Raw genomic sequence first — 45078 nt, forward strand, 5'->3', positions numbered from 1 at the left:
GGCCGCTTCTCGTTCGCCTCGGGCGAGGCGGCGGTCAGTTGGAGGCGGGAGCGGGAGTGGGCTCCATGCCGGGCGTGACCTTGTTGGCGAGCGCGTCGGTGAAGACGTTGCGGAACTCGTCGAGCTTCTTCTGGGCCTCGGCGTCGTTCGGGTCGCCGAGGCCGCTGAGCCCCAGCAGCCCGCCGGCGCCGCCGGAGATGCCGACGCTCAGCCACATCTGGTCGGTGACGTTCGGGCGGAACCGGCGCAGCACCTCGTAGTTGGCCAGGGTGGCGCGGGCGACGCCCCCGTTCTCCTTCGCGCTCTTCTCCATCTCGTCGGCCGACTGGAGCATCTGCTGGATCTGCGCCTCGTCGAAGCCGGGCTGGCCGCGCATGGCCTCGGCCTGCTGGCGGATGGTCTGCGCCATGCTCCCCTGCTGCTCGAGCATCGGCTTGGAGATCAGGAAGCCGCTGACCTCGCCCATGCGCTCGCGCACGTACTCCATCTCGGCGGGGTTGTAGCCCAGCGCGCGGGCGGAGCGCACGAAGCTGCCGCCGATGAGGTCGGCGGTCTGCATCATGAGCTGGCCCCCGGCGGCGGCGTTGCGCAGCCCGGAGATCAGGCCGCCGTCCTTGCCGCGCTTCTCCATCTCGGCGACGCGCTCGTGGATCTTGGGCGCCTCGCTGCGGATGAGGTCGAACTGGGTGAGGCTGGTCTTGATGTACGCCTCCACCTGCTGCGGCGTGACCGAGCTGTCGGCGGGGGCGCGGAAGGCGTTCTGCTCGCGCTCGGTGACGGTGGCCGGGGCGTCGCGGTCGACGTCCTCGGGCCGGGCGGCCACGTCGTCGCCGCCCTTGTCGCCGCCGCCGAAGCAGGCCGCGAGGACGAGGAGGCCCGCCGTGGCGCCGGCGGCGCCGAGCGAGCGGCGGAGTCGCGGGGACTGGAACTTCATGGCAACCTCGGAATGCAGGGGAGGTGCGAAACGAGCCTCGGGAGACGAGGCGGGGGAGCAAACGGGGACGGACGGTCCGGCGGAGCAGCCGCCCGCCGGAAACACGCGAGGCATTGAGATTCGCGCCTCAGACCCCGGATGTCAAGCGTTCGCACGAACTTCGCTCCGAACGCGCCCATCGGGCCTGCGGCGGCCGATGGGTCGCATGCTACCGCTCGGCGCGTTCGACGGGCATCGGCGCGGCTGCGGGGGGGCCCTCCCCGGTCCTCCCCCGCTGCGCGGGAGAGGGAGAACTCATCGCCAGGGCGAGCTTCCGCGCGGCGGAACCGGCACTTCGCACTTCGCACTTCGCACTTCGCACTTCGCACTTCGCACTTCGCACTATCCATCCCTGACCGCCGGCAGCCGCACCGTGAACGTGCTCCCCTCCCCCGGGACGCTCTCGGCCTCGACGTCGCCGCCCAGGAGCTGGGCCAGGCGGCGGGCGACGGAGAGCCCCAGCCCGGTGCCGCCGGCGCGGCGCACCAGCGGGTGCTCGGCCTGCCAGAACGGCTCCCACACCTTCTCCAGGTGCTCGGGGAGGATGCCGATGCCGGTGTCGGCCACGGTGAGGGCGAAGGCGCCCGGCTCGCGGCGGACGGCGGCGCACACCTGGCCGCGCTCGGTGAACTTGACGGCGTTGCCCAGCAGGCGCGCCAGCACCTCGCGCAGGCGGCGGGGGTCGGTGTCGGCCGGGCAGGGGGCGCCGGGCTCCACCACCAGGGAGACGCCCTTCTCGCGCGCGGCGGGCTCCACCTGGGCGGCGGCCTCGGCCAGCAGCGCCCGCAGGTCCACGCGCTCCAGCCGCGCGGGCTCGGCGTGCACGTCGGTGCGGGAGTAGGCCAGCACGTCGTCGATCATCCCCAGGAGCTGGCGGGCCCCGGCGCGGACGCGGTCCAGGCAGTGCCGCTGCTCGTCGGTGACGGGGCCGGCGTCGCCGTCGCGCAGCATGTCGGCGAAGCCGGTGATCACGTTGAGCGGGGTCTTCAGTTCGTGGGTGACCACGGCCAGGAAGTCGCTCTTGGCGGCGTTGGCGGCCTCGGCCTCGGCGCGGGCCACGCGCTCGCGCAGGAGCAGGGTCTCGCGCTCGGCCTCGGCGCGCTTGCGCTCGGTGATGTCTTCGGCGATGCAGTAGACGCCGTGGATGCCGCCGCCCACCACGATCGGCACCAGCCGCAGGCTCAGCTCCACGCGGCGGCCCAGGTTGTCGCTCAAGGCCGTCTCGGCCAGCTGGGCCTCGCCGCGGGCGGCCGCGGCGAAGAGAACCTGGGCGCGGGCGCGGTCGTCGATGGCCACCAGCGTCCAGAAGGGGGTGCCGGCCAGGTCATCGGCGGCGTAGCCGGTGAGCGCCTCGGCGGCGGGGTTGGCGGTGCGGAGGCTCCCGTCCAGGTCGAACGAGCAGACGGCGTGGGGGTTGTGCTCGAAGAGCGAGCGGTAGCGCTGGCGGCTCTCCTCGTAGCGCTCGGCGGCCTCCTTGCGCTCGGTGAGGTCGCGCATGATCTGCCCGAACCCCACCATCCGCCCCTCGTCGTCGACCACGGCGCTGAGCACCACGCTGGCCCACAGCCGGGTGCCGTCGCGCCGGACGCGCCAGGCCACCGCCTCGCACCGCCCCTGCGCCGCGGCGATCCGCAGGTCGCGCTCGGGGGCGCCGGCCTCCACGTCTTCGGGGGGATAGAAGACGGAGATCGGGGAGCCAACCACCTCGGCCTCGTCCCACCCCAGCATCCGCCCGGCGCCCTCGGTCCAGGTGACCACGCGCCCTTCGGGGGAGAGCATCAGGATGGCGTAGTCGGTGACGTTCTCGACGAGCAGGCGGTAGAGCTCGTCGGGGCTGGGCGGGACAGCAGCGGACGGCGTCGGCGCGGGGTGGCGGCGGCGTTCGGGCATGGTCCACTCGGCAGGGGGTCCCCGAGGGCGTGTGTCGGCGCAACGTAGCGCAAACGGGCGTCGTTGAAAAGGTTCGTGCTGGACGGCGGCTGAACGGTGTGACGGCGGATCGCGGCGGACGGCGTCCGCGAGGCACGCGGAAGACGGGTGGGGTCCGCGGAAGGAGAACGAACAGGGGGCCGGGCTGCCTGCCCGGCCCCGCCGTTCTGGATCAGGCGTTCTCGCCGGAGCCCGAGGACACCTGGCGCGAGGCGTCGGCCGCGCCGCCGGCGATCTCGATGCGGCGGCGGCGCGCCTTCTCGCTCTTGGGGATGGTCACGCTCAGCACGCCGTTCTCGAAGCTCGCGGAGATGCGGTCGTGCTCCATGTCGCCCGGGAGCAGGAACGAGCGGCTGAAGCGGCCCCAGCGGCGCTCGGCCAGGTGCCAGGTGTCGCGCTCGCGGCCCTCGGTGCGCTCCTGGCGCTTCTCGCCGCTGATGGTCAGCACGTTGCCCTCGAGGTCCACGCCCAGGTCTTCGGCGCGCAGCCCCGGGAGCTCCACCGTGACGCGGATGGCGTCCTCGGTCTCCATCACGTCGGCGTCGGGCGCCCGCAGCAGCGCGCCGGCGCGGCCGTTCATCGCCAGCGGCGCCATGAAGTCCTCGAACATCCGGCCGACGAGGTCCGTGGTGGGCGAGTAGAACGAAATGGCCATGGTTCCCTCCTTTGTGAGCAAGACAACCACGGGTTTTTCCCCGGCCGGCCGCACCCCGCGGCCGGCGTCCCGCGCAAAGGCAACGGGTGTGCCGTCCGGAGCCGGTCAAATTGACAAAGGGATTGCCGCGAATGCAGCCTGGTCGGCACTTCTGGCAAATTGCACATAAGCCATGCATTTACAACGGTTTGTATCAATGGATTGGCACGCATTCTGAAGCGGGGAATCCGAAAAAGGATTCGACGGCCAGGAGCAGGAGGTGCGTGGATGAGCAGCGAGTCGAGCGAGTCGCGCGAGCAGTCGATCTGCTCGATGTACCGCGACGGGGTGAGCCTGCGGACGCTGGAGGTGGCGTTCGGGATGAGCGACGCGGAGATCATCGAGGTCCTGCGACGCAACGGCGTGGTGGAGCCGGACCGGGGGGAGAGCGAGGAGGCGTTCGTCGAGCGCATCCGCCACGACGTGAAGCACGCGGCGTAGAAATTCAACAGATTGGACTCACGCAGAGCAGCAGAGTCAGCAGAGAACTCGTCGCCGAGCGTGTTTTTCTCTGCTGACTCCGCTGACTCTGCGTGAGATAAGCAGTTCTTTCGGCTTACTCCGCCGCCGGGTGCTCCGCCGGGCCGGTCTCCTCGATCCACACGGTCTTGATGTTGACGAACTCGCGGATGCCGAACTCGCCGAGCTCGCGGCCGTAGCCGGACTGCTTCACGCCGCCGAAGGGGAGCCGCGGGTCGGAGGCCACCATCGCGTTCACGAACACCATCCCCGCCTCGATCTCGTCGGTGAAGCGCCGCGCCTCGTCCCGGTCGCGCGTCCAGACGGCGCTCCCCAGGCCGAACTGCGAGTCGTTTGCCAGGCGCACCGCCGCGGCGGCGTCGGGGACGCGGAAGAGGAGCGCCACGGGGCCGAACACCTCCTCGGTGTATGCGGGCGAGTCCTCGGGGATGTCGGCGAGGATCGTCGGCGGGTAGTACCAGCCGCGCCCGTCCGGCACCTCCCCTCCCGACAGCACGCGGGCGCCCTTCTCGACGCTCTTCCGCACCTGCTCGTCCACCTCGCCGCGGATCGACTCCGTCGCCAGCGGCCCCAGGTCGGTCGTCTCCTGCATCGGATCGCCCACCTTCAGCGCCTCCATCTCGCGGACGAAGGCGGCGGTGAACTCGTCGGCCACCGCCTCGTGCACGATGAAGCGCTTGGCGGCGATGCAGCTCTGGCCGTTGTTGATGGTGCGCGCCTTCGCCGCCGTCTTGGCCGCCGCGGCGAGGTCCGCGCTCGGCATCACGATGAAGGGGTCGCTCCCGCCCAGCTCCAGCACCGTCTTCTTGAGCCGCTTCCCCGCGCGCTCGGCCACGCTGCTCCCGGCCGGCGTGCTCCCGGTGAGCGTGGCCGCCTTCACCCGGGGGTCGTCCAGGATGCGCGCGACGGCGTCCACGCCCACCAGCAGCGTCTGGAACACGCCCTCGGGGAAGCCCGCGCGGCGGAAGACGTCCTCGATGGCCAGGGCGCAGCGGGGGACGTTGGAGGCGTGCTTGAGGAGCCCCACGTTGCCCGCCATCAGCGCGGGCGCGGCGAAGCGGAAGACCTGCCAGAACGGGAAGTTCCACGGCATCACCGCCAGCACCGGCCCGATCGGCTGGTAGCGGACCAGGCTCCGCGCCGCGCCGGTCTCCACCGTCTCGTCGGCCAGGAAGCGCTCGGCGTGGTCCACGTAGTAGCGGCACGCCCAGGCGCACTTCTCCGCCTCGGCCACGGCCGATTTGAGCGTCTTCCCCATCTCCGTCGTCATCAGCCGCCCGAGCTCCTGCTTCTCCGCCTCCAGGATCTCGGCGGCGCGGCGCATCCACTCGCGCCGCTGGTCCCACGAGGTCCCGCGGTGCGCGCGGAACGCCTTGTCGGCGCGGGCGAGCTTCTCCTCCACCTGCGCGTTGGTGAGCGGCTCGAAGGTCTCCAGCGTCTCCCCGGTGGCGGGGTTGATGGTCGCGATCGGCATCTCCTGACCCGTGAAATCGCATCTCCGGTCGAAACAGCACCCCGGTTGAAACCGGGGGCTACAACAGCACAAAGTCCGCCTGCGCGGACTGCACGCAGGCGTGGCGCTTCGAAGCAATCTCCGCGTGGACGCCGGCACAGTCGAGGCGGGCCTCGCCCCTACGCCTCGTCTCCGCCCATTACCCCGCGAGCTGCGGCGCGCGCACCGCCTTGCGCAGCATCGCGCCGATCTCCTCCGCCGGCGCGGGGCGGGCGAAGAGGAAGCCCTGGGCGGCGTCGCAGCGCTGGGCCCGCAGGAAATCGAGCTGCGCGGGGCGCTCCACCCCCTCGGCGATCACCCGCATCCCCAGCCGGTGCCCCATGGCGATGATCGCCGAGGCGATGGTGGCCCCGCCGTGGTCGGCGTCCACGTCGGCGATGAAGGCGCGGTCGATCTTGAGCGTGTCGATCGGGAAGCGGCGCAGGTAGTCCAGCGAGCTCCACCCGGTGCCGAAGTCGTCGATGGAGATGCGCACCCCCAGCGCCTTCAGCTCGCGCAGCGCCGCCGCCGTGGCCGCCGCGTCGCGCATGGCCAGGCTCTCGGTGATCTCCAGCTCCAGCCGCTCCGGGCGCAGCCCCGTCTCGGCCAGCACCGAGCGCACCTCCTCCACCATGTCGGTCTTCAGGAACTGCCGCGCCGAGAGGTTCACCAGCACCGAGAGGTGGGCGTGCCCCTCGGCGCTCCAGCGGCGGGCCTGCGCGCACGCCTCGGCCAGCACCCAGGCGCCCACGTCGGCGATCAGCCCCGTGGCCTCGGCCACCTCCAGGAAGTCGCCCGGCAGGAGCAGCCCCCGCTCGGGGTGCTGCCAGCGCACCAGCGCCTCCACCGCGATCACCCGACCGCTCGCCACCTCCAGCACCGGCTGGTAGTGCAGCCGGAGCTGCTCCTGCGCCAGCGCCCGCCGCAGCGTCCGCTCCAGCTCCAGCCGGTCGCGGAGGCGCTCGTTCATCTCGGGGGCGAAGAACTTGATGGCGTCGCGCCCGGCCTCCTTCGCGCGGTACATGGCGATGTCGGCGTGGCGGATCAGCGTCTCGGCGTCGGCGCCGTCGTCGGGGGCCACGGCCACGCCCACGCTGGCGGTCACGAACACCTCCTGCCCATCCACCTCGTAGGGGCCGCGCAGCGCGTCTACGATCTTGCGCGCCACCCGCTCGGCGTCGTCGGGGCGGCGCAGCCGCGGCAGGAGCAGGGTGAACTCGTCGCCGCCCAGGCGCGCCAGGGTGTCGCCCCCGCGCACCGCCGTGCGGATGCGCTCGCCCACGTCGCAGAGCAGCCGGTCGCCGGTGGGGTGGCCCAGCGAGTCGTTGACCACCTTGAAGTGGTCCAGGTCCAGGAACATGATCCCCACCCGCTCGCCCTCGCGCCGCGCCGCCGCCAGCGCCACCGCCAGCCGGTCTTCCAGGAGCCGCCGGTTGGGGAGCCCCGTGAGCGCGTCGTGGTACGCCTGGTGCTCGGCGTGGCGGGCGGCGCGCACCACCGCCGCGCGCTCCTCCTCCAGCAGGCACATCACCATCCCCAGCCCGATGATCCACCCCAGGAAGAGGTCCACCAGCCCCAGGTAGCTCCCGTACCAGGGCGTGGGCTCGCCCACCAGCGTCAGGGCCCCGATGGCGAAGTACTGCAGGTGCTCCAGCCCGAAGAGGAAGAAGCCGGCCGCCACCACCTTGCGCCCGGTGCGCGCCTCGTCGGACCGCGGCGGCCACACCCCGGCGGCGCCCACCAGGAAGGCGAGCCCCACCAGGAGGGTGCGGATCCCCACGCGGGTGAACTGGCGCAGCGGCCCCAGCTCGTCGCCCAGGAAGGCGAAGGAGGTGACGGCCGCCAGCGCCGCGGCCAGGGCGGCCGCCGCCAGCAGCACGCGCCGGCGCACCACGGTGCGGCGCGCCACCTCGTAGGTGCCGGCCAGCAGCCACACGATCTGCAGGTAGCCGCCCAGCGCCCCGGCGAAGGTGACGGCCAGGCGCAGCGGGTGCCCGGCCGGGTAGCCGCCCAGCAGCGCCACCGAGGCGACGCTGGCGGCCAGGAACGCCGTCACCCCCAGCCAGGAGAGCGCCCAGTGCAGCAGGTAGCGCCGCGCGTAGTAGCGGTGAAAGCCGTAGAGGAGCGCCGCCAGCAGCAGCGCCCCGGCGGCCTGTGCCAGGTAGGTGGAGACCAGGAAGCGGTTCAGCTCGGACACGGCGGCTCCGGCGGGTGGGCCGCGAGGCGGCGGACGGGCCGCCCCGGCGCAGGCGAGGGGTGAACCGGCGGTCGGCCCCGGGCGCTCTCCCGGGGACGAAAAACAGACAACTTACGTCGTCGAAGATCGTTCGGGAATGCTTTTGATCGTTCCATCCCGGTCCGGATCAACAACCCGATAGCCTCACACGGAGGAAACGGAGTAAACGGAGTCAACAGAGGAAACCCTCCGTTAACTCCGTTGACTCCGTGTGAGACTCCCTCGGACCCGGCCCTCGAACGATCGCTCGAGGGCGGGGATCAGGCGGCGACGGCGCGGGCGACCTCCTGCAGCGCGCGCACGCCCAGCGCGTACGCCGCCAGCGGCAGGTCGCCGCGCAGCTCGGCCAGGGCGTCGCGGTAGGCGCGGAAGACGGCCGCGTGCGCCTGCTCCAGGTGCCCGAGCGCGCGGCCGGGCTCCTCGCCCTGGCCGAGCACCGCGGCCACCACGGCGCGCTGGGCGGCGGTCACGTCCTCTTCCAGCGCCCCGGCGTAGCGCCGCCCCCAGGGGTCGGCCCCCGCGGCCGCGCGCAGCGCCTCGCGCAGCCGCGCCGTGGCCAGGCGGTCGGAGACGGCGTAGAACGCCTTCGCCGTGCGCACCTCCTCGGCGCCGGCCGCGCGGGCCACGTGCACGATCTCCAGGAGCTGCGGGAGGAAGCGCAGCGTGATCAGCCGCTCGCCCATGGTGCGCTCCACCCCCAGCGCCTGGATCTCCTTCAGCCGCTCCTCGAACAGGGTGCGGTCCTCGCCGGCCACGAACCGGGTGAAGCCGCCGCGCAGCGTGGCGAGCCCGGCGCGCACCTCCTCGATCAGCGCCCCCGTCTCCGCCCCCGCGGGCGCGTTGGCCAGCAGCCAGTGCGTGGTGGCCGCCAGCGCGCGGGCCAGGCCGGCGAGCCAGCGGTAGATCACCTCCTGCGGGCGCGTCCCCTCGGCCTCGGCCAGCTCGGCGCGCAGCTCGGCGGCGCCGGCCACGCGGCCGGCCACCAGCCAGGCGCGCACCACGTCGGGGATCGGCCGCCCCGTGTCGCGCGCCAGGCGGTGCAGGAAGGAGGAGCCCATCAGGTTCACCAGGTCGTTCACCAGCTCGGTGGTGACGATCTCGCGCCGCAGCCGGTGCGCGCGCAGCCGCTCCCCGCCCACCGCCGCCACGGCGTCGGGGGGGAAGTAGCCGACCAGGTACGGCTCCATCGCCGGGTCGTCGGGGACGTCGGAGGCCAGGAGCGCCGCCTTGGCGACCAGCTTGGAGTGCGCCAGCAGCACGCAGAGCGTCGGCCGGGTGAGGCCCCTGCGCTCGGCGGCGCGCACGCGCAGCTCGTCCGCGCCGGGGATCCCCTCCTCCCCGGGGTCCAGCCGCCCGTCGCGGGAGAGCGCCTGGATGAGCGCGGTGAAGTCGTCCAGCGCCTCGCGCGAGCGATACTCGTCGAGCGAGACGGCGAGCGACTGGTGGAAGTTGTTCTTCAGCACCAGCCGCGACACCTCGTCGGTCATCGAGGCCAGCAGCTCGTTGCGCCCCTCGACCGTCATCCCGCCGGACTGCACCACGCTCCCCAGCAGGATCTTGAGGTTCACCTCGTGGTCCGACATGTCCACGCCCGCCGAGTTGTCGAGCGCGTCGGTGTTGATCTTCCCCCCGGCGAGCGCGAAGGAGATGCGGCCCCGCTGGGTGAAGCCCAGGTTGCCGCCCTCGCCGACCACCCGGCAGCGCAGCTCCTGGGCGTCCACGCGCACGGGGTCGTTGGAGGTGTCGCCCACGTCGCCGTGCGTCTCCTCGGCGTCCTTCACGTAGGTGCCGATCCCTCCGTTCCAGAGCAGCTCCACCGGCGCCTTCAGCACCGCGCGCACCAGCCCCTCGCCGTCCAGGCGCTCCACGTCGTCGGGGAGCCCCAGCGCCGCGCGGGCCTGGGGCGTCACCTCGACCTCCTTCGAGGCGCGCGGGACGATCATGGCGCCCGGCGAGAGCGCCGCGCGGTCGTAGTCGTCCCAGCTGGACCGCGCCAGGCCGAACATCCGCTTCCGCTCGGCGAAGGAGCGCGCCGGGTCGGGGTCGGGGTCGATGAACACGTGGCGGTGGTCGAAGGCGGCGATCAGGCGGATCTGCTCCGAGAGCAGCATCCCGTTGCCGAAGACGTCGCCGCTCATGTCGCCGATCCCCGCCACGGTGAAGGGCTCGGTCTGGATGTCCTTCCCCAGCTCGCGGAAGTGGCGCCTGACGCACTCCCAGCCGCCCTTGGCGGTGATCCCCTCGCGCTTGTGGTCGTAGCCCTGCGAGCCGCCGCTGGCGAAGGCGTCGCCCAGCCAGAAGCCGTACTCGGCCGCCACGGCGTTGGCGGTGTCGGAGAGGTGCGCCGTCCCCTTGTCGGCCGCCACCACCAGGTACGGGTCGTCGCCGTCGTGGCGCACCACCCGCGGCGGGGGCACCACCTTCCCGTCCACCAGGTTGTCGGTGACGTCCAGCAGCCCGCGCATGAGCGTCATGTACTGCTGGCGCGCCTCCTCCATCTGGGCGTCGCGCTCGGGGAAGGTGCGCTTGGTGATGAAGCCGCCCTTGGAGCCCGAGGGGACTATTGTTGCGTTCTTGACCACCTGCGTGAGGACCAGCCCCAGCACCTCGGTGCGGAAGTCCTCGTGCCGGTCCGACCAGCGGATCCCGCCGCGGGAGACGGGGGCGGCGCGCAGGTGCACCCCCTCCATCCGCGCGGAGTGCACGTAGACCTCGTAGAGGAGGCGCGTGCGCTTGAGCTCCTCGACGTCGGCGTTGCGCACCTTGATGGAGAGGTAGGGGACGCCGCCGCTGGTGGCCGTGGGGTCCGCGCCGCCGTGGCGGAAGTAATTGGTGCGGACGGTGGCCTCGATCAGGTTGCCGATCCGCCGGAGCGCCCGGTCGTCGGCCAGCGAGCCCACGCGCTCCAGCTGGCTCAGCAGCTCGCGCCGGAGCGCCTCCAGCTCGGCCTTGGGCGTCCGCTTCTCGGGTGAGAGGCGGGCGTGGAAGAGGTCCAGCAGCAGCCGGGCCACCCCGGGGTAGGCCAGGAAGGCGCGCACCGGCGAGAGGCGCGACGGCACGGCGCCGATCTGCGAGGCGTAGTTGGCGTAGGTGCGCACCAGGTCCACCTCGCGCCAGCGCATCCCGGCGGCCAGCACCAGGGCGTTGTAGGGGTCGCGCTGGGCCTGGCCGGCGCGGGAGGCCAGCAGGCTCTCGGCCTGGGCGTCGTGGTGGGCGGGGGGGATCGGCTCGCCGGCGCGGGTCTGCACGTAGAACGAGTAGACCATGAGCGGCGGCAGCTCGCGCGCCGCGAGAAGGAAGGTGTCGACCTCCACCACCCGCACCCCGTGGTCTTCCAGGAGCGGCATGAAGTCGGAGAGCACCAGCCGCTCGCCTTCCAGGAAGAGCTTGAGCACGGTGGCCCCGGCCGGGACGGGCTCGCCCTCCAGCGGCGCCCGGAAGTGCAGCGCCTCGCGCCCGCCGCCGCGGCGCATGGCCTCCAGGTGCAGCACGTCCTGCAGCGCGGCCGCGGGGGTGTTGGCGGCGCGGTAGTCCTCGCCGAAGGCGCCGCCGTAGAGGCGGGCCAGCCGCCGCGCCTCGGCGCCGTCGTCCACCGCCCCGGCGAGCGCCTCCTCCAGCCGGTCTTCCCACGAGCGGATGAGGAGCGCCACCTCGCGCTCCAGGTCGCGCTCGGCGCCGGCCACCTCGTCGCCCGCGGCGGCGCCGTCGGCCGCGGCCAGGTAGAAGTGCACGCGCGCCTGGTTGCCGGCGCCCATGGCCAGGTAGAAGTCGCGCACCGCGCCGCCCACGCGGCGCGAGAGCATGTCGCCCACCTGGCGGCGGACCTCCTCGCTGTAGCGGCCGCGCGGCAGGATCACCATCACCGCGGTCTCGCCGCGGATCGGGTCGGGGCGCAGCGTCACCGCCACGTCGTCGCCGAAGATGGCGTTGAGGGCGGCCTGCACCTCGACCTGCAGCTGCTCGGTGGTGGCCTGGAAGAGCTCGTCCTTGGGCATCAGCTGGAGGATGGAGACGATCTCCTTCCAGTCGTGCGAGCCGGGACGGGCGCCGCTCTCGGACAGGATGCGGCGCAGCTTGTGGCGGAGGATGGGGATGTCGGCGGGGTTCTGCGCGTACGCCTGCGAGGTGAAGAGCCCCAGGAAGCGCCACTCGCCCACCACGCGCCCCGACTCGTCGAGCTTCTTGACCCCCACGTAGTCCATGCGGGCGCGCCGGTGCACGGTGGACTCGCGGTTGGCCTTGGAGACCAGGAGCAGCGGCCCGTGCAGCACCCGCTCGCGGAAGTCGGCGGGGTACTGGGAGAGAGGCCTGGGCGCGTGGAACTGCGACTTCTCCTCCTCGGCCAGGATGCCGAGCCCGGAGCCGGGCTCCACGGCCACCGCCGCCTCCTCGCCCTCGCCGGAGATGTCGTACGAGCGGAAGCCCAGGAAGACGAAGTTGCCGTCGCGCAGCCAGCCCAGGAACTCCAGGTACTCGCCGTACTCGCGGGCGTGCTCGGGGAAGCGGCGCACGTAGCCCGCCACCTGGGCCGAGACGCGGTCGAGCGCGTCGAGCATCGCGCGGAAGTCGCGGGTGGCCTCCACCACGTCGGTGAGGCGGCGCTGGATCTCGCGGCGGACCTCCTCGGCGCGCTCGGGGCGGGCGATGTGGGGGATCTCGGCGTGGCTGAGCGCCTCCAGCTGGTCGCCGCGCGCGCCCGCGCCCACGGCGGCGATGCGCCCCTCGGCGTCGCGGTCCACCCGCAGCACGGGGTAGACGTAGTGGAGGATCGGGATCTCCTCGCCCTTCAGGTACTCGCGGATGGTGTCGACGATGAAGGGCCGGTCGCCCACCTCGGTGCGGACCACGGTGACGGGGGCGTGCCACCCCTCCTCGCGCGGGTCGGCGAGCTCGACGTTCACGCGGTCGGGGCGGGCGCGCTGGAGGAACTCCCAGGCGCCCAGCGTCATGGCGCCCAGTTCCTCCACGGAGCGCTCCTCCAGGAGCTGCCGGGGGACCTTGCCGAAGAAGATGCGGGCGAAGTCGCAGAGCAGCGCGCCGTCGGCGCGGCCCAGCGCGCCCAGGTGCCGGCAGAGCTCGTCCACGGTCACCGCGCCCTGCGCGGGGGCGGCGGCCGGGGGGAGGGGGGCGGTGGTGCTCATCTAGCCTTCAGGGACTCGGGTTGCCTGGCCTGGAATCAGGGGCGGGCAATGTAATTCATCGGCGGGGGAGGGGCGAGAGTACGGAGTACGAGGTACGAAAGTACGGAAGTACGGAAGTACGGAAGTGCGGAAGTGCGGAAGTGCGTGAGTGCGTGAGTGCGTGAGTGCGTTGGGGCTCGCGCGCTTCGACGGGCTTCGGCGCGGCGGCAGGCGGCCCCCGCCCTGGCGCCTGGCGCGCCTGTCCCTCCCCCGAACTTCAGGGGAGGGACTTCGGTGCTTCGCGCGACGAAACCAGGGACAGGGCGAATTGGGGTGCGCGGTTGAAGCCTCGCGGGGTTTGCGAGGCTTTCTGTCGTTGTAGCCGCGGATTCATCCGCCTTCCAGCGCGGTGCCCGCGTCGATTTTGCGTGAGGGATGCGCGCCCGACAGGGCCGGGACGCCGCCGCGACACGGGGTATCGTCGCGGCGGTGGCCCGGCGCGGTTGGGCACGGTCGTATCGTGCCCTACCGCGCGCGCAGCCCGGCCCGGAGCGCAGCGGAGGGACACGCCCGGATCCGCAGTTCGCAGTTGCTGTTGCTGCCGAGAAAACGCGATCGACGGAAGATCAGAACTTCCAGGAGACGCCCGCGACGGGGACGATCGGCAGCGTGGCGATCGGGCGGGCGCCGTCGCGGCTGCGGGGGGTGTAGCGGTAGAAGAGCGCGTCGCGCCGGTCCAGCGCGTTCATCAGCCGGAAGTACGGCGTCACCTCCGTCTCGCGCGCGGCCAGGCGCGGGGTCCAGGTGCGCGACACCTCGGCGTCGATGCGCAGGAACGGCGCGGGGGCCAGCGCCGAGAGCGGGGCGCCGTCGGAGACGTCCACCGGCGGGGTGTCGGCCTCGCCGCTGGTGAGCCCGCCGGGGGCGGTAGGAAGGGTGTTGGCGTCGGGCACCACGCCCACCGAGGTGTACGGCAGCCCCGCGCCGTACGCCAGGCGCAGCTGGAAGCGCCCGCCGCGCCCCAGCCCGCCGCCGAGGCCCGCGGAGAGGATCTGCCGCCCCGCGAAGCGCTCGCCCTCCTCGCGGCTCGCCTCGGACCAGTGCCAGGCCAGCGAGTACCCCAGCCAGCCGTTCAGGCTGCCGACGCCGCGCCGCACCCACACGTCGACCCCCGAGGCGTAGGTGCCCACCTGCTCGGGGTGGGGGACGTTGTCGAAGCGCTTGAAGTACCCCTCCAGCCCCAGCCGCACCCCCTCGGCCAGCTCCTGGTCGAGCGCGAGCGAGAGGTGGTCGGCGCCGGCCACGGCCAGGTCGGTGGCCAGCCCCAGGGAGTCGGCCAGGCTGGGGACGCCGATGTCGAAGGGGAACTGGTGCCGCACCCGCACGTACTGGTGGTACCTGCCCCCCGCCAGGGTGAGCGCGGCGCGGTCGCTCACCAGCCAGGTGAGCGAGGCCCGCGGCGAGAAGGTGAGGAAGGGCCCGCCCGAGAACATGTCGCTCCGCACCCCTCCGCGCACCACCCAGCGCCGCGCCGCCTGCCAGTGCCCCTCGACGTACCACCCGCCCGCGGTGCCGCTGGAGCGCGTCTCCAGCAGCGTCCGCTCGCCGGCCGCGGCCTCGCGGGCGCGGTGGCGCACCTCCTGGCGGTCGTACGAGTAGCCGTAGGCGAGCCGCAGGTCGCCCAGCTGGCTGGAGAGGTCCACCGCCATGCGGGTGCGCCGGGTGTGCGCCTCCAGGAGGAGCGCGCTCGCGCCGGTGCCCTCGGGGAGCCAGGCGTCGAAGTCGGCCACGGCCAGCGTCACCACGCCGTCCTTCCCCAGCACGGGGCTCCGGAGCCGCACGGAGCCGGCCCCGGTGCTCCAGCGGGCGAAGTTCTCCCGCGCGGGGACGGTGTCCAGGCGCACCCCCTCGCCGTTGTGGAAGCCGGTGGCGGCCACGCTCACCCCGCCGCCCAGGTCCACGTCCAGGCGGGCCAGCGCGTCGGCGAACTCGTAGGGGAAGGGCTGGTCGCCCACGGTGGCCAGGCTGGTGCCGTGCACGGTGCGCCCGGCCACCAGGTAGCTGGCGCCCTTCCACACCGGCCCCTCCAGCGAGCCGCGGGCGGAGACCATGTCCACGGCGCCGCGGGCGGTGTGGCGCCCGGGGGCGGCGCTCCTGGTGGAGAGGTCCAGCACGTAGCTGATCCCGCCGTCGTAGCGGGCGGGCGCGCCGCCCAGGTAGAGCCGCGCGCCGGAGAGGAGGCCGGGGTCGAAGCTCTCGATGAGCCCGCCCATGTGGAAGGGGGCGTACACGGGGGCGCCGTCCAGCAGCACCAGCTTGAGGTCGGCGGCGGCGCCGCGCACGAAGAGCACGTCGCCCGGCTCGCCCCCGCCGCCGGGCGGGGCGCCGCCCCCGCCGCCGGGGAGCCCCGCCCCCACGCCGCTCCCCTCCATGGCCGGGAAGTCGGTGATGGCGGCCTCGCCGCGCGAGGCGGGCTCGGAGCCGCCGCCGGCCAGCCTGCCCCCGGCGCTGGCGACCACGGTGTCGACGGTGAGGGGGCGGTAGCGCAGCGAGACGACCAGGACCATCTCGCCCCGCGCGGGGACCAGCACCTCCATCTGGACCGGCTCGTGCTCCAGGTGGCGCACGCGGAAGGTCTGCCGCCCGGCGGGGACGTGGGCGAGCAGGTAGGCGCCGTTGCTGTCGGCGGTGACGGAGAAGGTGCGGGGGCCGCTCTGCACCTCCACCACGGCCAGGGGCACGGGGAGGCCGCTGGGCTCGCTCTGCACGGTGCCGCGGATGCTCCCCCAGGCCGTGTCGGCGGGGGAGGCGGCGAGCAGCGCGAGGGCGAGGGCGGTCAGCATCGGTCGGGGGTGCGGAGGACTGCGGGGCGGCGGCCCGCGCCGTCAGCTCCCGACGCGGAACACCAGCTCGTCGGTCGATTCGGGGCCCGCCTGGGGGACCAGCGGCCGGAGCTCGTCGCCGTCCTTGGCGACGTACACCTGGCCGTTGACTTCCACCGCCGCGGCCTCGGCCGCCTGGGGGAGCTCCACCGTCACTTCGCCCCCGCGCGCGCCGGCGAGCTCGATTCTACCCGGGGAGGTGTGGAAACGTGCCCGGTGCTCCGGCCCGCGGTACAGCACCCGGGCGCCGGGCTCGGGGGTGGACTGCACCACCAGCCTGAGGTCGGCGGCGCCGGTGAGCGCCACGCGCACCCGGCCGTCCCGCACCGGGACGGTGACGCCGCTGGGCGCCCCGAGGTCCGGGGCGGGCGCGGCGGCGGGCGCCGGGGCGGGCTGGATCTCCTGGGCCTGGGGGGAGCGCTCGCGGGGGAGGACCGCGTCCTCGATCCAGGCGCGCACGGGCGAGCCGGGCACGGCCGCGGCGGCCACGCCGGCCAGGCCCAGCACCAGCACGGCCGCGCGCAGCAGCGCGCGGCGCGCCTCGACGAAGCGGTGTTGCCGGGCAGCCATCCGCCGGCGGCGGAACGACATCTGGGCCTGGGCCACGGGGGCCGCCACGTCGGCCTGCGCCAGCAGGGCGCTCGTCCGCTCGCCGGCCGCGCGCAGCGCGCGCAGCTCGCCGGCGCAGGCCGGGCAGGCGGCCAGGTGCGCCTCGGCCTCCGCCCGCTCGGGCGGCGGCAGCTCGGCGTCGAGCAGCGCCTGCAATATACCTTCAGCCAAGTGCTTGTTCACCTTCTCCCTCCTGGGCGTCGTACACGGACACGAACCTGCGGGCGGCGCGGGCGAGGAGCGTGCCCACCGAGCCGGGGGCCACCGCGGCCACCTTTGCGATCTCGTCGTAGCGGAAGCCTTCCTCGCGCATCAGCAGCATCTGCCGGTCGCGCTCCGACAACTTCCCGAGCGCCTCCCGCACCCGCGCGATGGTGGAGGTGCGCTCCAGCGTCTCGTCGGGGCGGGGGAGCGCGCTGGGGGTCCAGGGGCGCACCGCCAGGAGCCGCTCGCGCCGCTTGGCTGTGCGGGCGCTGTCGCGGAACAGGTTGGTGGCCACCGTGAAGAGCCAGAGCCGGGCCTCGTCCTCGGGCATGCTGCGCCCCAGCAGGCGCACGAACGACTCCTGCGCGATGTCGTCGGCGGCGTCGCTGTCGCCGGTCATCCGGTGCAGGTACCGGAAGAGCGACGGGTACAGCTTGCGGAAGAGGGCGTCGTAGTCCACGCTCGCGGCGGCGCTCGGGGAAGTCACGGCCGGGCCGCGCTCCTGGCGCGGGGCCGCCGCGGGCCACGGCAGGCTGCTCTGGGTCGAGTGCACGGTCGGCGCGCCACCATCTCCGGGGTCGCTTGCGCCGGGTACGCCTGCCCTGCCGCGGGTGCGCGGCGGGCCCTCGTCCCCCGGCCTTCCAGTGGCAGAAGAACGCGCCGTCTCACGCACTTGTGACACTCCGCGCAATTGCCGTGCGGCCGGGCGCGCACCCGCGGGAGCGGAGCGCGCCGGATGCCGGGCGGCGTGCACGGTAGGGCGGGAGACGAATGGAGGCAAGGGTCGCACCCGGCGGCTCGGGTCGGCGGTTCGCGCTGCACCTGATGGAGAAACGCACGAGGGAGACGGATCAGGACGGCCCGCACCGCGAGGGCCGAAAGAGAGTGGATGCCCGGTCGTGCGCCGCGGCCGGTCGGACCCGGCACTTCGCACCTCGCACTTCGCACTTTGTCCGGTCAGCCGCCCCCGGAGCGGTTCTTGTCGATGATCGCGGCGGCGATCACCAGGAAGGCGAGCAGGCGCAGCGCGTACAGCGCCACCGCGTCGGTCGACTCGCTCAGCCAGGCGAGCGCCACGCGCTGCACCGCCAGCAGCGCGAACGCCAGGGCGAAGAGCAGGAAGAGCCGGTCGCGGACGTCGCGCCAGAACTTCAGGAAGTAGAGCGCGGCGACGAAGTACCCCATCGCCAGTGCGCCGGCCACGAAGCCCGTCATCGCGAGTCCCACACCAGGCCGTAGACCAGCAGCAGCACGCCCGCCAGCGCGGGGAGCGCGCGCCACGCCGAGAGGTCGACCGCGGGCACCATGCGCACGTCCACGAAGAGGAGCACGTTGTTGAGCGCGAGCCCCGCGAAGCAGAGCGAGGCCCAGAGCAGCAGCCGCGCCCGGCTCCGCAGGTAGCCGCGGACCAGGAGCGCGAAGCAGAGGAGGCTGGTGAGCGCGCAGAGCGCGTAGACGAGCGTGGCCATTCACTCTCCCGGGCGCCGGAACCGGAACGCGTCGGCCAGGCTGCGCACCGGGTCCTTCGGCTTGTCGAAGATGAGGCGCACCACCCCGACGCGGTCGGCGCGGTACGCCGCCGCCAGGGCGTCCACGCGACGGGCCAGCTCGGGCGAGCCCGGCCGGTAGCGGTAGCGCGGGTCCGCCGCGCCGTCGCTCGCGGCCAGCCCCGCGGAGCTCAGCTCGTCGAGCCGGAGGAGGGCGGCGGCCGGGACGGTGTACACCTGCTGGCTGACCTCGGCGGCGGTGAAGTCGCGGCCGGGCTCGCGGTGCAGGAGGAGCAGCACTTCGAGCAGCTCGGCCGAGTCGATGTGTTCGGAGATGAAGCTCCGGGCTTCCTTGAAGTCGGCGTCGTTCGCCACGCTCTTCCGAAAGGTCTGGACGCGGAGGATCGGCCGCCGGGAGAATGACCCGGGGGCCGGGTCTTCGCAAGTGCGGCCGTCCGGCCCGCGGCTCCGGCCCCGGCCCGGGGACGGAGCCGACCCTGTTCAGCCGCCGCACCCGGCCGTAATCATAAGCGGGGAAGCGGGGGAGGCCGGGGCGTCCTCGCCGCGGGCCGGGACCGATCGCCGGGAGCCGACATGGCATCGCTGCGCCAGCTGTACGAGGACCTGGACACGCATCGTCTCCTGCAGCGCGGCCACCTGGAGGGGGTCGGCCACAAGCTCCCGCTCGAGTCGGCGCGGGTGACGCTGCTGCGCAAGCTCGAGCCGACGCAGCCTCCCGAGCCGACGCACCAGGTCAAGCGGGGCCTCTCCGAGGAGCAGACCGAGGGAGGCCGCAAGCGGCGCAAGCTGACGACCCCGCGCCTCCGGGACGAGGTGCAGCCGCCGCGGGGCGTGGAGAACTCGGGGCTCATCGGGGCGCTGAGCAGCTCCGACGGGCGCACGGTGAAGAGGGTCGTGGAGCGGTACCGGATCCCCGACCTCCGGGCCGTGGAAGTGGGGGCGGAAGATCCGGAGACCGGGCTGGCCCTGCACGCCGTCCTCTGGCGGGCGGGCGGCATCCAGACCCGGGTGGTGGTGAGCGGGTTCGGCGAAGAGCCCGCCGATTTCATCGGCCAGCTGGCGCCGGACGCGGGCGGGTGGGAGCTGGAGCGGCTCCAGCTGCAGGCGCTGCGCCTGGTGATGGCGACCGTGCCGTGCGAGCTCAGCACCGAGGTCAGCACCATCCCGGTGCAGCGCGGGATCAGCCTGGTGGCCAGGGCGGCGCTGGGCCCGAACTTCACCCGCATCGTGCGGGACGGCCCGGCGGAGCTGGACCTGTACGGGCTGGTCGACGTCCTGGACGACGGGCCGCGGCCGCCGCTGCTGCTGCTCACCTATCCCCAGCCCAGCCTGGCGCTGGGCGGCCCCTTCACGCTGGAGCGGGCGTTCGTCAGGATCTCCGAGGAAGACGCCGGCGCCTCCGGCGGCGCGGAGGAGGAAGACCCGGACCCCGACGAGCGCGACGAGGAGCCGGAGGAGTCCGGCGACCAGGAGCAGGTGCTGCGCGTGGCGGTCGGCGCCGCCTTCCCGGCGCTGGGACGCGACTGGAACCTCTGGAGCGACCTCCCCGAGGACCACGGCGTCCTGGCCTTCCGGCTGGCCGTCCCTTCGCAGAACCCCGTGTTCGAGGGGCCGCTGGCGCCGCTCGCCGCCCTGGCCGGGGGGGACGACTTCCTGGGCCTGGTGCCGGAGTGGCTGGCCGGGGAGGTGAAGCAGTACCGGGTGGACGGGCTCCGGCTCATGTACGACCTGTCGCAGCAGGTGCTGACGAGCGCCGCGCTGGACGTGGCGGTGCCGCACCCCGTCGCCCTCGACTACCAGCCGGTGCCGGAGCGGCTGGAGCTGACCGGCCTGGTGCTGCGCTGGCTGATCGGGTTTCCCGCCCACGGCCAGGGGCGCGCCGTGTCGCTGGAGGGCGAGGGGAAGCTGAGCGGGTTCGGCCTGGAGATGGACGCGGAGCTCGCGTTCCACCCCGCGTTCGCGCTGACGGGGAGCACCCGCGACGCCCCGTCCGAAACGGTCCGCGGACTGGTCGAGGGGCTGGGGCTGGCGCTCGACCCCCGCGGCCGGGAGACGATCGAATCGTACGCGGAGTGCATCCTCCACCTGGACCACGGCTCCCTGGGCCTGACGCTGGTGGACGCCGAGGGCCGCGCGATGACGTACGGAAGTTCCTGGTAAACGGAAGGGAGGCGAGATGCCGGACATCCGGGTGGTGGCGTGGAACATCAAGTTCTTCACGGGCAGCGTCTACACCACGCACCGCAACATCATCCTGGAGCAGCTGTACGACTCCGCCAACGCGCGCCTGTGCGACGTGTTCGTGATCGTGGAGCCCAAGGTGGGGACGAAGCCGCAGCGCGTCGGCGAGTTCATCGACAGGGGCGCGGGGGCGAAGGGCGTGATGGAGCTGTACTACGCCCTGTACGCCAAGGACGCGGCCTGGCGCGTGGTCCCGCCGCGGGCCTCGTGCGCGGGGACCAAGGCCGACTTCGTGGCGGTGCTCTACCACTCCGGCCTGCTGGCGCTGGAGGGCCCCGAGCACGACCACGCCATCCCGCAGCCCACCGGGGTCAAGGGCGGGGGGGTGCCCGACCCGTGGGGCCCCCCCGGCACGACCGCGGGGCAGATCCGCTTCTACCACCGGAACGGGAACGAGGTGGGCTTCCACGGCCGCCGCCCGTACCTGGTCCGCTTCCGGGACGCCGCGCAGACGGCCGCGACCGCGCGGCGCACCTTCACCCTCACCGTGCACGCGGCGGCGCCGGTGGCGGCGCCCGGCGCGCTGTCCATCACCACCCCGCAGGCGCTCCCTCCCGGCGCGCCCGGCGAGTACTACGAGGTGCAGCTCCAGGCGGCGAACGTCACCGGGGCCGCCACCTGGTCGCTCTCCGGGGGCACCCTCCTTCCCACGGGGCTCGCGCTCAGCGCGGCCGGCGAGCTGTGGGGCGTCCCGGACCAGACCGCCGTGGGGACCACGAGCTTCACCGTGCAGGTGGCCGACTCCACGGGCACGCAGACGAAGGCCCTGGACCTCGACGTCGACGCCGCCCTGGCCATCGCGACCGCCGCCACGCTCCCGGACGCGGTGGAGGACGAGGAGTACGAGGTGCGGCTCGGGGCGTGCGGGGGGCATCCGCCGCGCTACTGGAGCGTTGCCACGGGGAGCACGCTGCCGGACGGCCTGGAGCTGGACGAGGACGGCCTCCTGCACGGCACCCCCACGGCCGCGGGGAGCCCCACCTTCGACCTGGAGGTGAAAGACTCGGGGCCGGGCTTCTACCTGGTGGGGCTGCACGCGCCGCCGCAGGGGGGCAAGGGCTACCCCGCCAACGCGAACGTCACCGCCATCCAGGCGATCGCCGACATCCGCGAGCTGACCACCGAGCGCGGGGCCACGCCCGCCGCGATCTGCGGCGACTACAACGTCTGCCCCCTCGCCTGCTGCTCCGCGACGAACGCGCCCGCGTTCACCACCATGAACACGCGCTTCACCCACCAGAACTTCAACGAGAAGACGAGCCTGAAGAACTGGAAGAAGAACGCGGGGCAGGACAACGCGCTCACCGCCGACTACCGCAGCCACTACTTCGACCACGTCTACTGCGCCGGGTTCGCCCAGGTCAAGGACGTGAAGGTGCTGAACCTGGTGACGATGCACGCGAAGTGGAACGACTGGAACACCAACGGGACCGTCAAGTCCTTCAACGCGATCTGGAACGCGGTGGCATGGAAGAAGGGAGTCAGCGACCACCTCCCGGTGGCCTTCACGGTCGTCATCTAGACCGGGAAGGTGGTTCCAGGACCGGGGCCGGGACCCGCCCGTCCCGGGCCGCCGCACCGCGGCATCGCCGCCGCGCTACTCGGCCTCCCAGGGGACGCGGAAGTAGCGGCCGTCCCCCTCGTCCGGCTCCTCCCCGGGGTCCTCCTCGCCCGGCGGGGGCTCCTCCAGCGGCACCACCTCGATCGAGTAGCGCGTCTCGTCGTCCGCCGCTTCGGCGGTGATGCGCAGCGTGGAGGTCGTCGGGTCGATCGCGATTCCCTCGAACACCGCCACCCCGCCCGCGCCGGTGCGGCCCTGGCGCTCCTCGCCGCCGGGGACCGAGAGGCGGCACTCCGCGTCGGCGATCGGCTCGCCGTCTTCCCCCAGCAGCGTCACCTCCACCCACTTGCGCGGGCACGACACGCTCTCGCTGGCCACCTCGCGCCGCGGGGCCGTGGCCTGCGCCGCCCGGTCCATCGCGCGCAGGCTCTCTTCCGTGGTGGGCTCGGGCGGCGGCAGGGGAGACGCCGTCCCGGTCGCCCGCCACGCCGCGTCCGGGGCGGCGGCCCGCGAGCCGGCCTCGCTCACGGCGCCCCCAGACGGCGCAGCTCCTCGCAGCCGCGCTCCACCAGCAGGTCGAGCCGGGTGTCGGGGTCCAGCCGCGTGTCGGACAGGATGCGGGCCGCCCACCACCCGGCGGGGCGCCGGTAGAACTCCTCGCCGAACGCGGCCACCAGGTTCACGAAGCGCAGGACGTGCACCTCGAAGGTGAGCCCGAAGCGCTCCGCCTCGGCGGCGGCGCGGCGGACCAGGGCGCGCAGCCCGTCGCTCCCCCGCTCGCGGGCCAGGCGCGGCCAGTGGCGCGCCACCTCGTCCGCCGCCCTGCGCACGAAGGCTTCCGCGGCGTCGGCGGCGAAGGCGGAGAGCTGCTCGTCCCGGATGGTCAGCACGCGCGGCAGGGAAAGGGAGGGGGCCGTGATCCTCGCGGCGCCGTCCGGCGCACCATACTAATCGCCGGCCGCGCCTTCGTCCGCAACCCTCCGCGCCGCACGCGGCCCGGGGGAAAGCACCCGGGAAGAGGGGCCCGGAGCGAGGATCTCCGGGGACCGGCTTTCGTCGTCCGGCGTATGGGGTTAAGCTAGGGGGAAACCGCGGAAGCCGAGGACCGATGGCAGTGGAGACGCTGGAGACGCGGGCGCCGGGCCTCTCGCCGGAGGAGGCCCTGCGCTACGCGCGGCACCTGATCCTCCCCGAGGTGGGCCCCGAGGGGCAGCGGCGGCTCAAGGGCGCGCGCGTGCTGGTGGTGGGCGCCGGCGGGCTGGGCTCGCCCGTGGCCATGTACCTGGCGGCGGCCGGGGTGGGGACGCTGGGGATCGCGGACTTCGACCGGGTGGACGCCACCAACCTGCAGCGCCAGGTGATCCACGGCACCTCCGACGTGGGCCGCCCCAAGCTGGACTCCGCGCGCGACCGGGTGGCGGAGATCAACCCCCACGTCACCGTCGAGTCCCACGCGCTCAGGCTCACGTCGGAGAACGCGCTGGAGATCGTGGGCGCCTACGACGTGGTGATCGACGGGACGGACAACTTCCCCACCCGCTACCTGCTGAGCGACGCCTGCGTGCTGGCGGGGAAGCCGAACGTCTACGGCTCGATCCTGCGCTGGGAGGGGCAGGCGTCGGTGTTCTGGCCGCCCCGGGGGCCGTGCTACCGCTGCCTCTTCGCCGAGCCGCCGCCGCCGCACCTGGTGCCCAACTGCGCCGAGGGCGGGGTGCTGGGGGTGCTTCCCGGGATCGTCGGCTGCATCCAGGCCGCCGAGGCCGTCAAGCTGGTCCTGGGCGCGGGCGAGCCGCTGGTGGGCCGCCTCCTGCTCTTCGACGCCCTGCGGATGCGCTTCCGCGAGATGCGGCTCCGGCGCGACCCGGCGTGCCCCGCCTGCGGCGAGAGCCCCACGATCCGCGAGCTGATCGACTACGAGCGCTTCTGCGGGGTGGCCCCGGCGGAAGACCAGGGAGAGAGGAAGACGGTGGAGGGTGACGAGGTGCCGGAGATGACCGCGGCCGAGCTGAAGGAGCGGCTGGACCGCGGCGAGTCCATCGCCATCATCGACGTGCGCGAGCCGTTCGAGTGGGACATCGCCAACCTGGGCGGGTACGGCGCGCGGCTGATCCCCATGCGCGAGCTCCCGCGGCGCCTGGGCGAGATCGACCCGGGCGAGACGGTGGTGATGCAGTGCCGCTCGGGCACCCGCAGCGCGCAGACCACCGCCTTCCTGCGGCGGCAGGGGTACCCGCGCGTGTGGAACCTCCAGGGCGGGATCCTGGCCTGGGCGGACGAGGTCGACCCCTCGCTGCAGAAGTACTGACCCGTCTCCTGGGATTCGCCGTGCATCGGGAAGCCGTCATTCCGGGCGGAGCCCGATGCGCGGAGGTCGCGTTCGCCACCGAATCGGGTGTGAAAGCCGGATCGGTGCCGCGGCGCCGCTCGGGATGACATCGGTTCGCGAGAGGACCGGATCGCACTCTGGTCCTGGAATCCGGTATGACCTGCCATGGGCACTGGAGGTATGCCGCACTCCCACGATCCCCCGCCGGTGCGGGAGAGGCCCCGCTCCGACTTCGGCCTCCGCGACGCCGCGCCTCCCGCCAGGGCGGAGTCTCCGGCCGGGAGCGCGGCGGCGTCGCGGGCGCTTCCCGGCAGGCGGCCGGCCGGATTCCTGGTGCTGGCGGTCTTGATGGCCCTGCTCTGCGTGCACCGCGCGCTCGCCCTGGTGGGGAGTCCCGCGCTCACCGGGGCGCACGGGCCCCTGCTGCGCGCGGTGGAGTTCGCCTCGCTCGTCCTCGGCGTGGCGCTGGTAGTCGGGCTGTGGCGCTGCGAGCGCTGGGTGACGGCGGCCGCGCTGGGCTGGGCCGGGGCCCTCGCCGTGCGCCAGGCGATCGTGGTCTTCGGCGACACGAACGCGCTCGACGCCGATCCGGGGCTCTGGCTCGAGATCACGGTGGGCGGCGTCGTCCCGGCGGGCGTGCTGCTGTACGTGCTGCTCCGCGCGCCCCGCTCGCCGCGCGCGGGAAGGTAGGTCGACCGGTCGGTAGCCGGAGGAGGGCGGCGGCCCTGCTCCCTGACCCGGGATGGGTGTTTTCGCCCCTGGCCAAGGAACGTAAGCCGATGTCCCTGCTCGCCGTCTCCCTCCCCTCCACCCCGTTCACCGACCCGGTGCTGATCGTCGCCACGGCGACGCTCGTCTTCCTGGTGGTGCCGCTCCTGGCCGAGCGGCTGCGCGTCCCCGGCATCATCGGGCTCATCGTGGTGGGCGCCGCGGTGGGGCCGCACGGCTTCAACCTCCTGGCCCGCAGCAACACCATCGTCCTGCTGGGCACGGTGGGGCTCCTGTACCTGATGCTGATGGTGGGGCTGGAGCTGGACCTGCACCAGTTCGACCGCCACCGCAACCGCAGCCTGGTCTTCGGCACCCTCTCGTTCCTGGTCCCCGGCGCGCTGGGGACGGCGCTCGGCCTGGCGCTGGGCTACCGCCTCCCCTCGTCGCTGCTGATCGGGGCCGTCTTCGCCTCGCACACGCTGCTGGCGTACCCGATCGCCAGCCGCCTGGGGATCGTGAGGAACCCGGCGGTCACCGCGGCGCTGGGGGGGACGATCCTCACCGAGATCCTGGCGCTGCTCCTCCTGGCCGTGGTGGTGCGCTCCCGCGGCGGGGCGATGGACGCCGGGTTCTGGGCGGCGCTGGCGGTGCCGTTCGCCGTCTACGTGGCCGCGGTGATGTGGGGGCTGCCGCGGCTCGGGCGCTGGTTCTTCCGCAACGTGAGCGGCGACGGGAGCACCGAGTTCGTCTTCGTGATGGCGGCGCTCTTCGCCACGTCGTACCTGGCGCACTTCGGCGGGGTGGAGCCGATCGTGGGCGCGCTCCTGGCGGGGCTCGCGCTCAACCGGCTGATCCCCCACCAGGGCGCGCTGATGAGCCGCATCGTCTTCGCGGGCAACGCCCTCTTCATCCCCTTCTTCCTCCTCTCGGTGGGGATGCTGGTGAACGTGCGGGCCCTCTCGGGCGCGCGGGTGTGGACCGTGTCGGTGGCGCTCACCCTCGGCGTCCTCCTCGCCAAGTGGGTGGCCGCGAAGGCTTCCGAGAAGGCGTTCGGCTGGGAGCGCGACGAGGGGTGGGTGGTGTTCGGCCTTTCGGTGCCGCACGCGGCGGGGACGCTGGCCATCGTGCTGGTGGGCTTCGACGTGGGGCTGCTGGACACCGCCGAGGTCAACGGCGTGGTGCTGATGATCCTGGCCACCTGCCTGGCCGGCCCCTGGGCGGTGGAGCGCTTCGGGCGCCGGGTGGCGCTGCGCGAGGAGCAGCGGCCGTACGACCCCGGCTCGGCCCCGCGCCGCGTCCTGGTGGCCCTGGCGAAGCCGGCGACGGCCGACACGCTGATGGACCTGGCCTTCATCCTCCGCGGCGGCGCGACCGAGGAGCCGGTGCACCCGCTGATGGTGGTGCGCGGCGAGGGCGAGTCGTCGGAGGCCGAGGTGGCGGAAGCCGAGAAGGTGCTGGCCCACGCCGTGGCGCGCGCCGCGGCGGCCGAGGTGCCCGTGGTCCCGCTGACCCGGGTGGACCCGAACGTCGCCGCCGGGATCGCGCGCGGGGTGGCGGAGACGCGCAGCACCACCCTGGTCCTGGGGTGGGACGGGCGCCGCTCTGGGGCGAAGGCGATCTTCGGCACCGTGCTGGACCAGCTCCTGGCGCGCACCCGGCAGACGGTGGTGGTCGCCCGGCTGGCGCACCCGGTGAGCACCACGCGGCGCATCGTCCTCCTCCTCCCCCCCGCCGTGGAGCGCCACCCCGGCTTCCTGGAGGCGGCGCGCGCGGCGGCCCAGCTGGCGGCCGGGGCGGGGACGTCGCTCGCGGGCGTCACCGTCGGGGGGGACCCGGAGCGGCTGGCGGCCACCTTCGCCGGGGCGCGGCCGCAGGTGCCGGTGGCGTGGGAGCGGGTGGACGGCTGGGGCGAGCTGCTGGAGCGGCTGAAGGCGCTCCTGCGCCCGGGCGACCTGGTGGCGCTGGTGAGCGCGCGCCGGGGGACGCTGGCCTGGCACCCGCGGCTGGAGCGCCTCCCCGAGCGGCTGGGCGCGCTGGCGCCGGAGAGCTTCCTGGTGGTCTTCCCGCCCGAGGTGGAGGCCGCGGGCGAGGGCGAGGGGACGCGCCTTTCCGCCACGCTGGCGCCCGAGCGGGTGGTGCGACTGGGCGGCGTGTCGTTCGTGGCCGCCGCCGGGAAGCTGCTGGAGGGGCTCTTCGACGAGGAGACGGCGCGCGAGCTGGCGAACGCGATCGTGCGCAACGAGCAGCAGTTCTCCTCCGAGGTCGTCCCCGGCGTCGTCCTCCCCCACGTGCGGCTCAACGGGCTGCCGCGCCCCGTCCTGGTCCTCGGCGTGAGCCGCGAGGGCGTCGAGTTCCCCCGGGCGCGCGAGCCGGCGCACCTGGTCTTCCTCCTGGTGAGCCCCGCCGAGCGCGCCGAGGAGCACCTGAAGTACCTGGCGGAGATCGCCCGCCTCCTTTCCTCACCCGAACGGGTGCGCGAGCTGATGGAGCGCTTCGCCCCCGGAACCGAGCTGGACTGGCTGCATGTCGAAGACTGAGACCGAGGCCCCGCCCGTCCTCCCCACCGCCGCGGACGTGCGCGCGGCCGCCGAGCGCCTGCGCGGCGTCGCCCACCGCACGCCGGTCGTGACCTCGCGCACGCTCGACGAGCGGACGGGGGCGCGCGCGTTCCTCAAGTGCGAGAGCTTCCAGCGCGGCGGGGCGTTCAAGTTCCGCGGCGCCTACAACGCCGTCTCCAGGCTCTCCGCCGAGGAGCGGGCGCGCGGCGTCCTCACCTACTCGTCCGGCAACCACGCGGGGGCCGTCGCCCTTGTCGGCCGGCTGCTGGGGGTGAAGACCGTGATCGTGATGCCACGGGACGCGCCGGGGCCCAAGATCGAGGCCACGCGCGGCTACGGCGCCGAGGTCGTCCTCTACGACCGCGCGGGCCGCTTGCGCGAGGAGATCGCCGCGGAGCTGCAGCGGGAGCGGGGGATGACGCTCGTCCCCCCGTACGACCACCCCGACGTGATCGCCGGGCAGGGGACGGCCGCGCGGGAGCTGCTGGAGGAGGCGGGGCCGCTGGACGTGGTGATGACCCCGTGCGGGGGCGGCGGCCTCCTCTCCGGCTCCGCCCTGGCGGCGAAGGACGCTTCTCCCGGGTGCAGGGTGGTGGGCGTGGAGCCCGAGCTGGCCGACGACGCCACGCGCTCCTTCCGCACCGGCGAGCTGCACGCCACGCACAACCCGCCCACCATCGCCGACGGGCTGCGGACTCCCTCGCTCGGCCGCTACACCTTCCCGCTGGTGCGCGCGCACGTGGACGAGATGCGCACCGTCTCCGAGGCCGGGATCGTGGAGGCGATGCGCTTCCTGTGGACGCGGATGAAGCTGGTGGTGGAGCCCTCCGGCGCCGTGCCGCTCGCCGCGCTCCTGGCGGACCCGGGGGCGTTCCGCGGGAAGCGCGTCGGCATCGTCCTGAGCGGCGGCAACGTGGACCTCGCCGCCGCGTGCGCGCTGCTGGCGGGGAAAGATCAAGGTTCATCGCGGATTTAGTTGCAGTTCGCCTGGGAAGGCACCCTTGATCTTGAGGATGAAGTAGTCGTCATGACGGTCACGGATGCGCACGCTCTGCTGAGATCGTAGGACGCATCGTTCTTCGCGGTCATACCAGGTTGCCGAGCATAGTTCTGGTTCCAAACAGATTGGAATCACACAGAGGACACAGAGAACACAGAGGGAGCCAAGACGCGCGATTGAAGTTCTCTGTGTCCTCTGTGTCCTCCGTGAGAGGCTTTTCAGAAGCTGTACCTGAACGATGCTCTGCAAGGTGGTATCAGACCACCATCGCTGCCTCTACTGCGACGACGGCCACCCCTTGCATGCCGCGAACGCTTGCGTTAAATACTGAACCATGTGGTTCAGTATATGACGACCCGACTCGATACTTCGTTCGCCGCGCTCTCGGATGCCACGCGGCGTGGCGTTCTGGAGCAGCTCGGACGAGCCGACGCTTCGATCACGGAGCTTGCCGAGAAGTTCCACATGACGCTCACGGGCATGAAGAAGCACGTCGGCGTTCTGGAGCGGGCGGGGCTCGTCACCACGAAGAAGATCGGGCGCGTGCGGACGTGCCAGCTGGGCCCGCGCCGATTGGAGGAAGAGACGGCGTGGCTCGAGAGGTACCGCCAGCGCTGGGACGAACGCTTCGACGAGTTGGACAAGGTTGTCGGGGAACTGACACGAAAGGAGAAGAGCGATGAACGCAAGAATCGAAAGTAGGCCCGGCCCCGTGAAGAACCGCACCACGGTGGAACGGAAGTCGGACCGCGAGGTGGTTGTCACGCGGACCATCAACGGCCCGGCGCGCATCGTGTTCGAGGCATTTACCAAGGCCGAGCTGCTCAAGCGTTGGTGGGTGCCCAAGTCGATGGGAATGACCCTGCTGTCCTGCGAAGTGGATGCTCGTGTCGGAGGCAAGTACCGATTGGTATTCGACCACGGTGGCCCCGAGCCTGCCGCGTTTTTCGGCACGTATGTCGAAGTGAAGCCGTACTCGCGCCTCGCGTGGACCAATGAAGAAGGCGGCGAGGGCGGGCCTGTCACCACGGTGACCTTCGAGGAAAAGGGCGGCAAGACGCTGGTGGTCCTGCACGAGAGCTATCCTTCGAAGGAAGCGCTCGACGCTGCCGGCACCGGGGCAGCCGATGCAATGGGCGAGACGTTCGATCAGCTGGACGAGCTTCTCGTCGCCCTGGGTGAGAGCTCGGGACAGTAACAGAGACGAGGATCTCGCGGTCGGTCGTCCGATAGTCCCGGCTCACACTGGCCGGGGCTATCGGGCGGAGTCGCGAACATTCGATCGACGGGTCCCACGCTCACGGCGCGGCGTTCCGCGCCGGTCGCGTCCCGAGGTGCGCCCAGGCCCAGCCGAGCAGGGTGATGGCCAGGAAGGGATAGGCGCAGAATGGCAGCGGGGCCGATAGCGCCGTCAGGCGCGCCCCGAGGAACATCCGGGCTGCTGTGATCGCGAACAGCACGGCCGCAACGGCGCCCGTCGCTCTGACGAGCACCGGGAACTCCCGCGCCGCGCTGATGAGGCCGAGGGCTGCCGCCCACAAGCCTGCACCCGCAGCGAACGAGGGCGCGCTCGCCGCGAGCTCCATCGCGGAGCCCGAGACGATCAGCGTCTCGGGCCGGTGTCCACTCTGCTTCTACTTACCTGCAACCCAATCGACGAAGAACCAAAGATTAAGACGGCGAGCCGGGAATGGACATCTGCGGACGTCCGTGGTACATTGCCCCTCACACACGCGAAAACGCACGCACCGAGCACGGCACCGCACCCTCTCCCGCGGCCGGGAGAGGGTGGCGATGCGGGAGCGGCGCCCGGGCGAGGGCCCCGGGGCCGCCGACGCACCGGAACCGAGGATCGGGAGGGACGACGGACGCATGGCAGCCACGCCATCCACCATGCTGGAGCTGGGGACGCCGGCGCCCTGGTTCGCGCTGCCCGACACCGACGGGAAGACCGTCACCCTGGACGACGCGAAGGGGGCCACGGCGCTGCTGGTGATGTTCATCTGCAACCACTGCCCGTACGTGAAGCACCTGCGGCCGGCGCTGGCGCGCCTGGCCGAGGAGTACGCGCCGCGCGGCGTGGCCGTGGTGGCCGTCAGCTCCAACGACGCCGAGCGCTACCCCGCCGACTCGCCCGAGGCCATGCGGCGCGAGAAGGAGGAGGCCGGCTACCCGTTCCCCTACCTGTACGACGAGACGCAGGAAGTGGCGAAGGCGTACCGCGCCGCGTGCACGCCCGACTTCTTCCTCTTCGACGCCGGGCACCGGCTGGTCTACCGCGGCCAGTTCGACGACAGCCGGCCCTCGAACGGCGTCCCCGTCACCGGGCGCGACCTGCGCGCGGCGCTCGACGCCGTGCTGGAGGGCCGCCCCGTCTCCGCCGACCAGAAGCCCAGCCTGGGGTGCAGCATCAAGTGGAGGCCGGGCGCCGCGCCGGACTACTTCGGACGATGAACACCACGCAGAAGGTCCATCCCTTCCCGGCCGAGCGCCGCATGCTCGCCACCTGGGACGCCGACGCCGACGCTTGGACGGGCGCCGTGCGCGAGGGCGCCCTCCCCACGCGCCGCATCACCGACGAGGCGATCGTGGAGGTGATCCGCCAGGTGCCCACCGGGCCGATCCTGGACGCCGGGTGCGGCGAGGGGTGGCTGGCCAGGCGGCTGGCGGAGTTCGGGCACAAGGTGGCGGGGATCGACGGGAGCGCGCGGCTCGTCGAGCGGGCCAGGGAGCTGGGCGGGGGCGACTTCCGGGTGCTCTCGTACTCCGACGCGGCCGAGAACCCGCGGCTCCTGCGCGGGCCGTTCGGCACGGTGGTGTTCAACTTCTCGCTGCTGGACGACAAGGTCACGGGGATCCTCTACGCCGTGGGCGCCACCCTCTTCCCCTACGGCCGCGTGCTGATCCAGACGCTGCACCCGGGCGCGTGCGGCGAGGGCGAGCCGTACCGGGACGGGTGGCGCGAGGAGGCGTTCCCCGGCCTGGGCTTCCCCGAGCCGATCCCCTACTACTTCCGCACCTTCAGCCGCTGGGTGCTGGAGCTGCGCCGCGCGGGGCTGATCCTGGTGGAGACCTACGAGCCGCTGGACCCCGACACCGGCCGCCCCGTGTCGCTGATCCTGAGCGCGACGATCCCGGAGCGGCGGCGGGGATAGTGCGAAGTGCGAGGTGCGGAACACCGGGTCGTAGCGGAGCTGCTTGAAGACCGAAGATCCAGCTGAACGGATGTCATCCCGAGGGGAGCGGTAGCGACCCGAGGGATCTACCTGGCGGGTCTGGTGGGTGGCGGGCCAGGCAGATGCCCCATTCCCCGGATGTCGTCGCACTTCGCACTTCGCACCCAGCACTTCGCACTCGCAGTCCCAGGAAACTTTCCCCCCGCCCCGGCGTATTCTCCCCGCCCGGGGCGGTTGTGCTTTCCGCCCGCCCGGCGGATATTTCGTACCGGCCTCGCCGGCCCCTCGCGACTCCGCCGGCGAGGCCTTTCCCTGTACGCAACCGAGAACGTGGCCAGTCCCGAGAGCCGGGCGGCGCTGCGCGGCGGCAAGCCCGCCAGGCGCCCCGCATCCGACAGCAAGAGCGCCGACGACAAGGGCGCCGACGGCAAGGCCGGCAAGCCGCCCCGCAACGAGGCGCTGGAGTGGGCCAAGTCCATCGCCATCGCGGTGGTGCTGTTCCTCTTCATCCGCACCTTCCTGGTGCAGGCGTACTCGATCCCCTCCGAGAGCATGGAGGAGACGCTCCTGGTGGGCGACTACCTGATGGCCAACAACGCCGTCTTCGGCGCGCGGCTCCCTTTCGTGGGCACGCGGCTCCCCGCCGTCCGCGACCCGCGCCGCGGCGAGATCGTCGTCTTCCGCCCCACCTACAACACCCCGATCCAGGACGTGGTGAAGCGGGTGATCGGCACGCCCGGCGACACGCTGGAGTCGCGGCAGGGCGTGGTGATGCGCAACGGGAAGGCGCTCGACGAGCCGTACGTGCACCGCCTGGGCACCCCCGATTCCCCGATCCCCTTCTCCGGCGGCGTGGGCGACCCCATGGTGGACCCCGAGCGGCACGGCTACCACAACCACATGGAGGCGCTGCTGCCCTCGGTGAAGCGCGAGGACTACCACCCCACGCGCGACAACTGGGGGCCGCTGGTGGTGCCGGCGGGCCACTACTTCCTGATGGGCGACAACCGCGAGTCGTCGCTGGACTCGCGCTTCATGGGCTTCATCCCGCGCGAGGTGATCCGCGGCAAGCCGCTCTTCATCTACTGGTCGTACGACAGGAACCGCGACGCGCCCTTCCCCCGCTTCGTCAGCGCCGCCCGCTGGGGCCGCATCGGCTCGGCGATCCACGCCTGCTGCGCCCGGTAGCCGGCGGGCGGCGGTGAGCACGGCCACGGCGCCGGTCCGGGAGCGGGCCCCGGCCGGACTCCCCGACCCGCCCGGCCCGCGCGGCGGGCTCCCCTTCGCGCGGCTGGCCGCCTTCCGCCGCGACCCCCTCGCGTACCTCACCGGCCTGCAGCGCGCGCACGGCGACGTGGTCCGCTTCCGCTTCGGGCCGCGGCGCCTGTACCTCCTCTCGCACCCCGAGCTGGTGCAGGGCGTCCTGGTTACCCGCCACCGGAACTTCATCAAGAGCCTGGCGCTGCAGCGCGCCCGGGTGCTGCTGGGCAGCGGCCTGCTCACCAGCGAGGGCGACTTCCACCTGCGCCAGCGCCGCCTGGCCCAGCCCGCCTTCCACCGCGAGCGCGTGGCCGCGCTGGGGGCCACCATGGCGGAGTACGCCGCGCGCACGGGAGAGCGCTGGCGGGCCGGGGCGGAGCTGGACGTGGCGCGCGAGATGAACCGCATGACGCTGGCGATCGCCGGGAAGACGCTCTTCGGCGCCGACGTGGAGGGCGAGGCCGCGGAAGTGGCGAGGGCGCTCGACGTGGCGCTGGAGATGTTCAGGCGCCTCACCAACCCGCTCGGCGTGGTCCTCGACCGGCTCCCGGTGCCGGGGACGCTCCGGATGAAGCGGGCGCGCGAGTCGCTCGACGCCACCGTCTACCGCATCATCGAGCGGCGGCGCTCGGGCGGCGAGGACCGCGGCGACCTCCTCTCCATGCTCCTGGCCGCGCGCGACCAGGAGGGCGACGGCGGCGGGATGACCGACGAGCAGCTGCGCGACGAGGCGCTCACCCTCTTCCTGGCCGGGCACGAGACCACCGCCAACGCGCTCGCCTGGACCTGGCACCTGCTGGCGCTCCACCCCGACGCCGAGGCGCGCCTGCACGCCGAGGTCGATTCTCTCCCCGCCGGCCGCCTCCCGGGCGCCGGCGACGTGCCGAGCCTCCCCTACACCCGCGCCGTCTTCGCCGAGTCGATGCGCCTGTACCCGCCGGCGTGGACGATCGGTCGCGAGCCGCTGGCCGACTTCGAGGCGGGCGGCTTCCGGGTGCGGGCCGGCGCGGCGGTGCTGATGAGCCCGTGGGTGGTCCACCGCGACCCGCGCTGGTGGCCCGACCCCGAGCGCTTCGACCCCGACCGCTGGACGCCGGAGGCGGAGGCCGCGCAGCCGCGCCTGGCCTACTTCCCCTTCGGCGCGGGCCCGCGCAAGTGCATCGGCGAGGGCTTCGCCTGGCTGGAGGGCGTGCTGGCGCTGGCCACCCTCGCCCGGCGCTGGCGGCTGCGCCACGTCCCCGGCGCCCGGGTCCTCCCCCACCCGACCATCACGCTCCGCCCCCGCGGCCTGGCGATGCGGGCCGAGGAGCGGGAGTAGCCCCCTCCCCCGCCGTGCGGGAGAGGGGCTCGACTCGACGCGGGGAGACGTTTCCGCCGGTCGAAGGGCTGCCTCGGCCCCCGCAGCCCGCCGGACGCACCGCCGCCTCGCACGAGGTCTACCGCGTCTGCGGAAGCGGAGCGGCGGCCCGCCGCCGACGCTCTCTCGGCCCCGTGCAGGTTCGCCGCCGCACCGCGGCGAAGTCTCGCCCGGTCCTGGCGCGCGCGGCCGTCCTACAGCGCCCACCTGAGATAGATGCGCCTGTCGCGTAGATGCGGTTGCCGAGCGCGGCGGCGGCCGGGGAATGGCTGGTCGTCAGCGCCTTTCCCACCGGCGACCAGCCGCCGAACGCGTTCGGGATGACAGCGGGTGCGAGGCGGACCGGTGACCTTTCTGGCTGCTGCGCTTTGCTGCGGCCGCCTTGCGTCCGACCCGGATTGTATACAGTATACAGACCATGCCTGCCGCCCCTCCTCCCGCCACCGCCGACCTGGCCTGCTTCCGCTGCGGCGACGTGCAGCCGTTCGACCTGCACGCGTACCTCTGCCCCTCGTGCGGCGCGGGCGAGGGCGATCCCGGCATCCTGGACGTCCGCTACGACTACGACGAGGTGCGCGCGCGGCTCCCCCGCTCCGGCCTGGGGGGCGGGAAGGCGGGGCGCGGCGGGGTCTTCCGCTACCAGGCCTTCCTCCCCGTCGCCGCGCCGCGGGTGCCGCTGCTGCCGGCGGGGGGGACGCCGCTCCTGTCGTCGCCGCGCCTGGCGAAGCACTTCGGGCTGAAGGCGCTGTACCTGAAGGACGAGACGGCGAACCCCACGCAGTGCCTCAAGGACCGCGCGACCGCCGTGGCCGTTTCTCTCGCTGCGGCGCGGGGGCAGGACACCCTCTACTGCGCCTCGGCGGGCAACGCGGCGATCTCGCTGGCGGGCTTCTGCGCGGCCGCGCGGCTGGCCTGCCACGTGTGGGTGCCGGCGCGCGTCTCGTTCGCGCGGCTGGCGTGGCTGCACCGCTTCGGCGCGGCCGTGCACGTCTCCACGGGCGACTACGACCGCGCCTTCGACGAGTCCGAGGCCGAGGGGGCGCGCCGGGGGTGGTTCAGCCGCAACTGCGCCTTCAACCCCTTCCTGGTGGAGGGGAAGAAGACGGCCGCCCTCGAGGTGGCCGAGCAGCTCGGCGGGCGGGTGCCGGACCTGGTGGTGGCGCCGGTGGGCGACGGCTGCACCCTGGCGGCCATGGGGAAGGGCTTCCGCGAGCTGCGCGAGGTGGGGCGCGCGGAGGCGCTGCCGCGGCTGGTGGGGGTGCAGGCCGAGGGGGTGCAGCCGCTGGTCCGCCGCTTCCGCGGCGAGGCGGACGCGGACGAGGAGGGCCGCACCCGCGCGGCGTCCATCGCCGTGCGGCACCCGCGCAACGCGCGCCGCCTGCTGCGCGAGCTGGAGGCGAGCGGAGGGACGATGCTGGCCGTCCCCGACGCCGAGACGGAGCGCGCCGCCGCCCTGCTGAGCGCCGAGGCCGGGGTGCGGGCGGAGTTCACCAGCGCGGCGGCGCTCGCCGGGCTGGCGCGCCTCGCCGAGGCCGAGTCGCTGGAGGGAAAGACCGCGGTCGTGCTCGTCACCGGCGGGCGGGCGGAGTAGGGAAAACCGCAAATCCTCCCGCAGAGTCGGCAGAGGAAGCAGAGAACTTCATCGCACTCGCGCGGTTTTCCTCTGCTACCTCTGCTACCTCTGCGTGAGGCCAGGCTGTTTATGATTTTTCACTCCTCCACCCTCACCCGATCCCACCATGCGCGCGGACCGCGAGTACTTCACGGACCTGCTCTCCCGGCTGGTCCGCATCAACTCGATCAACCCGGCGTTCAGCGAGGGGGCCACGGACGAGCGCGAGATCGCCGCCTTCGTGGCCGAAGAGATGGAGCGGCTGGGGATGGCGGCGGAGCGCTTCGAGCCGGAGCCGGGGCGGGCGAGCGTGCTCGGACGGCTGGCGGGCGCCGGGAGCGGACGATCGCTCATGCTCTACGCGCACGCGGACACCGTGGGCGTGGAGGGGATGGCGGACCCGTTCTCGGGCGAGGTGCGGGACGGGCGCGTGTACGGGCGCGGCGCCTACGACATGAAGGGCGGGCTGGCGGCGTGCCTGGCCGCGGTGAAGGCGCTCCGCGACGCGGGCGCGCGCCTCCGGGGCGACCTGCTGATCGCCGCGGTGGCCGACGAGGAGGTGGCGAGCCTGGGGATGGCGGACCTGCTCACGCGCGCCACCGCGGACGCGGCCATCGTCACCGAGCCCACGGAGATGCGCGTGTGCCTGGCGCACAAGGGGTTCGTGTGGGTGGAGGTGGAGACGCACGGGCGGGCGGCGCACGGGAGCCGCTTCCAGGACGGGGTCGACGCGAACATGCGGATGGGGCGCTTCCTGGCGCGGCTGGACGGGCTGGAGCGCGAGCTGCGCGCCTCGGCGCCGCACCCGCTGGTGGGGCCGCCCTCGCTGCACGCGGCGGTGCTGCGCGGCGGCACCGGCACCAGCACCTACGCGGCGCACTGCCGGCTGGAGATCGAGCGCCGCACCATCCCCGGCGAGACGGAGGAGCTGGTGCTCTCGCAGCTCCGCTCCATCTCCGGCGCGCTCGCGGCCGAGGACCCCACCTTCCGCGCGGACGTGCGGACGATGCTGGCGCGCGGCTCGTTCGAGGCGCCGGCCGACGCGCCGGTGGTGCGCGCGGTGCTCGCGGCCGCGGCGGAGGTGCTGGGCCGGGAGCCGGAGACGATCGGCGAGCCGTACTGGATGGACACGGCGCTGATCGCGGACGCCGGGATCGCCGCGGTGGCGTTCGGCGCGCGCGGGGCCGGCGCCCACGCCGACGAGGAGTGGGCCGACGTCGACAGCCACGTGCAGCTGGTGGAGGTCCTGGCCCGCGCGGCGGCGGAGTTCTGCGGGCAGGCTTGATCTTGTGGTGTTCGCCGTCATCCCGAGGCCCGACCACACGGGACCAGCATCGGCTTGGATGACGGCAGGGCCGAGGGATCTACTCCCCTCGTCACCGCAGGTTGGGCGCGGCAGCGGCGCGGATCCCGCCCTGCTTCATCATTCATAGCCAGATTGTTGTTCGGATCTGAACAGGATGAACAACGGGGGATGCGGCGAGGGAGGATCGGTGTCGCTGCCGCGCCCGGCCTACCTGGCGAGGTGAGAAGATTCCTCGGCCCTGCCGTCATGCGTGCGGATGCCGGTTCGGTGCGGTCGGGCCTCGGAATGACAGCATTGCGCCGGCGGTGCTACGCTGCTCCGCGCCCGCGTAGCAGAGACGGCGCGGCGGAGGTCGTTCGCGTGAAAAGACTTCCGCCGCTTCGTGCCGCGCTTCATCTTTCTCCCGTTCCCCCGACAAAACGTCCCGAGCCAGGAACCTTCAGACCGGCAGGCCGCGATGGAGCCGATCTTCGTTGGACTGGTGGGCGACCACGACCCCGAGGTGACGGCGCACCGGGCGATCCCCAAGGCGCTGGGGCTGGCGGCGCTCTCGCTCGGCCGCGCGGTGGACGCGGTGTGGATCCCCACGGAAGAGGTGGAGCGCGACCCGCACGCCAGCCTGGGGCACCTGCACGCGCTCTGGTGCGTGCCGGCCAGCCCTTACCGCAGCATGGAGGGCGCGCTGCTGGCGATCCGCCACGCGCGCGAGCGCGGGCTGCCGTTCCTGGGCACCTGTGGCGGCTTCCAGCACGCGGTGGTGGAGTTCGCCCGCGGCGTGTGCGGGATCGCGGACGCGGACCACGCGGAGACGAGCCAGGGCGGGGGCTCGCTGGTGGTGGCGCCGCTGGCGTGCGCGCTGGTGGAGCAGTCGGGGCGGGTGCGGCTGGTGGAGGGCTCGCGCGTGCGGGAGGCGTACGGGGCCAGCCAGGTGCTGGAGGAGTACCACTGCTCGTACGGCCTGAACCCCGAGTTCGTGACGGTGCTGGAGGAGCACGGGATGCGCTTCACCGGCTTCGACGCCGCGGGCGAGGTGCGCGTGCTGGAGCTGCCGGAGCACCCGTTCTTCGTGGCGACGCTCTTCCAGCCCGAGCGCTCGGCGCTGCGCAACGCCACCCCGCCGCTGGTGCGCGCCTTCGTCCGCGCAGCGTCGGGCCCGGAGCCGGCCGCCTCGCCCGCGGACGCGCCGGAGGCGATCGCCGCGGCGTTCGGGCCGATCTGAACGGCGGTGCGAAGTGCGGGGTGCGAAGTGCGAAGTGCGGTGACGGATGCCGGACCGGTCTGAGGAGCGGACCAGGCAGATGTCATCCCGAGGGATCTAATCGACGTGCCTGGTGGGTGGCGAATCGGTCGGATGGGCTGACGCCGCTCCGATCATCCGCAGCTCGTCCGGACTTGACGAGAGCGCCCGCCGGTGAAGCCCGGCGGGCGCTCACATCTACGCACTTCGCACCTCGCACCTCGCACCTCGCACCGGCTTTTCACCCGGAGTGGGCGTTGATGGCGGCCTCGGTGGGGTTGGGGTGCGCCAGGTGCTCGCGCTCGTCGCGCAGGCCGCGCTCGGCGACCTCACGCCACAGGCCCAGCACCGGCGGGCTCTCCACCAGCCGTACCAGCTGCGGGTCGAACTGGCGGCCCACGCCCTCCTCCAGCTTGTCGAGCGCCTCCTCGACCGAGAGCGGGTCCTTGTAGCGGCGCGGCTGCGTCATGGCGTCGAATGCGTCGGCCACGGTGATGATGCGCGCGCCCAGCGGGATCTCCTGCGTGCCCAGGCCGCGCGGGTAGCCGCTGCCGTCCCAGCACTCGTGGTGCGACGAGACGATGTCCTGGATGCCGGGGTGCAGCTTCTCCAGCGGCTCCAGGATGTGCGCGCTCTGGTGGGGATGGCTCTTGATCTGGTCGCGCTGCTCGCGGGAGAGCGGCTTGCGCGAGTGGATGATGTGGAAGAAGCGGTCGTCGATCTTCCCCATGTCGTGCAGGAGCGCTGCCACGCGCAGCGTCGCCCGCTCGCCCCGCGCCATCCCGCACGCCTCGGCCAGCGCGTAGCTCAGGTCGGCCACGCGGCGGCTGTGGCGCGCGGTGACGGGGTCGTCGGCGGTGAGCGCGTTGAGGAGCAGCTCCACCAGGATGCGGTGCATCTCGCTCTGGCGGCGCTCGCGCTGCGAAGCGTCGAGCGCCCACGCCACCCCCACGACCGCGGCGGAGGCCAGCGCGGCCGCGAGCGTCTTCGCCCGCGGGGTGTCGGAAATCAGCTTCGCCATTGTGTCGTCCGGTGAGGTCGTCCCGCTCCGTGGTGCGGAAACGCCCGTGCACAACGTACGCCACGGGATTTTCTCCTCTCCCGGCACCCAATCCGCCCACCGGCGTACTGACGCACTTCGTACTTCGTACTTCGCACCTCGCACTTCGCACCTTCCCATGACGACCATCGTCCTGCTGCTGATCTCCAACGTGTTCATGACCTTCGCCTGGTACGGGCACCTGAAGCACAAGGGCCTGCCCCTGGTGACGGTGATCCTGGCGAGCTGGGGGATCGCGTTCTTCGAGTACTGCTTCCAGGTGCCGGCCAACCGCATCGGCCACGGGCGCTTCACGGCCGCGGAGCTGAAGACCATCCAGGAGGTGATCTCGCTGGTGGTATTCGCGGGCTTCAGCGTGCTGTACCTGCGCGAGGAGCTGAAGTGGAACTACCTGGTGGGCTTCGGGCTGATCGTGGCGGCCGTGTTCGTCGTCTTCCACGAGTGGTGAGCCGATCGACGCCGTCCTGATCTTCGTCCGCGCGCCGGAGGCGGGGCGCGTGAAGACCCGCCTGGCCGCCGAGATCGGGCCGGAGGCGGCGCTGCGCGTCTACCGGCGCCTGGCCGAGCGCGCCGTCGCCGAGGCGCAGGCGCTGGGGCCGGACGTGTCGGTGCGCGTGCACTTCACCCCGGCGGACGCGGGGGACGCGGTCCGCTCCTGGCTGGGAGAAGGCCCGGCCTACCTCCCCCAGGCCCGGACGCCGGACCTGGGGGAGCGGATGCGGGCGGCGTTCGCGGAGGCGTTCGCGGCGGGGTTCCGGCGCGTGGTGATCATCGGCTCGGACCTGCCGGAGCTCACGGCGGGGCTGCTGCGGCGCGCGTTCGACCTGCTGGAGACGCACGCGGCGGTGCTGGGCCCGGCGCGCGACGGGGGCTACTGGCTGCTGGGGCTCAGGGAGATGATCGGCGCCGCGTTCGCCGACGTGCCGTGGAGCACGGACCGCGTGCTGGCGCGCACGCTGGAGATCCTGCGGGAGACGGGGATCGAGCCCGCGCTGCTGGAGACGTTGGGCGACGTCGACCGGGCGGCGGACCTGCCGGCAGGGTGGGTGGACTGGGCGCGCGAGGGCGGCTGAAACTGCGTCCGCAGGTTCGAAAATCATCTCACAGAGGACACGGAGGACACAGAGAGAACTTCATCCGATCCGCCGTTCCTCCGTGTCCTCTGTGCCCTCTGTGTGAGGCTTTTTGATCTACTCCGGCGCCATGGCGACCTCGTAGTGCACCGAGCGCTCGTCGAAGCGCGAGAGGAGCCTGCGCGCCTCGGGCGGGACGACGGCGATCTCGTAGTCCTCTCCGGCGAAGGCGCGTACGGCGTCCATGCTCGCGAAGAAGGTGAGCGTGGCGAACTCGACGCCCTCCTCCACGTCGCGCCGCATCAGGTACGCGCCGCGGTAGCCCTTCACGCGGTGGATGCCGGGAAGCACCTTGGTCCGCAGCAGCTGCTCGTAGGCGTCCGCGTTCTCCTGCGTGGTCCATCCTCTCCAGAATCGTCCGATCATCGTCTTTGTCGTTGGCCGCAAGGGGTTTGCCGGCCGCGCGGGGTTGCGGGCGAATGAATTCGCTGCAACAACGACACGAAGTCCGCCTGCGCGGACTCCCACGCGGAGATCCGTGCGCTCCGCGAGCATGCGCGCGCACTCCGATCTTCTATCGATACCGCTCCGCCAGCACGGCCGGGTCGGCGCCGCGCCAGTAGGACCAGCGCAGGCGCCACATCAGCAGCATGGTGCGGAAAACGCCGCGCCGCTCCCAGCGCCGGCTGGAGGTGACGACCGTCTCGCGCAGGCAGAGCGGCGGGCCCAGCCGCTTGAGCGCGCGGCTGAGCGCCACGTCCTCCATCAGCGGCAGGTCGGGGAAGCCGCCGGCGCGGCGGAACCAGTCGCGGCGCACGAACACGGCCTGGTCGCCCGTGGCGATCCCCGACAGCCGCGAGCGCAGGCCGATCATCCGCTCGACCACGCGCAGCACCGGGTGCCGGCCGGTAAGTCGCACGTCGAAGCGCCCCCACCCGCGCCCCGTGCGCTCCAGCCCGCCCAGGACCAGCGAGTCGGCACCCGGCGGCAGGTGCGTGTCGGCGTGCAGGAAGAGGAGCACGTCGCCCGCGGCCGCGGCGGCGCCGGCGTTCTGCTGGCGCGCTCTGCCGCGCTCCGCCGCCAGCACCCGGTCCGCCAGCGGCCGCGCCAGCTCGGCCGTGGCGTCCGCGCTCCCGCCGTCCACCACGATCACCTCGTGCCCCCGCGCCCGCAGCGGCCCGAGCGCCGCGAGCGTCTCCACGATCCCCTCCGCCTCGTCGAGCGCGGGGACGACGATGGAGAGGCGCGGGCCTGCGGACATGGGAGCCGGGGAGCGGTGTCGTAAAGTCGACCAGGAATCCAGGCCGAATTCCTCGGATCAGTGTGCAACGGCTCGCTGAAAGGATGTCATTCCGAGCGGCGCCGCAGCACCGAACGAACCTTCACACCAGGCCGGGCGGCGTCCGAGGAATCTACCCACCCCGCCGGGTGGCTGGTTCTCCGCACGGATTCGACCTCGCTGCAGCCGCGGGTAGATTCCTCGGGAGCCCGGCCAGCTTCGGTGGCACCGCGGGTTCAGTGCATCGGGCTCCACTCGGAATGACATCTCTCGGGATGCCTGGTGGCTCTCGGAAGATGGTATCAGGATCGTGAGATACGAAAGGCCGGGCCCGTGGCGAGCCCGGCCTTTCGCTCGGCGCCTCTCGCGGTCAGCGGGGGCCGGCGGCCTGCTGCACCACGCGGGCGTTGAGGACGCGGCCGGCCTGGTCGAGCGTGTACTCGATCAGCGCGCCGGAGGCGTGGCGCACGGTGCGCACCGTCTGGCCGGCGGCGTTGGTGGCCGTGCGCACCAGCGGCAGGGTGGTGACGGAGCCCAGCGTCCGCGTCCCCACCACCTGCCCCGCCGTGTTCAGCGTCCGCTCGACGATGCCGCCCGTCTGGCCGAGCGTGGTCTGCACCGTCTGCCCCAGCGTGTTGACGGTCTGGCTGAGCAGCCCGCCCGGCCGGGTGGCGTTGTCGAGCGTGCGGCCCACCGCGCCCACGGCCTGCTCCGCCACGCCGCCGGGCCGGAGCGCGGCGCCCGCCACCCCGCCCACGGTGCCCACCAGCGTGTCGACGGTGGTGAGCACCTGCGTCAGGATCTGCGGGTTGCGGTCGAGCGTGGCCAGCACGCGGTTGACGATGCGGGCCACGTTGTCCAGGTCGACGTAGACGTACGCCTCGGCCCGCACCCCCACCAGCTCCAGCTGCACGCGCTGGATCGAGATGTCGGCGCCCGCCACCAGCGTCACCAGGTTGGCGGCGTTGGCGTCGAGCGCCAGGTGCGCGCGCACGTCCGCCACCGTCAGGCCGATGGAGTCCACCGAGAGGTTCGGCACCTCCAGCACCACGTCGTAGTTGGACGTGCCCGTCTGCGCGCCCCCCTGCGCGGCGCGCTGCACCGGGACCGGCGCGGGGGACGGCCTGGCGCGCGCGGTGTCCTGCTGCGCGGCCGCCCCCCGGGCCGCCACGACCAGGAGCAGCGGCAGCGCGACGCTCAGCCCGGGACACCTCATCGCAACCTCCCGCGTGTGGTTCGCGCGGAAGCCGGGTGCCTCCGCGTCGTCTCACCCCTCCATCCTTCCGCCGGACCGCCGGCCGCGCCGGGCGCAGGCTCCGTGCCGCCCCGCGTCAGGGCCGGGGCGGGGGCGGAGGTGCGCGACTGGCCGTGTCGCGCGCGGCCGGGGCGCAGGGGAGCGGCCGCCCCCGCGCGGCCGCCGAGTCCGCCGCCAGCCCCAGCAGGCACGCGGCCTCCAGCCGGCCCACGATCTCCACCGCCACGTACACGTCGCGGTAGGTGACCCCCGGCTGCACCCGCTCCGGGAGGTTGCGCCGCTCCAGCACCCGCACCCGCCCCGCCGTGTCTCCCGGCGCGCACCCGGTGAGGCGCACGCTGGCGCGCGGCTCGCTCTCGAAGCGCAGCTCGCGCGCGGAGACCGAGGCGCGGATCACCACGTCCGGGCGCCCCGCGGCCGAGTCGCCGCGCAGCGAGTCGGCGGCGGCCACTACTGGAGCGAGCGCGGCGCAGGGGTCCGGCGTCTGCGCGAGCGCCCCCCGCGCCCCCAGCAGGAGGAGCGCGAGGAGGAGGGCCGGGGCGCGGGTCGCAGGGTTCATCTCGGGGTCCTTTCGCCGGGGCGTGCGCGGATCAACTTCCGTGCCCCGCCCGGCACGCTTCCTGCCCGCCGCACCTGGCCGGACGCGGGCCGTTGGGAGGTCCGCGGGCGTCCTCACCCGGAGAGGAGAAGCGCGCCGATGCGAACGACGAGCGGGTGTGCGGTGCTGGTGGCGCTGGGGCTCCTGCTCCCCGCGGCGGCCGGGGCGCAGCGGGACCGGGACCGGCAGCCGGCGCAGCAGCGGGAGGTCGTCCAGTGCCGGGCGGCGCCGGGCGGCACGCAGCCGGGCCTGCCCCCGCGCGCGCAGGGGTACGACGTGGTGGTGAACGTCCCCGAGCTGTGCGTGGAGCGCATCCGGCTGGACGTCGACAACGTGGAGGCCCGCCTGGCGCTGCACGCCGCGGTGGCCAACCTGGTGCGCGTCAACGCCGGCGCCGACGTCTTCATCGGCGACGTGCAGCTGGGGATCAACGGCATCCGCGCCGAGGCGCTGCTGCTGGTGGACCTGGACAACGTGGTGGCCGTCGTCGAGCGCACGCTCGCCTTCGTCGACGCCCACCCCGAGATCGTCTCGCAGCTCACGGGCACGGTGCAGCGCACCCTCGGCACGGTGGGCGGGGTGACCGGGGCCGCGCTCCGGCCGGGCGGCGTGGTGGACCAGGCGGTGGGCGCGGCCGGGCGGACGCTGGAGAACGTCACCCAGCCCGGCGGGCTCCTCACCCAGACCGTGAACACGCTGGGGCAGACGGTGCAGACCACGCTCGACCAGACGGGGAACCTGGTGGAGCGCACCCTCGACACCGCCGGGCAGGTGGTGAACACGCGCACGCTGGGCTCCATCACCAGCCTCCCCCTGGTGCGCACGGCCACCAACGCGGCGGGCCAGACGGTGCGCACGGTGCGCCACGCCTCGGGCGCGCTGATCGAGTACACGCTTGACCAGGCCGGCCGGGTGACGGGCGCCCGCGTGGTGCAGCAGGCTGGTAACCCGCGGGAGTAGCATGGCGACGACGCTGCGGCCCGATACGGATGAGATCGGATTGAGGCTGGAGAAGATTACTCAAGATCACGTTGTAGGTCGACCATAGTTAGTTCGGGGAGCGCGGTTTCAGAATACCGGCTCTCGACTAAAAGGCTGTTCAGAGCATCAAACGCCTTCAAGCCCTCGGCTTCTCCGTTCAAGCTTACAGGGATTGATCGTCCATATCTCAAGATGAGCTCATCACGAGATAGCAATATCAGCCTCGGTTATTCACGAAGCTCGGGACATTCGCCGTGCGGCTTTGCGGTCGCTGTCGGAGAGGGCCGTCGGGCGAGAGGTGTGTCTCAGGAGCACGACGCCCCTTTCCCCACGGGTGACCGGGAGGAGGCTCGGCGTCTC

The 45078-nt window shown here is 73.1% G+C and carries 39 protein-coding genes; 19 read left to right on the top strand and 20 right to left on the bottom strand.

What is annotated here, in order from left to right; all coding sequences use genetic code 11:
- Nucleotides 1-34: 34 nt before the first annotated feature.
- The 3 genes from VF746_08055 to VF746_08065 all read right to left on the bottom strand — a co-directional run bounded on the left by VF746_08055 (nt 35) and on the right by VF746_08065 (nt 3557).
- Nucleotides 35-934: a hypothetical protein gene (locus VF746_08055; GenBank protein ID HEX8692354.1), complete on the bottom strand. Its 900-nt coding sequence runs from the start codon at nt 932-934 to the stop codon at nt 35-37.
- 381 nt (nt 935-1315) lie between these two features.
- A complete protein-coding gene (locus VF746_08060; protein HEX8692355.1) occupies nt 1316-2863 on the bottom strand; it encodes a PAS domain S-box protein in 1548 nt (515 codons plus the stop codon).
- Nucleotides 2864-3074: 211 nt separating this feature from the next.
- Nucleotides 3075-3557, bottom strand: a complete 483-nt coding sequence (locus VF746_08065) for an Hsp20/alpha crystallin family protein (protein HEX8692356.1) — start codon at nt 3555-3557, stop codon at nt 3075-3077.
- A 267-nt stretch (nt 3558-3824) separates the two neighbouring features.
- Here VF746_08065 and VF746_08070 point away from each other — a divergent pair, with 267 nt between their 5' ends.
- Nucleotides 3825-4037, top strand: a complete 213-nt coding sequence (locus VF746_08070) for a hypothetical protein (GenBank protein HEX8692357.1) — start codon at nt 3825-3827, stop codon at nt 4035-4037.
- Between the two features lie 115 nt (nt 4038-4152).
- On the opposite strand, the gene VF746_08075 is transcribed toward VF746_08070, so the two are convergent.
- The 9 genes from VF746_08075 to VF746_08115 all read right to left on the bottom strand — a co-directional run bounded on the left by VF746_08075 (nt 4153) and on the right by VF746_08115 (nt 18481).
- Nucleotides 4153-5550 (bottom strand): NADP-dependent succinic semialdehyde dehydrogenase, encoded by a 1398-nt coding sequence (locus tag VF746_08075; GenBank protein HEX8692358.1) that lies wholly within the window; start codon nt 5548-5550, stop codon nt 4153-4155.
- Between the two features lie 178 nt (nt 5551-5728).
- Nucleotides 5729-7765, bottom strand: a complete 2037-nt coding sequence (locus VF746_08080; GenBank protein HEX8692359.1) for an EAL domain-containing protein — start codon at nt 7763-7765, stop codon at nt 5729-5731.
- Between the two features lie 299 nt (nt 7766-8064).
- The gene (locus VF746_08085) at nt 8065-12945 is read right to left on the bottom strand and encodes an NAD-glutamate dehydrogenase domain-containing protein (protein HEX8692360.1); all 4881 of its coding nucleotides are present in this window, start codon (nt 12943-12945) and stop codon (nt 8065-8067) included.
- Nucleotides 12946-13550: 605 nt separating this feature from the next.
- A complete protein-coding gene (locus VF746_08090) occupies nt 13551-15767 on the bottom strand; it encodes a carboxypeptidase regulatory-like domain-containing protein (protein HEX8692361.1) in 2217 nt (738 codons plus the stop codon).
- 42 nt (nt 15768-15809) lie between these two features.
- Complete coding sequence (locus VF746_08095; GenBank protein HEX8692362.1) at nt 15810-16598, bottom strand: zf-HC2 domain-containing protein; 789 nt, start codon at nt 16596-16598, stop codon at nt 15810-15812.
- Nucleotides 16579-17106 carry a sigma-70 family RNA polymerase sigma factor gene (locus tag VF746_08100; GenBank protein ID HEX8692363.1) on the bottom strand — a complete coding sequence of 176 codons (528 nt, stop codon included), beginning with the start codon at nt 17104-17106 and terminating at the stop codon, nt 16579-16581. The genes VF746_08095 and VF746_08100 overlap by 20 nt, the downstream gene beginning before the upstream one ends.
- Before the next feature lie 470 nt (nt 17107-17576).
- A complete protein-coding gene (locus tag VF746_08105) occupies nt 17577-17834 on the bottom strand; it encodes a DUF5985 family protein (GenBank protein HEX8692364.1) in 258 nt (85 codons plus the stop codon).
- On the bottom strand, nt 17831-18088 hold the full coding sequence (locus VF746_08110) for a DUF5985 family protein (protein ID HEX8692365.1): 258 nt from the start codon (nt 18086-18088) through the stop codon (nt 17831-17833). Before VF746_08110 ends, VF746_08105 begins: the two co-directional genes overlap by 4 nt.
- Entirely contained in the window at nt 18089-18481 is a 393-nt protein-coding gene (locus VF746_08115) for a hypothetical protein (protein ID HEX8692366.1), read from the bottom strand. It abuts the gene before it with no gap.
- A 219-nt stretch (nt 18482-18700) separates the two neighbouring features.
- Here VF746_08115 and VF746_08120 point away from each other — a divergent pair, with 219 nt between their 5' ends.
- Together VF746_08120 and VF746_08125 are read left to right on the top strand one after the other, a co-directional pair.
- Nucleotides 18701-20287 carry a hypothetical protein gene (locus VF746_08120; GenBank protein HEX8692367.1) on the top strand — a complete coding sequence of 529 codons (1587 nt, stop codon included), beginning with the start codon at nt 18701-18703 and terminating at the stop codon, nt 20285-20287.
- Between the two features lie 16 nt (nt 20288-20303).
- The gene (locus VF746_08125; GenBank protein ID HEX8692368.1) at nt 20304-21890 is read left to right on the top strand and encodes an Ig domain-containing protein; all 1587 of its coding nucleotides are present in this window, start codon (nt 20304-20306) and stop codon (nt 21888-21890) included.
- A 75-nt stretch (nt 21891-21965) separates the two neighbouring features.
- Here VF746_08125 and VF746_08130 read toward each other — a convergent pair whose 3' ends face one another.
- Together VF746_08130 and VF746_08135 are read right to left on the bottom strand one after the other, a co-directional pair.
- A complete protein-coding gene (locus tag VF746_08130; GenBank protein HEX8692369.1) occupies nt 21966-22457 on the bottom strand; it encodes a hypothetical protein in 492 nt (163 codons plus the stop codon).
- Nucleotides 22454-22819 carry a hypothetical protein gene (locus VF746_08135; protein HEX8692370.1) on the bottom strand — a complete coding sequence of 122 codons (366 nt, stop codon included), beginning with the start codon at nt 22817-22819 and terminating at the stop codon, nt 22454-22456. Before VF746_08135 ends, VF746_08130 begins: the two co-directional genes overlap by 4 nt.
- Before the next feature lie 218 nt (nt 22820-23037).
- On the opposite strand from VF746_08135, the gene moeB reads away from it, so the two are divergent.
- The 6 genes from moeB to VF746_08165 all read left to right on the top strand — a co-directional run bounded on the left by moeB (nt 23038) and on the right by VF746_08165 (nt 29722).
- Nucleotides 23038-24234, top strand: a complete 1197-nt coding sequence (gene moeB / locus VF746_08140; protein HEX8692371.1) for a molybdopterin-synthase adenylyltransferase MoeB — start codon at nt 23038-23040, stop codon at nt 24232-24234.
- A gap of 201 nt (nt 24235-24435) precedes the next feature.
- Entirely contained in the window at nt 24436-24945 is a 510-nt protein-coding gene (locus tag VF746_08145; GenBank protein HEX8692372.1) for a hypothetical protein, read from the top strand.
- A gap of 89 nt (nt 24946-25034) precedes the next feature.
- Entirely contained in the window at nt 25035-27503 is a 2469-nt protein-coding gene (locus tag VF746_08150) for a cation:proton antiporter (protein ID HEX8692373.1), read from the top strand.
- A complete protein-coding gene (locus tag VF746_08155; protein HEX8692374.1) occupies nt 27490-28500 on the top strand; it encodes a threo-3-hydroxy-L-aspartate ammonia-lyase in 1011 nt (336 codons plus the stop codon). The genes VF746_08150 and VF746_08155 overlap by 14 nt, the downstream gene beginning before the upstream one ends.
- Nucleotides 28501-28872: 372 nt before the next feature.
- On the top strand, nt 28873-29226 hold the full coding sequence (locus VF746_08160; protein HEX8692375.1) for a metalloregulator ArsR/SmtB family transcription factor: 354 nt from the start codon (nt 28873-28875) through the stop codon (nt 29224-29226).
- Nucleotides 29227-29236: 10 nt separating this feature from the next.
- Nucleotides 29237-29722, top strand: coding sequence for an SRPBCC domain-containing protein (locus VF746_08165; protein ID HEX8692376.1), 486 nt, complete (start codon nt 29237-29239; stop codon nt 29720-29722).
- A gap of 100 nt (nt 29723-29822) precedes the next feature.
- Here VF746_08165 and VF746_08170 read toward each other — a convergent pair whose 3' ends face one another.
- Nucleotides 29823-30110: a hypothetical protein gene (locus tag VF746_08170; protein HEX8692377.1), complete on the bottom strand. Its 288-nt coding sequence runs from the start codon at nt 30108-30110 to the stop codon at nt 29823-29825.
- Nucleotides 30111-30396: 286 nt separating this feature from the next.
- Here VF746_08170 and VF746_08175 point away from each other — a divergent pair, with 286 nt between their 5' ends.
- From VF746_08175 to VF746_08205, 7 genes are all read left to right on the top strand, one after another.
- Complete coding sequence (locus tag VF746_08175) at nt 30397-30978, top strand: thioredoxin family protein (protein HEX8692378.1); 582 nt, start codon at nt 30397-30399, stop codon at nt 30976-30978.
- Nucleotides 30975-31679 (top strand): class I SAM-dependent methyltransferase, encoded by a 705-nt coding sequence (locus tag VF746_08180; protein HEX8692379.1) that lies wholly within the window; start codon nt 30975-30977, stop codon nt 31677-31679. The genes VF746_08175 and VF746_08180 overlap by 4 nt, the downstream gene beginning before the upstream one ends.
- A gap of 351 nt (nt 31680-32030) precedes the next feature.
- Nucleotides 32031-32888 (top strand): signal peptidase I, encoded by an 858-nt coding sequence (gene lepB / locus VF746_08185; protein HEX8692380.1) that lies wholly within the window; start codon nt 32031-32033, stop codon nt 32886-32888.
- Nucleotides 32889-32901: 13 nt separating this feature from the next.
- A complete protein-coding gene (locus tag VF746_08190; GenBank protein ID HEX8692381.1) occupies nt 32902-34278 on the top strand; it encodes a cytochrome P450 in 1377 nt (458 codons plus the stop codon).
- Nucleotides 34279-34735: 457 nt separating this feature from the next.
- The gene (locus VF746_08195) at nt 34736-35908 is read left to right on the top strand and encodes a pyridoxal-phosphate dependent enzyme (GenBank protein ID HEX8692382.1); all 1173 of its coding nucleotides are present in this window, start codon (nt 34736-34738) and stop codon (nt 35906-35908) included.
- A gap of 148 nt (nt 35909-36056) precedes the next feature.
- Nucleotides 36057-37214 carry an ArgE/DapE family deacylase gene (locus tag VF746_08200; GenBank protein ID HEX8692383.1) on the top strand — a complete coding sequence of 386 codons (1158 nt, stop codon included), beginning with the start codon at nt 36057-36059 and terminating at the stop codon, nt 37212-37214.
- A gap of 478 nt (nt 37215-37692) precedes the next feature.
- On the top strand, nt 37693-38454 hold the full coding sequence (locus VF746_08205; protein HEX8692384.1) for a CTP synthase: 762 nt from the start codon (nt 37693-37695) through the stop codon (nt 38452-38454).
- 259 nt (nt 38455-38713) lie between these two features.
- Here the strand turns inward: VF746_08205 and VF746_08210 are convergent, their stop codons facing one another.
- On the bottom strand, nt 38714-39493 hold the full coding sequence (locus VF746_08210; GenBank protein HEX8692385.1) for an HD domain-containing phosphohydrolase: 780 nt from the start codon (nt 39491-39493) through the stop codon (nt 38714-38716).
- 157 nt (nt 39494-39650) lie between these two features.
- On the opposite strand from VF746_08210, the gene VF746_08215 reads away from it, so the two are divergent.
- Nucleotides 39651-39980: a DMT family protein gene (locus VF746_08215; protein ID HEX8692386.1), complete on the top strand. Its 330-nt coding sequence runs from the start codon at nt 39651-39653 to the stop codon at nt 39978-39980.
- A gap of 19 nt (nt 39981-39999) precedes the next feature.
- Nucleotides 40000-40605 (top strand): TIGR04282 family arsenosugar biosynthesis glycosyltransferase, encoded by a 606-nt coding sequence (locus tag VF746_08220; protein ID HEX8692387.1) that lies wholly within the window; start codon nt 40000-40002, stop codon nt 40603-40605.
- A gap of 117 nt (nt 40606-40722) precedes the next feature.
- Here the strand turns inward: VF746_08220 and VF746_08225 are convergent, their stop codons facing one another.
- The 4 genes from VF746_08225 to VF746_08240 form a co-directional block, all read right to left on the bottom strand.
- Nucleotides 40723-41031: an antibiotic biosynthesis monooxygenase gene (locus VF746_08225; GenBank protein ID HEX8692388.1), complete on the bottom strand. Its 309-nt coding sequence runs from the start codon at nt 41029-41031 to the stop codon at nt 40723-40725.
- A gap of 148 nt (nt 41032-41179) precedes the next feature.
- Entirely contained in the window at nt 41180-41866 is a 687-nt protein-coding gene (locus tag VF746_08230) for a TIGR04283 family arsenosugar biosynthesis glycosyltransferase (GenBank protein HEX8692389.1), read from the bottom strand.
- A gap of 388 nt (nt 41867-42254) precedes the next feature.
- Nucleotides 42255-43100, bottom strand: coding sequence for a hypothetical protein (locus tag VF746_08235; protein HEX8692390.1), 846 nt, complete (start codon nt 43098-43100; stop codon nt 42255-42257).
- A 115-nt stretch (nt 43101-43215) separates the two neighbouring features.
- On the bottom strand, nt 43216-43698 hold the full coding sequence (locus VF746_08240; GenBank protein ID HEX8692391.1) for a hypothetical protein: 483 nt from the start codon (nt 43696-43698) through the stop codon (nt 43216-43218).
- A 138-nt stretch (nt 43699-43836) separates the two neighbouring features.
- On the opposite strand from VF746_08240, the gene VF746_08245 reads away from it, so the two are divergent.
- Nucleotides 43837-44697: a hypothetical protein gene (locus VF746_08245; GenBank protein HEX8692392.1), complete on the top strand. Its 861-nt coding sequence runs from the start codon at nt 43837-43839 to the stop codon at nt 44695-44697.
- Nucleotides 44698-45078: the final 381 nt, after the last annotated feature.

The organism is Longimicrobium sp. (genome assembly GCA_036389795.1).
Lineage (GTDB): Bacteria > Gemmatimonadota > Gemmatimonadetes > Longimicrobiales > Longimicrobiaceae > Longimicrobium.

Coding starts and splice junctions, on each gene's coding strand:
- VF746_08150 (HEX8692373.1), top strand. CDS start 25,035: ATGTCCCTGCTCGCCGTCTCCCTCCCCTCCACCCCGTTCACCGACCCG.
- VF746_08085 (HEX8692360.1), bottom strand. CDS start 12,945: ATGAGCACCACCGCCCCCCTCCCCCCGGCCGCCGCCCCCGCGCAGGGC.
- VF746_08240 (HEX8692391.1), bottom strand. CDS start 43,698: ATGAACCCTGCGACCCGCGCCCCGGCCCTCCTCCTCGCGCTCCTCCTG.
- VF746_08055 (HEX8692354.1), bottom strand. CDS start 934: ATGAAGTTCCAGTCCCCGCGACTCCGCCGCTCGCTCGGCGCCGCCGGC.
- moeB (HEX8692371.1), top strand. CDS start 23,038: ATGGCAGTGGAGACGCTGGAGACGCGGGCGCCGGGCCTCTCGCCGGAG.
- VF746_08090 (HEX8692361.1), bottom strand. CDS start 15,767: ATGCTGACCGCCCTCGCCCTCGCGCTGCTCGCCGCCTCCCCCGCCGAC.
- VF746_08205 (HEX8692384.1), top strand. CDS start 37,693: ATGGAGCCGATCTTCGTTGGACTGGTGGGCGACCACGACCCCGAGGTG.
- VF746_08200 (HEX8692383.1), top strand. CDS start 36,057: ATGCGCGCGGACCGCGAGTACTTCACGGACCTGCTCTCCCGGCTGGTC.
- VF746_08145 (HEX8692372.1), top strand. CDS start 24,436: ATGCCGCACTCCCACGATCCCCCGCCGGTGCGGGAGAGGCCCCGCTCC.
- VF746_08215 (HEX8692386.1), top strand. CDS start 39,651: ATGACGACCATCGTCCTGCTGCTGATCTCCAACGTGTTCATGACCTTC.
- VF746_08225 (HEX8692388.1), bottom strand. CDS start 41,031: ATGATCGGACGATTCTGGAGAGGATGGACCACGCAGGAGAACGCGGAC.
- VF746_08245 (HEX8692392.1), top strand. CDS start 43,837: ATGCGAACGACGAGCGGGTGTGCGGTGCTGGTGGCGCTGGGGCTCCTG.
- VF746_08060 (HEX8692355.1), bottom strand. CDS start 2,863: ATGCCCGAACGCCGCCGCCACCCCGCGCCGACGCCGTCCGCTGCTGTC.
- VF746_08120 (HEX8692367.1), top strand. CDS start 18,701: ATGGCATCGCTGCGCCAGCTGTACGAGGACCTGGACACGCATCGTCTC.
- VF746_08110 (HEX8692365.1), bottom strand. CDS start 18,088: ATGGCCACGCTCGTCTACGCGCTCTGCGCGCTCACCAGCCTCCTCTGC.
- VF746_08105 (HEX8692364.1), bottom strand. CDS start 17,834: ATGACGGGCTTCGTGGCCGGCGCACTGGCGATGGGGTACTTCGTCGCC.
- VF746_08180 (HEX8692379.1), top strand. CDS start 30,975: ATGAACACCACGCAGAAGGTCCATCCCTTCCCGGCCGAGCGCCGCATG.
- VF746_08070 (HEX8692357.1), top strand. CDS start 3,825: ATGAGCAGCGAGTCGAGCGAGTCGCGCGAGCAGTCGATCTGCTCGATG.
- VF746_08175 (HEX8692378.1), top strand. CDS start 30,397: ATGGCAGCCACGCCATCCACCATGCTGGAGCTGGGGACGCCGGCGCCC.
- VF746_08160 (HEX8692375.1), top strand. CDS start 28,873: ATGACGACCCGACTCGATACTTCGTTCGCCGCGCTCTCGGATGCCACG.
- VF746_08230 (HEX8692389.1), bottom strand. CDS start 41,866: ATGTCCGCAGGCCCGCGCCTCTCCATCGTCGTCCCCGCGCTCGACGAG.
- VF746_08235 (HEX8692390.1), bottom strand. CDS start 43,100: ATGAGGTGTCCCGGGCTGAGCGTCGCGCTGCCGCTGCTCCTGGTCGTG.
- VF746_08170 (HEX8692377.1), bottom strand. CDS start 30,110: ATGGAGCTCGCGGCGAGCGCGCCCTCGTTCGCTGCGGGTGCAGGCTTG.
- VF746_08125 (HEX8692368.1), top strand. CDS start 20,304: ATGCCGGACATCCGGGTGGTGGCGTGGAACATCAAGTTCTTCACGGGC.
- VF746_08065 (HEX8692356.1), bottom strand. CDS start 3,557: ATGGCCATTTCGTTCTACTCGCCCACCACGGACCTCGTCGGCCGGATG.
- VF746_08075 (HEX8692358.1), bottom strand. CDS start 5,550: ATGCCGATCGCGACCATCAACCCCGCCACCGGGGAGACGCTGGAGACC.
- VF746_08195 (HEX8692382.1), top strand. CDS start 34,736: ATGCCTGCCGCCCCTCCTCCCGCCACCGCCGACCTGGCCTGCTTCCGC.
- VF746_08210 (HEX8692385.1), bottom strand. CDS start 39,493: ATGGCGAAGCTGATTTCCGACACCCCGCGGGCGAAGACGCTCGCGGCC.
- VF746_08155 (HEX8692374.1), top strand. CDS start 27,490: ATGTCGAAGACTGAGACCGAGGCCCCGCCCGTCCTCCCCACCGCCGCG.